This window comes from Neorhizobium sp. T25_27 (genome assembly GCF_002968565.1).
GTDB classification, from domain to species: Bacteria; Pseudomonadota; Alphaproteobacteria; order Rhizobiales; family Rhizobiaceae; genus Neorhizobium; species Neorhizobium tomejilense.
In genome coordinates this window covers 329,542-387,212 of record NZ_PVBJ01000005.1, presented here as the reverse complement: position 1 = coordinate 387,212, position 57,671 = coordinate 329,542, and the positions used below count along the sequence as shown (strand labels likewise).

At 62.5% G+C, this 57,671-nt stretch carries 48 protein-coding genes and 3 tRNA genes (2 of these 51 only partly in view); 42 read left to right on the top strand and 9 right to left on the bottom strand.

What is annotated here, in order from left to right:
- A protein-coding gene (locus C5J24_RS17600) for an aldo/keto reductase (protein ID WP_105419602.1) crosses the window boundary here: on the bottom strand, positions 1 to 417 show its start. Its footprint begins 570 nt before the window's first position; only the first 417 of its 987 coding nucleotides appear in the window; its start codon is at positions 415 to 417; the stop codon falls past the left edge of the window.
- A gap of 115 nt (positions 418 to 532) precedes the next feature.
- On the opposite strand from C5J24_RS17600, the gene C5J24_RS17595 reads away from it, so the two are divergent.
- Both C5J24_RS17595 and C5J24_RS17590 read left to right on the top strand, forming a co-directional pair.
- Complete coding sequence (locus C5J24_RS17595; RefSeq protein WP_105419600.1) at positions 533 to 1,768, top strand: DNA repair exonuclease; 1,236 nt, start codon at positions 533 to 535, stop codon at positions 1,766 to 1,768.
- Positions 1,769 to 1,771: 3 nt separating this feature from the next.
- A complete protein-coding gene (locus C5J24_RS17590; protein ID WP_105419598.1) occupies positions 1,772 to 5,224 on the top strand; it encodes a YhaN family protein in 3,453 nt (1,150 codons plus the stop codon).
- On the opposite strand, the gene C5J24_RS17585 is transcribed toward C5J24_RS17590, so the two are convergent.
- Positions 5,221 to 6,069, bottom strand: coding sequence for a DUF6030 family protein (locus C5J24_RS17585; protein WP_105419596.1), 849 nt, complete (start codon positions 6,067 to 6,069; stop codon positions 5,221 to 5,223). The two genes, C5J24_RS17590 and C5J24_RS17585, sit on opposite strands and share 4 nt — an antisense overlap.
- 115 nt (positions 6,070 to 6,184) lie before the next feature.
- On the bottom strand, positions 6,185 to 6,970 hold the full coding sequence (locus C5J24_RS17580; RefSeq protein WP_105419594.1) for a metallophosphoesterase: 786 nt from the start codon (positions 6,968 to 6,970) through the stop codon (positions 6,185 to 6,187).
- A 449-nt stretch (positions 6,971 to 7,419) separates the two neighbouring features.
- Between C5J24_RS17580 and C5J24_RS17575 the strand changes: the two genes are divergently transcribed.
- The 13 genes from C5J24_RS17575 to C5J24_RS17515 all read left to right on the top strand — a co-directional run bounded on the left by C5J24_RS17575 (position 7,420) and on the right by C5J24_RS17515 (position 23,357).
- Complete coding sequence (locus C5J24_RS17575; protein ID WP_245437396.1) at positions 7,420 to 8,490, top strand: polysaccharide biosynthesis/export family protein; 1,071 nt, start codon at positions 7,420 to 7,422, stop codon at positions 8,488 to 8,490.
- 138 nt (positions 8,491 to 8,628) lie between these two features.
- Entirely contained in the window at positions 8,629 to 10,902 is a 2,274-nt protein-coding gene (locus C5J24_RS17570; protein ID WP_245446680.1) for a Wzz/FepE/Etk N-terminal domain-containing protein, read from the top strand.
- Positions 10,903 to 11,086: 184 nt separating this feature from the next.
- Entirely contained in the window at positions 11,087 to 12,193 is a 1,107-nt protein-coding gene (gmd, locus tag C5J24_RS17565; RefSeq protein ID WP_371412543.1) for a GDP-mannose 4,6-dehydratase, read from the top strand.
- Entirely contained in the window at positions 12,186 to 13,157 is a 972-nt protein-coding gene (locus C5J24_RS17560; protein ID WP_105419588.1) for a GDP-L-fucose synthase, read from the top strand. The genes gmd and C5J24_RS17560 overlap by 8 nt, the downstream gene beginning before the upstream one ends.
- A complete protein-coding gene (locus C5J24_RS17555; RefSeq protein WP_105419586.1) occupies positions 13,157 to 14,464 on the top strand; it encodes a WcaI family glycosyltransferase in 1,308 nt (435 codons plus the stop codon). Before C5J24_RS17560 ends, C5J24_RS17555 begins: the two co-directional genes overlap by 1 nt.
- Positions 14,461 to 15,363, top strand: a complete 903-nt coding sequence (locus tag C5J24_RS17550; protein WP_105419584.1) for a hypothetical protein — start codon at positions 14,461 to 14,463, stop codon at positions 15,361 to 15,363. Before C5J24_RS17555 ends, C5J24_RS17550 begins: the two co-directional genes overlap by 4 nt.
- Positions 15,364 to 15,381: 18 nt before the next feature.
- Entirely contained in the window at positions 15,382 to 16,917 is a 1,536-nt protein-coding gene (locus C5J24_RS17545; RefSeq protein ID WP_172724020.1) for a lipopolysaccharide biosynthesis protein, read from the top strand.
- Positions 16,914 to 18,530: a hypothetical protein gene (locus C5J24_RS17540; protein WP_105419580.1), complete on the top strand. Its 1,617-nt coding sequence runs from the start codon at positions 16,914 to 16,916 to the stop codon at positions 18,528 to 18,530. Before C5J24_RS17545 ends, C5J24_RS17540 begins: the two co-directional genes overlap by 4 nt.
- Positions 18,527 to 19,564 (top strand): glycosyltransferase, encoded by a 1,038-nt coding sequence (locus tag C5J24_RS17535; RefSeq protein WP_105419579.1) that lies wholly within the window; start codon positions 18,527 to 18,529, stop codon positions 19,562 to 19,564. The genes C5J24_RS17540 and C5J24_RS17535 overlap by 4 nt, the downstream gene beginning before the upstream one ends.
- Entirely contained in the window at positions 19,561 to 20,673 is a 1,113-nt protein-coding gene (locus tag C5J24_RS17530; RefSeq protein WP_105419577.1) for a glycosyltransferase family 4 protein, read from the top strand. The genes C5J24_RS17535 and C5J24_RS17530 overlap by 4 nt, the downstream gene beginning before the upstream one ends.
- A complete protein-coding gene (locus C5J24_RS17525; protein WP_105419575.1) occupies positions 20,670 to 21,845 on the top strand; it encodes a glycosyltransferase in 1,176 nt (391 codons plus the stop codon). The genes C5J24_RS17530 and C5J24_RS17525 overlap by 4 nt, the downstream gene beginning before the upstream one ends.
- Entirely contained in the window at positions 21,832 to 22,428 is a 597-nt protein-coding gene (locus tag C5J24_RS17520) for a putative colanic acid biosynthesis acetyltransferase (protein ID WP_105419573.1), read from the top strand. Before C5J24_RS17525 ends, C5J24_RS17520 begins: the two co-directional genes overlap by 14 nt.
- A gap of 17 nt (positions 22,429 to 22,445) precedes the next feature.
- A complete protein-coding gene (locus C5J24_RS17515; protein WP_105419571.1) occupies positions 22,446 to 23,357 on the top strand; it encodes a glycosyltransferase family 2 protein in 912 nt (303 codons plus the stop codon).
- A 26-nt stretch (positions 23,358 to 23,383) separates the two neighbouring features.
- Here the strand turns inward: C5J24_RS17515 and C5J24_RS17510 are convergent, their stop codons facing one another.
- From C5J24_RS17510 to C5J24_RS17500, 3 genes are all read right to left on the bottom strand, one after another.
- Complete coding sequence (locus C5J24_RS17510) at positions 23,384 to 25,105, bottom strand: hypothetical protein (RefSeq protein ID WP_105419569.1); 1,722 nt, start codon at positions 25,103 to 25,105, stop codon at positions 23,384 to 23,386.
- Positions 25,106 to 25,109: 4 nt separating this feature from the next.
- Complete coding sequence (locus C5J24_RS17505) at positions 25,110 to 25,337, bottom strand: hypothetical protein (RefSeq protein WP_105419567.1); 228 nt, start codon at positions 25,335 to 25,337, stop codon at positions 25,110 to 25,112.
- Between the two features lie 408 nt (positions 25,338 to 25,745).
- Positions 25,746 to 25,821, bottom strand: a tRNA-Val gene (locus C5J24_RS17500).
- 276 nt (positions 25,822 to 26,097) lie between these two features.
- Between C5J24_RS17500 and C5J24_RS17495 the strand changes: the two genes are divergently transcribed.
- From C5J24_RS17495 to dnaE, 26 genes are all read left to right on the top strand, one after another.
- Positions 26,098 to 26,174: transfer RNA gene (locus C5J24_RS17495), tRNA-Asp, on the top strand.
- 71 nt (positions 26,175 to 26,245) lie between these two features.
- Positions 26,246 to 26,322 (top strand) — tRNA-Asp (locus C5J24_RS17490).
- A 264-nt stretch (positions 26,323 to 26,586) separates the two neighbouring features.
- Positions 26,587 to 26,952, top strand: coding sequence for an NADH-quinone oxidoreductase subunit A (locus tag C5J24_RS17485; RefSeq protein WP_037080537.1), 366 nt, complete (start codon positions 26,587 to 26,589; stop codon positions 26,950 to 26,952).
- Entirely contained in the window at positions 26,943 to 27,524 is a 582-nt protein-coding gene (locus C5J24_RS17480) for an NADH-quinone oxidoreductase subunit B family protein (RefSeq protein ID WP_037080534.1), read from the top strand. The genes C5J24_RS17485 and C5J24_RS17480 overlap by 10 nt, the downstream gene beginning before the upstream one ends.
- Before the next feature lie 31 nt (positions 27,525 to 27,555).
- A complete protein-coding gene (locus C5J24_RS17475; protein ID WP_046636651.1) occupies positions 27,556 to 28,158 on the top strand; it encodes an NADH-quinone oxidoreductase subunit C in 603 nt (200 codons plus the stop codon).
- A gap of 77 nt (positions 28,159 to 28,235) precedes the next feature.
- On the top strand, positions 28,236 to 29,426 hold the full coding sequence (locus tag C5J24_RS17470) for an NADH-quinone oxidoreductase subunit D (RefSeq protein WP_105419565.1): 1,191 nt from the start codon (positions 28,236 to 28,238) through the stop codon (positions 29,424 to 29,426).
- Positions 29,423 to 29,683, top strand: a complete 261-nt coding sequence (locus C5J24_RS32390; RefSeq protein ID WP_371411959.1) for a hypothetical protein — start codon at positions 29,423 to 29,425, stop codon at positions 29,681 to 29,683. Before C5J24_RS17470 ends, C5J24_RS32390 begins: the two co-directional genes overlap by 4 nt.
- Before the next feature lie 16 nt (positions 29,684 to 29,699).
- The gene (gene nuoE, locus C5J24_RS17460) at positions 29,700 to 30,641 is read left to right on the top strand and encodes an NADH-quinone oxidoreductase subunit NuoE (RefSeq protein ID WP_371674523.1); all 942 of its coding nucleotides are present in this window, start codon (positions 29,700 to 29,702) and stop codon (positions 30,639 to 30,641) included.
- Between the two features lie 89 nt (positions 30,642 to 30,730).
- Positions 30,731 to 32,035: an NADH-quinone oxidoreductase subunit NuoF gene (gene nuoF / locus C5J24_RS17455; RefSeq protein WP_038541986.1), complete on the top strand. Its 1,305-nt coding sequence runs from the start codon at positions 30,731 to 30,733 to the stop codon at positions 32,033 to 32,035.
- Between the two features lie 4 nt (positions 32,036 to 32,039).
- Entirely contained in the window at positions 32,040 to 32,753 is a 714-nt protein-coding gene (locus C5J24_RS17450) for a 5' DNA nuclease (protein ID WP_245446674.1), read from the top strand.
- A 70-nt stretch (positions 32,754 to 32,823) separates the two neighbouring features.
- Complete coding sequence (gene nuoG / locus C5J24_RS17445; RefSeq protein WP_105419541.1) at positions 32,824 to 34,905, top strand: NADH-quinone oxidoreductase subunit NuoG; 2,082 nt, start codon at positions 32,824 to 32,826, stop codon at positions 34,903 to 34,905.
- 8 nt (positions 34,906 to 34,913) lie between these two features.
- Entirely contained in the window at positions 34,914 to 35,957 is a 1,044-nt protein-coding gene (nuoH, locus tag C5J24_RS17440; RefSeq protein WP_038593139.1) for an NADH-quinone oxidoreductase subunit NuoH, read from the top strand.
- A 39-nt stretch (positions 35,958 to 35,996) separates the two neighbouring features.
- Positions 35,997 to 36,488, top strand: a complete 492-nt coding sequence (nuoI, locus tag C5J24_RS17435) for an NADH-quinone oxidoreductase subunit NuoI (RefSeq protein WP_037080524.1) — start codon at positions 35,997 to 35,999, stop codon at positions 36,486 to 36,488.
- A gap of 146 nt (positions 36,489 to 36,634) precedes the next feature.
- On the top strand, positions 36,635 to 37,249 hold the full coding sequence (locus C5J24_RS17430; protein WP_046635483.1) for an NADH-quinone oxidoreductase subunit J: 615 nt from the start codon (positions 36,635 to 36,637) through the stop codon (positions 37,247 to 37,249).
- Positions 37,250 to 37,271: 22 nt separating this feature from the next.
- Positions 37,272 to 37,580 (top strand): NADH-quinone oxidoreductase subunit NuoK, encoded by a 309-nt coding sequence (gene nuoK / locus C5J24_RS17425; RefSeq protein ID WP_007772674.1) that lies wholly within the window; start codon positions 37,272 to 37,274, stop codon positions 37,578 to 37,580.
- Positions 37,581 to 37,587: 7 nt separating this feature from the next.
- Positions 37,588 to 39,588, top strand: coding sequence for an NADH-quinone oxidoreductase subunit L (gene nuoL / locus C5J24_RS17420; protein WP_105419539.1), 2,001 nt, complete (start codon positions 37,588 to 37,590; stop codon positions 39,586 to 39,588).
- A gap of 56 nt (positions 39,589 to 39,644) precedes the next feature.
- Positions 39,645 to 41,156, top strand: a complete 1,512-nt coding sequence (locus C5J24_RS17415; RefSeq protein ID WP_371674543.1) for an NADH-quinone oxidoreductase subunit M — start codon at positions 39,645 to 39,647, stop codon at positions 41,154 to 41,156.
- Between the two features lie 18 nt (positions 41,157 to 41,174).
- Complete coding sequence (nuoN, locus tag C5J24_RS17410; protein WP_105419535.1) at positions 41,175 to 42,617, top strand: NADH-quinone oxidoreductase subunit NuoN; 1,443 nt, start codon at positions 41,175 to 41,177, stop codon at positions 42,615 to 42,617.
- Between the two features lie 2 nt (positions 42,618 to 42,619).
- Positions 42,620 to 43,390 (top strand): biotin--[acetyl-CoA-carboxylase] ligase, encoded by a 771-nt coding sequence (locus C5J24_RS17405; RefSeq protein WP_105419533.1) that lies wholly within the window; start codon positions 42,620 to 42,622, stop codon positions 43,388 to 43,390.
- A gap of 9 nt (positions 43,391 to 43,399) precedes the next feature.
- Positions 43,400 to 45,067: a ribonuclease J gene (locus tag C5J24_RS17400; RefSeq protein ID WP_105419531.1), complete on the top strand. Its 1,668-nt coding sequence runs from the start codon at positions 43,400 to 43,402 to the stop codon at positions 45,065 to 45,067.
- A 231-nt stretch (positions 45,068 to 45,298) separates the two neighbouring features.
- Positions 45,299 to 45,703, top strand: coding sequence for a methylmalonyl-CoA epimerase (mce, locus tag C5J24_RS17395; RefSeq protein WP_105419530.1), 405 nt, complete (start codon positions 45,299 to 45,301; stop codon positions 45,701 to 45,703).
- A 101-nt stretch (positions 45,704 to 45,804) separates the two neighbouring features.
- Entirely contained in the window at positions 45,805 to 46,074 is a 270-nt protein-coding gene (locus C5J24_RS17390; RefSeq protein WP_105419528.1) for a DUF1467 family protein, read from the top strand.
- Positions 46,075 to 46,616: 542 nt separating this feature from the next.
- The gene (gene proS, locus C5J24_RS17385; protein WP_105419526.1) at positions 46,617 to 47,942 is read left to right on the top strand and encodes a proline--tRNA ligase; all 1,326 of its coding nucleotides are present in this window, start codon (positions 46,617 to 46,619) and stop codon (positions 47,940 to 47,942) included.
- Positions 47,943 to 48,027: 85 nt separating this feature from the next.
- Positions 48,028 to 49,335, top strand: a complete 1,308-nt coding sequence (locus tag C5J24_RS17380; RefSeq protein WP_105419525.1) for a lipoprotein-releasing ABC transporter permease subunit — start codon at positions 48,028 to 48,030, stop codon at positions 49,333 to 49,335.
- A 14-nt stretch (positions 49,336 to 49,349) separates the two neighbouring features.
- The gene (locus tag C5J24_RS17375; RefSeq protein ID WP_046624259.1) at positions 49,350 to 50,033 is read left to right on the top strand and encodes an ABC transporter ATP-binding protein; all 684 of its coding nucleotides are present in this window, start codon (positions 49,350 to 49,352) and stop codon (positions 50,031 to 50,033) included.
- 538 nt (positions 50,034 to 50,571) lie between these two features.
- The gene (dnaE, locus tag C5J24_RS17370; protein ID WP_105419523.1) at positions 50,572 to 54,057 is read left to right on the top strand and encodes a DNA polymerase III subunit alpha; all 3,486 of its coding nucleotides are present in this window, start codon (positions 50,572 to 50,574) and stop codon (positions 54,055 to 54,057) included.
- A 6-nt stretch (positions 54,058 to 54,063) separates the two neighbouring features.
- Here dnaE and C5J24_RS17365 read toward each other — a convergent pair whose 3' ends face one another.
- Positions 54,064 to 55,434: a L,D-transpeptidase gene (locus tag C5J24_RS17365; RefSeq protein ID WP_105419670.1), complete on the bottom strand. Its 1,371-nt coding sequence runs from the start codon at positions 55,432 to 55,434 to the stop codon at positions 54,064 to 54,066.
- Positions 55,435 to 55,542: 108 nt separating this feature from the next.
- Positions 55,543 to 56,835, bottom strand: coding sequence for a DNA polymerase IV (locus tag C5J24_RS17360; RefSeq protein WP_105419521.1), 1,293 nt, complete (start codon positions 56,833 to 56,835; stop codon positions 55,543 to 55,545).
- Between the two features lie 77 nt (positions 56,836 to 56,912).
- Here C5J24_RS17360 and C5J24_RS17355 point away from each other — a divergent pair, with 77 nt between their 5' ends.
- Positions 56,913 to 57,494, top strand: a complete 582-nt coding sequence (locus C5J24_RS17355) for a GNAT family N-acetyltransferase (protein ID WP_105419519.1) — start codon at positions 56,913 to 56,915, stop codon at positions 57,492 to 57,494.
- A 3-nt stretch (positions 57,495 to 57,497) separates the two neighbouring features.
- On the opposite strand, the gene C5J24_RS17350 is transcribed toward C5J24_RS17355, so the two are convergent.
- Positions 57,498 to 57,671: the 3' portion of a hypothetical protein gene (locus C5J24_RS17350; protein ID WP_105419517.1), read on the bottom strand. Its footprint extends 477 nt past the window's final position; only the last 174 of its 651 coding nucleotides appear in the window; its start codon lies off the right edge, out of view; the stop codon is at positions 57,498 to 57,500.

Sequence of the window (57,671 nt, the reverse complement as noted above, 5' to 3'; positions counted from 1 at the left end):
GTCGAGCGCGCCAAAGACTTCCGGGCGGTAAAGGACTTCGGTCGGCGGGCAGTGGAGCTGCACGAGGTCGAGGCTGTCGATTTCGAGGTTCTTGAGGCTGCGGTCGATGAAGCCTTCGAGATTGGCCCTGGTATAGCCGTCAGCGACATGTGGGCTCAGGCGCCGGCCGGCCTTGGTCGCGACCATCGGGCGATCGCCGCCGCGCGATTTCAGGACGCCGGCAATGATCTTTTCCGAGCGGCCGTCGCCATAGACGTCGGCGGTGTCGATGAAGGTGACGCCCGCATCGAGCGCCGCTTCCAGCGCCTTGGCCCCGTCCGTTTCGCTGACGTCGCCCCAGGAGCCGCCGATCTGCCAGGCGCCGAAACCGATCTCGCTGACGGTGAAGGATGTGCGTCCGAACGCGTGGTTTCTCATGATGTCCTCCGAATAAGATTGGGCTATCCACAGGCTGCGGAACCCTGAGCTTCCTTCGTGCCCGGCATTTGCCTAAAACACCTGATCAGCTCCGGCAACCGAAACAAGCGATTCGATGACCTCCTTCCGATTCATTCACGCCGCCGACCTGCATCTCGGCAGTCCCTTCCAAGGGCTGGCGCTGAAGGATGCCGCGATCGCCGAATTGTTCATCGAGGCGAGCCGCACGGCGTTTTCAGGCCTGGTCGACCAGGCGGTCGAACGCAAGGTGGACTTCTTCATCGTTGCCGGCGACGTCTATGACGGTGACTGGAAGGACAACAAGATTGGCCTGTTCTTCAACCGCGAAGTGGCGCGGCTGGAGCGCGCCGGTATCCCCGTCTTCCTGCTGAAGGGCAATCACGACGCCGAAAGCGTCATCACCAAGACGATTACCCTGCCGAAGAATGTCAGCGAGTTCCCGGTCAACAAGCCGGGCAGCTTCAAGCTGGACCATTTGAAGGTGGCGCTGCACGGCCAGGGCTTTGCCGAACGTTCGGCCGTCGAAAACCTGTCGCTCGCCTATCCGAGGCCGGAACAGGGCTGGTTCAATATCGGCGTGCTGCACACCTCGCTCACCGGCCGCGAGCCGCACGCGCCCTATGCCCCGTGCTCGGTCGAGGACCTGCGCTCGCGCGGTTACGACTACTGGGCGCTTGGCCATGTGCATGATTTCGAGATCGTCGCCGAAGACCCGCTGGTTGTCTTCCCCGGCAATCTCCAGGGTCGTTCGATCCGCGAGCAGGGGGCGAAGGGCGCGGTATTGGTGACCGTCGAGGACAGTCGTATCACCCATGAGCGGATGATCACCGACAGCGCCCGCTTTGCCGAACTCGTGGTCGCGGTCGAACCGGACGACAACATCCCGGCGATCCTGCGCCGCACCGAGAGTGCACTGGAAGATGTCGTCGAGCGGATGGAAGGCCGGCCGCTGGCGCTGCGCATCCGTCTCACGGGCAGAAGCCGCTTCCGCAACGAAGTCATGGCCCGCGCCGAGGATTTTCGCGATGAGGTCCAAGCCGCCTGCCATCGCTCCCATGAGGATATCTGGCTCGAAAAGCTGGAAGTGCGGCTCGAACCGGCAACCAACGGGACGAGCGTCGCGACCGACATGCTCGGCCTCGAAGGCCTCATCCCGATGGGCGGCTTCGCCCCGGAACTGCTCGCCGATGCCAACGCCAAGATCGCCGAGATCACCGCCCGCCTGCCGGGTGGCATCGGCGCCGGCGACCTGGCGCTCGGCGACGACGCCGAAGCGCTGCTGGCCGAGGCCCGCGATCTGCTGCTCTCGCGTGCGGCGAGGGTGGGCTGATCCATGCGTTTCAACCGCCTCGACATTCTGCGCTACGGCGCACTGACAGACCGGACGCTGACCTTTCGTCCGGACGCCAGACTGCATGTGATCTACGGACCCAACGAGGCCGGGAAATCCTCGGCCCTGTCGGCGATCTCCGACATGCTGTTCGGTTTCCCGACTGCCGCCGAATACAGCTTCCTCCATGATGCGACCGCGCTTCGCGTCGGGGCAGCGATCACCGCGCGCGATGGGCAGGCGCTCGAATTCCGACGCCGCCGTGGCCGCAAGAACACGCTGCTCGCCGCCAATGAGGCGGAAGAGGCCTTGGCCGAGGATGCCTTGGCGCCGTTCCTCGGCACCCTGTCCCGCGATGTGTTCGAACGCGCCTTCGGGCTCGATTCCGCGTCGCTCAGGGCCGGTGGCGAGACGATGCTGAAAAGCGGTGGCGAGATCGGCAGCCTGCTGTTTTCTGCAGCCTCCGGCCTGACCGGGCTTTCGGACCTGCGCAAGTCGCTCGATGCGGAAGCCGACGGCATCTATGCGCCGCGTCGCTCCAAGGACCGCTCGTTCTATCAGGTCCTCGACAGCCATGACGAGGCGCGCAAGGCCGAACGCGACAACGAGCTGAAATCCGGCGACTGGAAGAAGCTGCTCGCCGAACAGGCCGAGATCGAAGCCGATCTTGCCGCCGTGCAGGCCGAGCGGCAGGAAACCAAGCGCGCCCTCGATCGGCTGCGGGCACTGCTGCGGCTGGAACCGGTGCTGCGGGAGATCGACCGCGAGCGGCAATTGCTCACGCAATACGAAGCGCTGGCTGCGTTGCCGGCAGGCTTCGAGGAGCGACTGGCCGGAGCTCTGGAGGCGGAGCACAAGAACGCCGAAGCGTTCAAGGCGGCGGAGGTCGAGGTATCGCGCCTGCACGATGAAATCAGCGCCGTGCATGTCGATGAGGCACTGATCGCTGCTGCGCCCAGGATCCTTGCCGCCCATGCGGACAAGGGCGCCTATCTGAAGGCGCGGGAAGATATCGCCCGGGTACGCGGCGAGGTCGACGACTTCGATCAGCGTATCGCGCAGGCGGCACGCCGGCTCGGTTTTGGCAAATTTGAGGAACTTCAGCGCGCCCAGCCGGCCGATGCCGATCTTGTGCGCCTCCGCAAACTTGTCGAGGAGGGCAGCGAGCTCGACCGCAGCCTGAAGCAGCTTCGCCAGCAGATCGAGGACGCCCAGGATGTTTTGCGGCGGCTCGGAGACCACGGGCCGGATGGCCGCCTGATCGATCCGAAACCGTGGGCGGAACAGCTCGCCGCGCTGCGTCCCGATATCAGCGAGTTCACCGGCATCGAGAACCTGCAGGTGCGCGTCGCCCGTGCCGAAAGCGATCTTGCCGCCGCGGCCGCGCGCCTCGACCCGCCGGTCAAGGATATCGCCCGTCTTCTCTCGGTGCCGCTGCCGGATATCGCGACGCTCACCCATCACCGCCGGCTGATCGACGCGGCCAAGGCGGAGAGCGCCCAGGCGGCCCAGAAGCTCGCCGGCATCCGCGACGAAGCCAAGGCGATCGCCGGCCAGCTTGCGGCGCTGGAAGGGCAGGGGCGGATCGTCTCCCGCGAGCATATCGCAGCGGCAAGAGCCGGCCGCGACGAAAAGGTCGAGGCGCTCGGGGCAAAACCTTCTGCCGAAAAACTGAGCGAACTGAAGATCGCCGTGGAGGATGCAGACCGGCTCGCCGATGCAGCGCTCGCTGACGCCGAACGTGTCTCGCGCCATGCCCACCTCACGCTGCGGCAGCGGGAACTGCTTCAGGCGGTCGGCGCTGCCGAGACCGCGGCCAGGGAAAGCGACATTGCCGCCGCCGATGCGGTCACCGAATTCGAAGACCTTTTCCATGCAGCGCCTGTCGCGCCGTCGACGCCGGAGCGGATGATCGAATGGCGCCGCGCCGTCGACGGACTTTCCCTGCTTGCGGGTGCATTGGACGAAGCGCGCGACGAGTTGGAGACGCTGCGTCTCAGGGAGGAAAAACTCAAGCCGGCCCTGCTGGCGCTGGCCGATGCCATCGGTCTTGCCGCATCCGCACTGCCGCCGCTGGCACTCGCCCGCGGGTTGGAACGCCGGATCGGGGAATTGACCGAGCGCTGGACCGAAAGCCGTTCGCTGGAAGGCAAACGCCATTCCGCCGAGGAGACGCTGGAAAAGCTGGAGGAACGCGAGAACGGTCTGCGCCGGGATATCGAACGCTGGCGCTCGACGTTCTCCAATGCCGCGGTCCTGGCGGGCCTTTCCGAAGACGCGACGGTCGACATGGCTCTTGCGGCGCTGGATGTCTGGCGCACCGTTCCCGATCTTCTCTCCGAACGGGAAAATCGGGATCGCCGCGTCAAGGGCATGGCGCGGGACATGGAGGATTTCGAAGCGGAGGTGAAGGCGCTCGCCACTGCGGTGGCGCCGGATCTGGTCTCGCTGCCTGCCGATGTTGCGGCAGGCATGCTGAATGATCGCGCAACCGACGCAAAGACCGCCGCCAACCAGCAAGCCACGCTCTCCACGGCGCTGGAGCGCGCGGAGCTTGCCGTTGCCCGGCACGCGGCCGACGCGGAAAGACTGGTAGCGGACCTGCGTGGGCTTGCCGCCGCCGCATCCAAGGATATCGGCGAGGCCGGTGGCCTTCTCCATGATCTTCGTGAGTGCAACCGGCTGGAAGCGAGCCTAGCGCAATGCCGCAGCCGCTTTGCCGAACAGGCGGATGGCGCAAGCGAAGACGAGGCCCGTGCCGCGCTTGTCGGCTTCGACAGGATCGCAGCCGGCCTGGAAATCGAGCGGCTGGATGCGGAGGATGCCCGGCAGGTCGAGCGGATGAAGGTGCTCGGCATTGCCCAGGCCGATAGCGAACGCCGCCGCCGGGAGCTGGAAACCGGCATCGGTGCCGAACGCGCAGTCTTCCAGAAGCTTGCGGCGGAGGTGGAAGCCAAGGAACTGGCGCGGCGCTGGGTGGTGCTGAAGCTCGCCGCCGGCCTTCTGGCGAACTCGATGGACGCCTATCGCGAACGCCAGGCGGATCCGGTCATGCAGCGGGCAGGGCAGGTTTTTGCCGATCTCACTGGTGGCCGCTTCTCGCGCCTCGTCCAGGTTTATGACGAGCGAGACGAGCTGCAGCTCGCGGTTGAACGGCAGACCGGCGAGCAGGTGAGGCTTCCCGGCTTGAGCGAAGGCACCGGCGACCAGCTCTATCTGGCGCTGCGGCTTGCCTTCCTGGAGGACTATTGCAGCCGCAACGAGCCGGCGCCGCTGATCCTCGACGACATCTTCCAGACCTTCGACGACGAGCGGACCGCAGCGGGCATCCGAACGCTCGCGGCGGCCGGCGAAAAATTCCAGACGGTGCTCTTCACCCACCAGATGAGCCTGGTCGAGACCGCACGCCGCGAGTTGGGGGACGGGCTGGATCTCGTCCAGCTGGAGCGAGCCTAACCGGCCGATCGCGCGGGGGCAGTGCTGCGCAGCGCCAGGCAGCCGACCGGCATGCGATAGGTCGGCGTAGCCCACCTGTCCGGCGGGGCCGACGGGCGTTCGCCGCAGCCGGCCGTCTGCCGGCGCGGCAGGATCAGCAGATTGTAGCGCCGTGCGTCGGTGATCTCCCGGCTGAACGTCATCCGGTAGTTTTCGACGATCGAGCTGAACTCGGTACGTCCCGCCAGTTTCTCGATCAGATAGGTTCGCGTCTCCGGCGTCATCGGCAGGCCGAAACGTTCGGTTGCCGCGATTGCTTCGCTGAGCACGGCAAGCTCCGTGGTCAGATCCGTCAGGCTGACCTTGATGCGAAAGCTGCTGACGATGCCGGGCTCCGTGCCGCGGGCCTGGATGAACAGCGCAGCCGGTTCAGGCGCATTCCCGAATTCCTCGAAGAACAGGCACTCCCAATCGTCACCCGAACGGCTGAAGGTCGGTGCCGTGCCTTTATCGTCCCGCAGCAGGTCGCAGCGCTCCTCGGCCGAGAGCGCCTCGGTCTTCTCGAACACTGCCATCCGCTCGAGGCCTGCCTTGAGAAGCCAGGGCGGGTAGTGTTTCTCCGGTGGCAGCGATCTATGCCTGCCGACCCGCAGGGGCGGCGCCGGTGGCGCCGGGAGAAGGTATTGCTCCAGCGCGAATTGCCGGACGAGCCGCTTGTAGTTCCGGCCATTGTTGACAGTGAGCACGGTCGCCGCGAGAGCGGCCAGCACGACCGCAAGGAAAAAACCGAAAATCAAAACCGCCGAATGCTGCCTGCGGCGGCGGTCGGCTGGTGTCGGTCTGTCTGCCTTCCCCTCCTCCGGCATGGCTCCGCTTCCGATCGAGGATGGCCCGGCGTTGGGTCCCCGCCGACAACATAACACGCTTCTTAGGCTCGATGATCAAGCCTCTGCTGTTCCGGTGGTCTCGATCCCCGGTCGTTCAAAGGAACGAGAAGCGGCCGCCGTCGATCTTGAGGATCGTGAGCCTGCCGGAATAATAGGCGCCCGTATCGATGCCGATCCGGCCGGGTCCGAAATCCGGTTCCGGCTGCGGCGTGTGCCCGTGGATGACGAGAAGCGGCAGCTGCGGTCCGGTCGCAAGAAAGGCGTCCCGGATCCAGAGCATGTCTTCATCGGTCTGCTGTTTGAGCGGTATGCCGGGCCTCAGGCCCGCATGGACAAAGACGAGCTTGCCGATCGTCAGGCTGGCCGGGAGACTGGCGAGGAATTTCCTGTGCGGCACCGGCACGGCTTCCATCAGCAGGTCGCCGAACCTGGCGCCGCGCTTCCTGCCGCGGGCGCCGAACTGGTAGGGGTCCAAGCCGTAGGATAGCAGCGTCTGTTCGCCGCCCATTCCCAACCAGCCGGAATAACGTTCCGGATCGTCCACGAACCTCATGAAAGTATCGTCATGATTGCCGCAGAGCGCTATCCGTCTCAACCCGTGCTCGCTGGGCCTGATCAGGTGTTCGAGGACGTGGCTCGAAGCCGGACCCCGATCGACATAGTCGCCGAGCAGGATGACCATGCCGGGACGTCGGTTTTCTTCGATGTCGTGAGCGATGCGCGCCTCGGCATCCCGAAGCAGGTCGAGGCAGCCGTGCACATCGCCGATCGCATAGATCGGATAGGAGGGCGGGTTCTGACCGAGATCGATCCGGCGGCGGCGAGGCCGGATCGGTCCGGCCGGCCGGCGTCCCCAAAACCAGTCCGTCAACTTTCGCATGCTTACCGCCATCCGCCTGATATGTACGATCCCGCCGCCAATGAGAAGTGGATGCCCCAAGGAGTGTTAACAACGTCCGAAGCGCTCGACTTTTCGACACGAGTATCGGTAATCGCCGCCGCCATCTGTGGGACAATTCCGCGGGCGGACAAGGCCGTTCGACAGCGTTGCCAGCGAAGGGCCTGTATTCTGTGGATAGTAAATGATTAACCAATCATGTTGTTGATCTGCCACAGCATGCGGATTTTCGATTCGCCCCCGGTTTACCCCTTAGAATCACCGGGTCCCCCCGTCGGCTAAACCGATACCATACTTTGGGTTGTATGGCGGGGCGTATGTCTAGTTCCTTGGGTGCTGTTTTAACGCTTGCTACTATTGTGTTTCTGTCCGGCTGTACAGGACTTCCGAGGTCCGGTCCGGATCCGCACGCCGTTGAAGTCAATGCAACCGTGAAGGCATTTTCCGCCGCCGGCAACAGGGTCGGCATCGACTATGCGCTCGTCGACATCAATCAGTCCGTCCTTGCCCATCTGCCGAAATCGGCCAGGTCTAGCCTGAACGCCGGTTTCGGCTCTGGCAGCAGCGGACCGCCGCCGCTCACCCTCGGTGTTGGCGATGTCGTTCAGGTCTCCGTGTTCGAGGCGCAGAGCGGCGGCCTGTTCATTCCCGCCGATGCCGGCGCCCGTCCGGGCAATTACATCACCCTGCCGAACCAGACGATTGGTCGTGACGGCACATTGAGCGTCCCTTACGCGAACAAGGTGAAGGCCGCCGGCCGTCCGGTCGATGCCGTGCAGATCGATATTGCAGAGCGTCTGGCCAATCGCGCAATCGAGCCTCAGGTGGTCATCTCGACGGTGACGAACCGTTCGATGGGGGCGTCGGTCCTGGGCGACGTCAAGCAGGCGAAGAAGATCGAACTCAGCCCCGCCGGCGAACGCATCATCGACGTGATTTCCGAGGCAGGCGGTTTGAGCATCCCCAAGGAAGAGGCGACCGTCACGCTCCAGCGCCGCGGCCGCAGCGTCACCGTCGCTTATCGGACGCTGAGTGAGCATCCGCGGGAGAATATCTATGTGCAGCCGGGCGATACGATCTTCATCGATCGCAATCGCCGGACCTTCCTGGCCTTCGGGCTGACCGGCGAAAGCGGACGCTTCGATTTCGACGATTCCAATCTGTCGCTCGGGGAGGCTTTGGCGAAGGCCGGCGGGTTGCTCGACGACAAGGCGGAACCGCAATCGGTCCTGCTTTACCGCCTCGTGGAGCGGGATCTTCTGCGCAATATCGGCCTCGACGTCAGCCGGTTCAGAGCGCGGGACGTGCCGGTGATCTTCCGCGCCAATCTGCGCGATCCGGCCGCATTCTTCGCCGTCCAGCAATTTCCCATGCAGGACAAGGACGTGATCTATGTATCGACGGCCGATGCGGTCGAGCTTGTAAAGTTCCTTACCATCCTCAATTCGGTCACCGCCTCCACCCGGGATATCGCGAGTAGTCATGATGCCTGGCGCGACTGACATCCAGGCCGCGTGCGGCCGCTCCGGGTGGGTTTCGGCCGCTGCGCGCCTCGGTCGGGTGGTGCGATGAACCAGCGGTCGGTTTTTCTCACTCGCCAGCAGCAGGAGCCCCGCAACGAAGAGGCTCCGGAACTGGACATGGACGGCCTCATCGCCATCGTTCGGCGGCAGTGGCGGGTGGTCGCCCTCTGCATCGCGGTGTTTGTGGCGCTCGGCATCGGCTACCTCATCACTGCCGTGCCTCGATATACCGCCAGGACCAGCGTGCTGATCGACCGCGGCAACCGGCAGGTCGTCGAGCAATTGTCGACGATCGGCGGGGTTCTTGATGATGAGGCGTCGGTCCTCAGCCAGGTCGAACTGCTGCGCTCCGAGACGATAGGCCTGTCGGCTGTCGACAAGCTGAAATTGTCGGATGATCCGGAATTCATGGCGGGCCGCCGAAGCCTGCTGCTCGCGGCAGTATCCGACATACGTTCGATACTCGATATCAGGCGATGGCTGGGCGGTGGCGAGGTTCGTTTCGATCAGATCGAGGCGAAACGCCGCCAGGCGCTCGCCAACCTTCTCGGCAATATGAAGGTTTCGCGCGTCGGGCGTTCCTACGTTCTGGAAATCTCCTTCACGGCCCCATCGCCGCGCCTTGCCGCAGCGGTCGCCGGCGCGATTGCGGATGCCTATCTGACCGACAAGCTCGATGCCAAATACGATGCCACAAGGCGGGCCGGCACCTGGCTGCAGGAGCGCATCGAGGAACTGCGGCAGCGCTCGCTGGAATCGGATCTGGCAGTCCAGAGATTTCGCGCCGCCAACGGCCTTGTTGTTGCCAATGACAAGCTCGTTTCCGACCAGCAGCTTACCGAAATGAACAGCGCGCTGATCGTAGCGCGTGCCGATACCGCCAGAGCCCGGGCGCGTTCCGAGCGGATCGAAGCGATCATCGCGAGTGGCGAGAGGGACGCGATCGTCACCGACGCGCTGGACAGTTCGGTGATCAGCTCGCTGCGTGAAAAATACCTGGAATCGTCGAAGCGGGAGGCCGAGATATCGAGGCGGTTAGGGCCGGACCATGTTCAGGCGGCCCGCCTTCGCCAGGATATGGCGGAATATGACCGGCTGATGTTCGACGAGATCAGGCGGATCGCCAGGAGTTACCACAGCGAGCTGGAGGTCGCCCGGTCGCGCGAGCGCCAGATTACGCAAGGGGTTCGCAACGCCACCGACATCAGCGTCACCGCAGGGGAAACGCAGGTACAGTTGCGGGAACTGGAACGGGCGGCCGAAACCTACCGGAACCTCTATCAGACGTTCCTGCAGCGATATCAGGAGGCCGTGCAGCAGCAGTCCTTTCCCGTCACGGAGGCGCGGATCATTTCCCGTGCGGTGCCGCCGACGGGCGCCAGCGAGCCGCGGCTGTCGCTGGTGCTTGCGCTTTGCCTCGCACTCGGCTGCGGCGTCGGCGGAGCGGTCGGGGCATTCCGCGAGTTTCGGGACCGGTTCTTCCGCACCGGCGAACAGGTGAGGGATGTTCTGGGCCTGGAATATCTGGGCTCGGTACCGCTGGTGGAACCGCAGCCGGGCGGAAGCCCCCCGACGGAGCCCGTGAAGGGGGAGGTCTGGAGGAAGAACAGGCTATCGGTCTTCGCGCTAGAGCATCCGTCTTCCGCCTTTGCCGAAACGTTGCGTAGCGCACGGATCGCGGCGGACGTCCATATCGACAGGCCCCACAAGATCATCGGCATCGTTTCGATGCTGCCGGGCGAGGGTAAATCGACCATCGCCATCAATTTCGCCCAGGCGCTGGCCGGGAGTGCGAGGACACTGCTGATGGATGCGGATCTTCGCAATCCGGGTGCCACCAGGGCGCTGGGCCAGCATGCGGAAGAGGGGTTGCTCGAAGTGCTGCTGGAAGGCCACGCGCCGGCCTCGGCGATGTTGATCGATCCGGAGACCGGCTTGAGGTTCCTGCCTGCGGTCGTAAAGCGGCGGACACCTCATTCGTCGGAACTGCTGGCATCGGCCGCCATGGCCAGGCTGCTGGCGCAGATGGCCGGCGATTTCGATTATATCGTCCTCGACCTGCCGCCGCTCGGCCCGGTCGTCGATGCGAGGGCCATCGCCCCGCGTGTCGATGGCTTCATCATGGTCGTCGAATGGGGCGAGACATCCCGAAGAGCCGTGAGGGATACCCTGAATGCGGAACCCCAGATCGCCGGCCGTTGCCTCGGCGTCATCCTCAACAAGGTCGATGCCGCCAGAATGAAGCTTTATGAGGGATACGGTTCGCCGGACTATTATGCATCGCGTTACACGCAGTACTACCATGAAACGCATCCTGATCCGATGCCGGTTTCCGTCGGCACCGCAACCAGGATCAAAACGACAAGGGAGAAGCCTGACAACAGCCGATGATCTTTTCTGAAGCGTTTCACTGCAATGTTTGGCATAAGCCCGAGATGCTACGAATCACTGTATGTCTCGGATTCGCCGCATTCCGGGGGACATCACAATGGTGTTCTCAGTGCTTGCGACTGGCACATTGCGCGGATAGACGTGCACGTTTCACTTAAAGACTGACGGGTTCCGTTAGGGGGATATGATGACTGGAAATGTGAAGAGCAACGGCAAGGTAGCATTGATCACCGGGGTAACGGGCCAGGACGGCGCTTACCTTGCGGAACTGTTGCTGTCCAAGGGCTATACCGTCCACGGCATCAAGCGGCGCTCTTCCTCGTTCAACACCAACCGCATCGAGCATCTCTACGAAGATCCGCATGTGGCAGACCCGCGTTTCATCCTGCATTTCGGCGACATGACGGATTCGACCAACCTCATCCGTGTCGTGCAGGAAGCCCAGCCGGACGAGATCTACAATCTGGCCGCCCAGAGCCACGTGCAGGTCTCGTTCGAGACGCCTGAATATACCGCCAATGCCGACGGCACCGGCACGCTGCGCCTGCTTGAAGCAATCCGTCTCCTCGGCCTTTCCAAGAAAACCCGCTTCTACCAGGCCTCAACCTCGGAACTGTACGGCAAGGTACAGGAAGTGCCGCAGAGCGAGACGACGCCTTTTTATCCGCGCTCGCCCTATGCGGTTGCCAAGCTCTACGCATACTGGATCGTCGTCAACTACCGCGAGGCCTACGGCCTGCATGCCTCGAACGGCATCCTGTTCAACCACGAGAGCCCGATCCGCGGCGAGACTTTCGTCACCCGCAAGATCACCCGCGCCGCTGCCGCCATCCATCTCGGCCTGCAGGAACGCCTCTTTCTCGGCAACCTCGACGCCAAGCGCGACTGGGGCCATGCGCGTGAATATGTGCGCGGCATGTGGCTGATGACCCAGCAGGACGAGCCGGACGACTACGTTCTGGCAACCGGCGAGACCCACACGGTGCGGTCCTTCGTCGAAAAATCCTTCGCCAAGGTCGGCATGCCGATCGAGTGGCGCGGCGAGGGCGTCGAGGAGAAGGGCTACGACACGACATCCGGCGAATGCGTCGTGGCGATCGACCCACGCTATTTCCGCCCGACGGAAGTCGACCTTTTGATCGGCGACCCCACCAAGGCGCACCGGAAGCTCGGCTGGAAGCACGAAACCAACCTCGATCAGCTGATCGCCGAAATGGTCCGCGAAGACCTGAAGGTGATGGCGCGCAACGTGCCGACCGCGGGTGGCAACAAGGGTCTCTCCCATGCCTGAGACGATCTACAGCCTTGCGGGGAAGAAGGTCTATGTCGCGGGACATCGCGGCATGGTCGGCTCGGCGATCGTTCGCCGTCTGGCCTCGGAAGGCTGCGAGATCCTGAGGGCGTCGCGCGGTGATGCCGATCTGACGCGCCAGGCGGAAGTTGAGGCCTGGATGGAGAAGAACCGCCCGGACGCAGTGTTCCTGGCGGCCGCCAGGGTCGGCGGTATCCTCGCCAACGACACCTATCCGGCCGATTTCCTCTACGACAACCTCATCCTCGAGGCGAATATCATTGAGGCCGCCCACAAGGTCGGCGTCGAAAAGCTGATGTTCCTCGGCTCGTCTTGCATCTACCCGAAATTCGCCGATCAGCCGATCGTCGAGGAGTCGCTGCTGACCGGTTCGCTGGAGCCGACCAACGAATGGTATGCGATCGCCAAGATCGCCGGCATCAAGCTCTGCCAGGCCTATCGCAAGCAGCATGGCAGCGACTTCATCTCGGCCATGCCCACTAACCTTTACGGCCCCGGCGACAATTTCGACCTGAAATCCAGCCATGTCATGCCGGCGCTGATCCGCAAGGCGCATGAGGCGAAGACCGGCCACCTTCCGGACATCACCGTATGGGGCACCGGCACGCCGCGCCGCGAATTCCTGCACGTCGACGATTGCGCCGACGCCTGCGTCCATCTGATGAAGACCTATTCGGCCGAGACCCACGTCAATGTCGGTTCCGGCGAGGACGTGACCATCCTGGAACTCGCCAAACTGGTGTCCAAGGTCGTCGGTTTCCAGGGGGATATCTCTCATGATCTCACCAAACCCGACGGCACGCCGCGCAAGTTGATGAGCGCGGCCAAGCTGCGGGCGCTCGGCTGGTCGCCGAGGATCGGGCTGGAGCAAGGCATAACCGATGCCTACCAGGCCTTCCTCAAGGGCGAATATCTTGAGCGCAAACGCGGAGATGCTGCCTGATGACAGCAGCCGCTCAGCCCCTCAGCGACGAATGCGAACAAACGTTCGACGCCGCACCGGGGCTGGCCACGGCAGCTGCCACATTGCCACGCAAAAGCGTGGTCGTCTATGCGATGAACTACGCGCCCGAAACCGCGGGCGTCGGCAAATATACCGGCGAAATCGCCGAATACCTCGCCGCCGAGGGCATGGACGTCACGGTGGTGACCACTCCGCCGCATTATCCCGGTTGGGCAGTCCAGCCTGGATATAGGAACCGCTATTCGTCGAAGATCGAGGGCCGTATCTCGGTGTTGCGAGCGCCGTTGATGTTACGGCGGAAGATGGGCGGCATCTGGCGGCTCCTGGCGCCGCTCTCCTTCGCGCTCACCTCGGCGCCCTTGGTCTTCTGGCAGATCCTGCGGCATCGCCCGGTCACCGTCTTCTGCGTCGAGCCGACGCTGTTTGCCGCGCCCGTCGCCCAGCTTGCCGCCAGATTTGTCGGCGCGCGGACCGTGCTGCATGTTCACGACCTGGAGGTAGACGCGGCGTTCGCAGTCGGGCATTTGAGCTCCAAGGCCTGGCTGAAGACGGTCGGCCACGTTTTCGAGCGCGGCGTGCTTGCCCGGTTCGATCGGCTGGTCACCATTTCCAACCGCATGGCTGAAGGCCTGGCCGGGAAAGGCGTCCCGAACGCAAAACTGTCCGTCGTCCGCAACTGGGTGGATCTCGCGCATATTCATCCGATGGAGGATGTCAGCCCCTACCGTGCGGAGCTCGGCTTTGGCCGCGACGACTTCGTCGTCCTCTATTCGGGCAGTATCGGCGCCAAGCAGGGCCTGAACGTGCTGCTCGATGCGGCCGAGCGTCTCAAGGGCGAGCGACGCATTCATATCGTGATCTCCGGCGAGGGACCGCAGAAGCCGGAACTTCAAGCCCGTTTCGGTCATCTTGAGAATGTCCGTTTCCTGGCCTTCCAGCCCTATTCTCGGCTGAACGCGTTCCTCAACATGCCGGATCTGCACGTGCTGCCGCAGGACAGGAGCGCCGCCGACCTGACGCTGCCCTCCAAACTTGGTGGCATGCTTGCCTCCGGAAAGCCTGTCCTCGTGACCGCCGACCCAGGAACGGAACTGGCGCAATTCGTCGAGGACACGGTCTATCTGACCCCGCCGAACGATCCGGAGAACCTGGCGGCCTGCATCGTCCGTGCCATGTCCGAGCGGGACGAATGGCAGCCGCATTCCCAGACTGCCCTCGTGCAGAGCCTGTCGAAACGGCCGGCCATCATCGCCATCAAGCAGTTGATCGACGGCGGCAGTCCATGAAGGTCGCCGGCCACGTCCTCGCCTACAACGTCGATCGTTTTCTGCCGCACGTTGTCGAGAACTGTGGCCGTTTCGTCGACAAGATCTTCATCGTCCGGCCCGAGCGTCCGTGGGCCTATCTGCCCGGCTCGCGCGCCACGAGGACAAACCCCACGACCAGGGAAAAGGTGGACGAGGCGATCGCCTTCGCCCGCGCAAAGGGCGTGAGTTGCGAGATCGAAGTGATCTGCAGCGACTTCGAAAACGAGGAAGACACCCGCAACGACTGCCTCGATCGGGCAATCCGCGAAGGTTACGACTGGCTGGTCATCCAGGATGCCGACGAGTTCTATCTGGATAGTGGCTGGGAAACGCTGCTCGAATTCATGGCGGCGGACGGCAGGCATGACCGCATCCTGACGCCATGGCATAATTTCTGGAAAACGCCCGAACTGGTGCTGACCAGCGGTGATGGCTCGATCAGGGATGTCAACGCGGGGTTCGCGATCCGCTGCAAAAGCGGCGTTCGCTTCGATACGGCCCGGAAGACCACCCCTGCTGCGACCATCCTCGTCGATGCGCCCTGCTACCACTACGGCTACGTCATGAGCGACGCCGAGATGTGGGAAAAGATCACCAGCTGGGGACATGCGCATCAGGTGAACGCGCAAAAATGGTTCCGGCTGAAATGGCTGGGATGGACACCAGCCCATTCCTACCTCCATCCGGTCACGCCGCTGTTCTGGCCAAAGGCGATCCGCTTTCCCGGCAGGCAGCCCGCCTTCGCGTCTCCGTTCATGAACCCGGCCCAGGAAACCGCGCCGCTCGGTTTTGTCGATTTTTTGGAAAACATGCTTGCCGACCGTGCGACGGACGTCCGCATCGTCGCGCGAAAATTATTGAGAAGGTCAACCGTGTAGCCGTAGGTCGCGTTTTCGATGAGTGTGTCAGTACGGCTAATCTCGGGCTCGGTCGCCAATGGGGCGTTGCTTGCCGCCAATATCCTGATCCAGACGATCAGCGTGCCGATCATGCTCGGCTGGTGGTCGGCGCAGCAATTCGGGCTGTGGGTCCTGCTGCAGACGCTTTATTCCCTCTCCGTCGTGTTCGACCTCGGCCATCAGAACTATCTCGGTTACGAGTTCCTACGCCTCGGCACCAGGGATGCCGTAAGGCGGGACTTCGCCTCGTCCATCCCGGCCGCCATTCTGCTGGGATCGATACTCCTGTGCTTCTGGACGGCTGTCCCTGCCTTCGGATGGGCCGACGCGTTGTTCGGAGATTTCGTTCCTGTGGAGCTGATGGACGACCTTTCAGGCTCGATGACCGTCTACGCGCTCACCTGGCTCGTCACCAGCTCGGTTGGCGGCATCCTCGGGAGGGCGCTCATCCCTTTCGGCTATTACGCGAGAATGGTGTGGTGGCGGCTTGCATTGCTGGTCGGCATCAACCTCGCGGCCCTCGCGGCAGTCCTTTCCGGCGGTGACGTCCTCGACGCCGTGATCGCATCGTCGGTTGCCAACGTGGCCGTCAACATCGCCATTCATCTCGACTGCTTTCGTCTCTGGCGGCGTGAAGAAATCGGCTTCTCCGTCCCCGATCTGCGCAGAGGCTGGTCCAACCTCACGAGGAGCCTGTTCGTATCGCTCCGCGAGCTGCTCGCTATCGGAAACCAGCAGGGCATCCGACTACTGATCGCCCCGCTCGCCGGCGTCAGCCTTCTCGGTGCGTTCACCGCGACCCGGACGCTGTCGAATATAGCGATGCAGGGCATCAATGCGCTGGCAGGCCCGGTCGAGCCCGAGCTCCTGCGTTATCTGAGGGAAGGGAAGAGCGAGCCGACGGAAGCCGTGGTCACTCTAAGCTGGATTTTCGTGCTGGGCGTCATCGGCCCGGGGTGCATTCTGCTCCAGTGGGTAACGCCCGGCCTTTTCCTGTGGTGGACCCGTGGCAACTTCCATCTCGACCCGCTGCTGTTCGGCTCGCTCTGCGCCTGCATCATCGTCTACGGTTTCGCCCAGCCGATGGTTTCGATCGTCCGGGGGAGCAACATCCTGCTGCCGCAGATCGTTGCGAACGGCATGTCTCTGCTGATCACGGTGAGCGGTTGTTATCTGACGTTGACCTTATGGGGGCTGCCGGGCGCCGGCTTCTCGCTTCTGGCGGCCGAGATCGCCAGTTTCCTGACCTACGCCGGAGCTGCCTGCGCCGTGCTCCGAAAGCTGCGGTTGCGCATACCAATCCATGCCTTCGCCGCATCCGTTTGCGGTGGCCTCTCGGTCATCGCCGGGCTGTTCGCCATGGCGGTCTGGCCTCAATCGGCCGGCTGGTCATCCCTCCTGGCCATGCTCGGCTCGCTGCTGGCGGCGTGGATGGCCTATCGGTCCCTGCCGGCCAATATGCGGGCGATCCTTCAAGGGCGTCTTCCAAACCTCTCCCGCAAGCGGGCGGTTCTCACAGGGGATCGGCCATGATCGAGAGTGGAGGTCTGGCGAGCGGCGACGTGGTGTTCGGTCGTCGTTCCGTACAAGGGCAACGTCGCCGCAATTCCCGTTACGTCACCCAGGCCCGTTGGGGCGTGGCGATTGCGATCCTGCTCTGCACGGCAATCCAGTTGGCCATATCGCCCGAGTTGGCCAACATGTTCTGTGCCGTTTCAGCCGGACTGATCGGTATCCTGGTATTTTTCTACTGCACCAAGCCGAGACGGATCGAACGATTTACGATCTCGACGCTGGTGGTGCTCGGTTTTCAGGTCCATTCGAGCCTGGCTGCCCTGATCGTCCAGACATTCGCCTGGAAACCGATCACCTTCAATCTCGAGGCGCCGGTAGCCACGTTTTCCGTTCTGGCACTGCTGCAGCTATGGGCGGTGGCGCTGCACTGGTTCTATGCGCAGTCGCGGGTAATGCAGGCCGCGACGATGGCGATCCGCCAAAGGATCCTTGCGCCGCTCGGCCTCTATCGTTCGCCGACAAACCGGCAATTGTGGTGGATGGGGCTGCTTGGGTCGTTCGCCTCCTGGTACGCGCATGCCGACCGCTGGGGCGAGGACAATTTCGGCGATATCGCCTTCAAACTGCTCGCCGGAATGTCGCAATTTTCCGTTGCGCCCTTCCTGATCCCTGTCGCCGCCTATCTCATCGATCCGCCGAACGGCAAGCGCTCGGTCAACTGGTTCGCGCTGACCGCCTACTGCGCCATGACGCTCTATATCGCGCTGGCGCGCAACAGCCGCGGCGTGTTCGCTGTCAACGTCCTGACCGTGCTGATCTGCCTCGCCATCGCAGTGGTGATAGGACGATTTATCCTGATGAGGCGGCGCGTGATCTGGCTCGCGGTCGCCGTCCTGCTCAGTCCCATACCGGCAGGCATCCTCTCTGATCTGGCGACCGCCATGGTCATTGCCCGCGACGACCGCGCGGACATCTCATCGCAGGATCTCGTCTTCTCGACCATAGGCACGTATTTCGATGGGGAGGCGCTACAGTCCCGGCGGGAGATGGAGCGGCTCCTGGCCGAGGGCAGCTATAACGAAATCTACATCGACAACCCGCTGCTGGCGCGCTTCGTCGCCACCAAATACATCGACCACAACGTCGCTCTCGGGCTTTCGCTGTCGCAGGCCGGTGAGGAGCTGGCGCGTGAAAATGCCCTCAATCAGCTGCTATTGCTGCTTCCGACGCCGGTTCTGAATTTTTTCGCGCCCGAACTCGATAAATCCGGCAACGCCTTTTCGTCCGGCGATTATTACAACTTTCTCGTCACCGGCGATGAGCTGGGAAGTTACCGCACCGGCTCGTCGATCGCCGATGGCTTCGTCGTTCTCGGCGCGTTTTACGTGGTTGTGTTCGCCATCTTCACCTTCGCGACTTTCATTGTCGGCGATGCGCTCACGATCCGGATGCGGGATGGACATGTGCTGCTTTCGGCTCTGGCCTGCATCTGCATCGTCCGCTTCTTCATGAACGGCCTCATGGACGAATCCGTCGCGGTCCAGGCCGGCAACCTTGTCCGGGCGCTGCCGCAGACGGTGCTGCTCTATGCGCTGATGTTCTGGCTGACGAGGGGCGTGAAGCTGAGATGAGGCTCCTCTATATCGGCGCAGAATCAGGGACCAGCCTGCAGCGGGCAGCGGCATTCCGGCGTATCGGCCTGGATGTTCTGCACCTGTCTCCCTACGCCCTCCTGCCACCCCATTGGGCGCCGTGGCTGAACAGGGCAGGAGGCCCGGGCATCGATCGCCTCGTGGCAAACGGGCTCGGCCGGCGGATCGTCGGACAACGCTTCAATCTTGCCCTGGTGGATTGCGGCGACGTGGTCGGACCGGCCGCCCTGAACGTCATCCGCAAGGCGGCGCCGATCGTCGTCAACTACAACGCCGACAACCCCTATCTGGATCCGCCTCCGGAACGCCTCCGCTGGAGCATTTTTCACCGCGCCCTCCCGCACTACGATCTGGCCGTCGCCGTGCGCCGTGACGGCATTGAGGAGATGATGGCGAGGAGAGGTGCAAGGCGGATCGACACGATCTGGCAGTGCGCGGACGAGGTCGTACATCGCCCGCTGCCGCCGACGCTGGAGGAGAAAAGCCGATGGTTGTCCGAGGTCGTTTTCGTCGGCACATGGATGTCCGGCCGCGGCGCCTTCATGGCGCGGCTGATCGAAAAGGGCGTGCCGCTGGCGATCCATGGGTCCCGATGGAAAAGAGCGCCGGAATACCCGCTGCTCCGCCCGTTTGTCCGCTCCGATCACCTTGAAGGCGCGGACTACACACAAGTGATCGCCGGCGCGAAAATCGCTCTGGTTCTGCTGAACGACCAAAATGCCGACCTGCATACGACGCGTTCCGTCGAAATTCCCGCCATCGGCACCGCCATGTGCGCTCCCCGCACTCCGCATCATCAACAACTCTACAAGGAATGTGAGGAGGCGGTCTTTTTCGACGGAGCGGATGACTGCGCTGAGACTTGCAAACGCCTGCTGGCGGATGACAGCAGGCGTCAGACGATCGCCGATGCCGGGCACCGGCGATCGTTTGCGAATGGGACCTACAACGAGATCCTGGCCCGCCGGATCGTCGATCAGGTCGCCGACATAAAACATGGCGGCGTGCGATGAAGAGGACGGAGGCGCAGAATGCTGGAATTCTGTTTCTGGCCCTGGAGACCTACGGCCGGATAGGCGGTATCCAGCGCTTCAACCAACGGGTTATCGTTGCCCTGGCCGAGATCTCTGGCGACAAGGGCTGGAAGCTCCCGGCCGTCCACATCGTGCGCGACGGCAGGGCCGACATCCCCGAAATCACAACGGCAACTATCCGCGCCTTTGGTCCTCGGCGGCTGGATTTCATCGTCCACTCGGCTGTCGCTGCCCTTAGCTGCAAAATCCTGTTCCTCGGGCATATCAACCTTCTGCCGGTGGGACTGTTGTGCAAGCTACTGTCTCCGAGAATCAAACTCGTGCTCTTCGTCCACGGCGACGAGGTCTGGAACGATTCGGCCCATCGCCGGATGCGGTTTTATGAACCGCTCATGGCAAGAGCCCTCAGCCGGGTCGCCTCCGTCAGCGCCTTCACGGCTAACCGGATGCAGACGGCGTTCAAACTTCCCGCCGAGACGTTCACGCTGTTTCCGAACGCCGTCGACGAGATCGACAGGCAATCCGTTTCGGAAACGAATCGCTGCAACATCCTGACGGTCGCCCGGCTGGATCGATGGGAGCGCGGCAAGAATATCGACGCCCTGATCAAGGCGATGGTGCTGCTCAAGCGCCGTAACGTCGAATGCGTCCTCCAGATCGTCGGCGAGGGGCCGCTCAAATCGGAACTGGCGTCGTTGGCCCGAGAGCTTGCGGTCGAAGAGCGGGTCGAATTCCTGGGCCGCGTATCGGATGCGAGACTGGCCGAGGCCTATGCCCAGGCCTGCCTGTTCGCGATGCCCTCGTCCAAGGAAGGTTTCGGCATCGTTTTCCTCGAAGCCTGGCTGCACGGCCTGCCGGTGATCTGCGGCACTGAGGATGCAGCGGCGGAGATCATTACCGACGGGGTCGATGGTTATGCGGTGAACCCATGGGATATCGAAGCGCTGGCCGAGAAAATCGCGATGCTTCTCGACCATCCGGACATGGCAGCGGCAATGGGAGAGGCGGGGGCCGACAAGGTCCGCTCCCGTTACCTCACGGAGCACTTCAAAGGAAATCTCGAAAAAATCATCGCGGAGCTGCCATGAGAATCCTCAACATCATCGCCAGCGCCGATCCCGAAACCGGAGGCCCGATCGAGGCGCTGCGGCTGACCGGACTGCAAATGGCGCGTCTGGGCCACGCGGTGGAAGTCGTGACCCTGGACAAGCCTTCGGCGCCCTATGTGCGAGAGTTCCCCTTGCCCGTTCATGCCTGCGGGCGATGGACCCGGAGATACGGATATACGCCGGAACTGGCACGCTGGATTGCCGCGAACGCGGGTCGTTTCGATGCTGCGGTCATCCATGGCCTCTGGAACCATGCCTCGGTCGGCGGCTGGTTGTCCCTGAGGCGGGCAGGCCTGCCCTATGTCGTCTTCGCCCATGGCATGATGGATCCATGGTTCCGCGAAACCCATCCGCTCAAGCACGTCGCCAAACAGGCGTTCTGGTCCGCCTGGCAGGGCAGGGTTTTCCGGGATGCAGCGGCGGTCCTGTTTACCTGCGAAGAAGAGCGCCGCCGGGCGCGCGGCGTTTTTCGGGGTTACAGTTACGCGGAGCGTATCGTCCCCTTCGGTACGGCCGATCCGCCGATAGGGGCGGAGAGCCAGCTTGCCGCATTCCACCGGCTTCTGCCGGAATTGAAGGACAAGCGGTTCCTGCTGTTCCTCAGCCGTTTCCACGCAAAGAAGGGCTGCGATCTTCTTATCGAAGCCTTTGCGAAGATCGCCGTGTCCAATCCCGATCTCGACCTGGTGATGGCGGGGCCGGATCAATCCGGGCTGAAATCGATACTGATTGCCCAAGCCACCAAGGCCGGCATCGCCGATCGTATCTATTGGCCGGGCATGCTGGCCGGCGACGCCAAATGGGGCGCCTTCCGCGCAGCCGAGGCCTTTGTCCTGCCGTCGCACCAGGAGAATTTCGGCATCGTCGTTGCGGAAGCCATGGCCTGCGCAACGCCGGTCCTGCTGACCGACAAGGTCAATATCTGGCGTGACGTGCAAATGAGCGGCGGCGGCCTCGTCGGGCCGGACACGTCGGAGGGCATCGAAAGCCTGCTCCGGTCATGGCTCTCGCTCTCCGACGATGGCAAAAGCGCCATGCGCGCCCGTGCCCGCGCGGGCTTCGAACGGCATTTCCGCATCGAGGCGGCGGCCCGCGATCTCATCACCATTCTGCACTCCATCTCCCCACGAGGCCTTCATGAAGCCGCTTGACGCGAAGACCTCCAATCCGCGGCTGGGAGCCCCGAGTTTTCCGCTGGGGCATCGGCTGTTCAGGCTTGCATGGAACCTCGTCTGGAGCCTTTGCGGCCGCTGGACGCCGGTGCCGCTGTTTGCATGGCGCCGGTTCCTGCTGCGGCGCTTCGGAGCCCGGATTGACCGGACGGCGCGAATCTATCCCGGCGTCAAGGTCTGGTATCCGCCGAACCTCGCCATGGCCGCGTATTCCTGTCTCGGAAGGAGTGTCGACTGCTACTGCATGGATCGCATCGAACTTGGCACTCACGCCATCGTCTCGCAGGGCGCCCATCTGTGCACCGGCACGCATGATGTCGACGATGCAAATTTCCAGCTGGTTACGAGACCTATCGTCGTTGGTGCGAATGCCTGGATCGCGGCGGAAGCGTTTGTCGGGCCGGGTGTCACTGTCGGGGAGGGCGCGGTGCTCGGCGCCCGCGCAGTCGCCTTCCGCAACCTCGATCCCTGGACGATCTATGTCGGCAATCCGGTCAGGAAGTTGCGGCGGCGCTTCGAGCAGGACAAGCCCGGCATCTTTCCGGTGCGGTTGAACTCCTGACTGGGACAAGTCATCGAATGGCCAGCCTCGCCGTCCTCATCCTCACCTATAACGAAGAGCGCCACATCGCCCGGGCGCTGAAAAGCGTCGCGCCCTTCGCGTCCGAGGTCTTCGTCATCGATTGTTTCTCGACCGACGGCACGGTCGAGATTGCCCGGTCGTTCGGCGCCACCGTGCTCAGCAACCCCTGGATCAATTATTCGAAGCAATTCCAGTGGGGGCTCGACAATGCCCCGATCACCGCCGACTGGATCATGCGGCTCGATGCGGATGAGGTGATCGAAGCCGAACTGGCGGTGGAGATCACTGAGGAGCTTCCCACTCTCGCTGCCGATGTCGCAGGCGTGAACCTCAAGAGAAGACACATCTTCCTCGGGCGCTGGATCCGCCATGGCGGACGGTATCCGCTTATCCTCACTCGCATCTGGCGGCGGGGGCAGGGACATGTCGAGGACCGCTGGATGGACGAGCACATCGTCGTGAAGGGCGGCCGCATAGTCCTTTTCGACGCGCCGTTCTCGGATCACAATCTCAACGATCTCAGCTTCTTCACGGGCAAGCACAACGATTATGCGACTCGAGAGGCCGTAGACGTTCTTGGCCAGCGGCACGGGCTATTTCCGGAAGGTTTGGGGCTATCGAGAGAAGCGTCCTCACGACAAGCTACCATCAAGCGGCGCATCAAAGAGCAGATTTATAACCGGCTCCCGTTCCCTCTCGCTGCGCTCGGTTATTTCCTGTTCCGCTATATCGGCCAGCTCGGCTTCCTCGATGGCCGCGAAGGGCTGATCTACCATGTGCTGCAAGGCTACTGGTACCGTTTCCTCGTCGGCGCGAAGGTCATGGAATTCGACCGGTCGCTCCGGTCGCTTACAACGCTTGAGGAAAAGCGCGCGGCGCTGGCGCGATTGACCGGACTGCCGCTCTGAAGCGACAGTCCGTGAAGCACGGCGGTTCAGGCAACGCCCACACTCGGGAAGGCGGCCCAGAAGAGCGTCGAGCCCGCCCCTTCGGCGGCGACCACCAGCAGGCTTTCGCCGGCATTCAACGTATGGCCGGTCTTGCCCGAGATCTTGTTGAAGAGCTGGGTGCCGTTGGTATTGATCGCCAAATCCGCCGAACCGGCATTGACGATATGAAACGGCAGTCCCACCAGCGAGGACGCATCCGACGAATTTGTGATCGCGGGCAGCGTGCAGACGAGCGCCGATGCGGCCTCGAAGGTGACGAGGCCGGCATCCAGTGGATGGAGTGCGGTGTCCGCGGTCTTGAGCGTCGACTTCATTCCCATTCCGAAGCGGGGATAGATGAAGCTGTTGCCTCCCCTGACCTCCAGGTCCCCTTGATTCTCTCCGGCGTCGCCGCGAATGTTGAATGCCGCCAATCCGTTGCGGGTCTGATCGGTCCAGAGACCTGATAGCATCGCGTGGCGGCCAATTCCGCGCGCGCCGTGAAACTGGCTGGTTGCTGAAGCCGTGTCGAAATCGGTAATCGTCGTGTTGCTGCTGTAGAACCGGCTGAAGCCCGTCGCGCGTCCGACGACGTCGGCATTCTTGTCGCCGGGCACTTCTGAGATGTTGAGGTCGCAGCCCTGTGCGTTCTCCACGTAAATCCCGGCGCCGGAGCCGCCCTCCGCATCCACGCCGAGGAAGCGCGAGTTGGAGACGAACGCGCCTTCGTGGCGGGAACTCAACTCGAAACAGGGCATGCCCCAGGACGAGAGCATCAGCGAGCCGCTGCCGGACGCGATCATGGCCGGGGAGGTGAAGGCCTTGCCGATCTGGATCGTGTTGCCGCTCACCGACTTGACGACATGGACCCGCCCTGCGGTGATCCCGTAATCGCTGCTCGTGAACGCGACCGGCATGCGCGCCCGGAATTTGCTGCCGTCGGCAACGGCGATATTCGCCGAACCGTTGGAGAAAGTCGCGCTCACCACAAGCTCGGTCCGGTTGAAGGCATTGTTCTGGATGCGGTCGGCATACATCTCGTTCAGACGGGCGCCGTCTCCGCCGGCCTCGAATACGATACCCCGGCAGAGCCGATTGTCTCGTCCATCGGCGGGAATGATGTTGAAGAGCGAATCGAAGCGGCTGTTTCCGGGCATCAGGGTCGGGCCGGGCAGCAACGAAGCATAATACTGGCCGTTTTCGCAAAGATGCGTCCAGACCCGGGAAACGTCAGTGTGCATGAAATTGGCAAGGAACATGCCCCAGTCGCTGCAGTCGCGGATGAAGAGGTCGTGGATGGTGGAAAACTGCAGCCCGATATTGTTGACCGCGCCGATGCTGATGGCGCGTGTGAAGCCGGTAAAGCCGATATGCTCGCATCGCCAGCCGGTAATGCAATCGGCGGTGATCGTCGCGGACGGCGAGCCAAGGTCTGCGTCATTGGCGGCAAAAGCCGGAAACGAGCCGTCGCCGGCAAGCACGGTGCCGCCGATGAAATCCCATCCGCTGTCCGGAAGGGTGTCGTTGAGATAGTTCAGCACCGGCTGCACGCCCTGGTAACCGATGCCGGAGGCGACCGGGAGCGGTTCCGTGAGCGTGATCACCGCATCCGGCAGCAGGATGGTGCCGCCGCCGGCCGCCGCGACCGCTGCCGCATGTACGGCCCGGATTGCCGCTTCGGTGGCATCTGAGGGAATGTAGAGTTTCGGAATTTGGCGCGATGGCATCGTGTCAGTCCTCCAGGCCGATGAATCGGCTGATCGTGAGTTGGCTGATGGTGAGCTGATCGTTTTCTGCGTCGGCAAGCGTGTTGCCTTCGGCATCCATCAGGGTGAACCCGTCGTCTTCGGGCGGCTCACCGCCGCCGATGGAAAAAGTGCCGGGACCGGTCAGGGAAAGTCCGAGATCCAGCATCATCCCCTCCCGCCGCGAACGTTTGCCGTCCGGCACCGAGCGCATCCGCCGGCGCCTCCCATGTTGATGCCGCGTCTGAGATGATGTTTTCCCATTCCCGTCTCCTCGTGCTCCAGGCTGCGCCCGAGCGTCTATCCGCAGACGGGCAGTTCGGAACCGATTTTAGGAACGGGTTGAGCAGCGGGGACGAAGTGGCGGAAAAGATTCGATGAATGATTGATGGCACCAGGAAGCGTTCGGCGGCGAAACGCCTGATATGGCTCGCGGATTGGAGGCTATGGGGCTGCCGGAACGGAGCGACCTGTCGCGCTCACGGCGGATCTTCTTCCCCGCGATAGCCAAAAGAATCGAGTGAGATCGCGAGCGCTCGACCGAAACCTAAGCGCGAGACGTAGCGACACGATCTCCCGGAAGCGGAGGAACTCGGAGCAGAGGCAGGAAAGAGAGTGGGAATGGTGGGCGATGAGAGACTCGAACTCCCGACATCCTCGGTGTAAACGAGGCGCTCTACCAACTGAGCTAATCGCCCGTTCGCGATTGCGGAGCCTCAGGGCCCGCCGCGTCGGTGGCCGTGATCTATGCGGATCGCGGAAAAACCGCAAGGGCTTTCATGATGTTTTTTTGAAAATTTTGGGGAAGAGCCGACTGGACAGGGGCGTATATGGGGCAGGAGAGGGCAAAGCGACGAGACGTCATCCTTTTGTCTTGAAACGCGCTTGACACCCGATCACGAACCTCTTAGTTAGCCGCTCAACCGAGCGATTGAGGTCGCCCGGCCAAGAGGTTTCGACCTCAAGAGAAATGCGCGGGTGTAGCTCAGTTGGTTAGAGTGCCGGCCTGTCACGCCGGAGGTCGCGGGTTCGAGCCCCGTCACTCGCGCCATTCTCTTCTTCGGACAACCCGCTTTTTACGCTTCTTGGGCGTAGGGGGCGAGCCGCCAGTCGGCATTATGCGCGGGTGTAGCTCAGTCGGTTAGAGTGCCGGCCTGTCACGCCGGAGGTCGCGGGTTCGAGCCCCGTCACTCGCGCCATTTACCATCCGAGAGAACGCCCTTCCCTATATGATTTGGCCGTTGCCGGTCCCTGACGATCACGGCCGGAGGCTGTCGCCACGATGCGGCCGCTGATAATCGTTTGAACTGCTCCATTTTGGCGCAGGATGCGACATTCAAAAAGCTTGCGCCGGGGCTTCGGCTGCGCTAACCACGGCTTGTTGCAATGCACGTTCGCTTTGCCTGTGCATTGATATTCAGGCGTCGTCTCCCGACGCTTCAGGCAAGCTGGGATCGAATACAATGAGTGAACTCCTCACTTCCTATATCCCGATCGCGATTTTCATCGGCATTTCCCTGGTGATCGGCATCGCGCTTCTGGTTGCGCCGTTCGCCGTCGCCTACAAGGCGCCCGATTCGGAAAAGCTGTCGGCCTACGAATGCGGCTTCAACGCCTTCGACGATGCGCGCATGAAGTTCGATATTCGCTTCTACCTGGTCTCGATCCTCTTCATCATCTTCGACCTCGAAGTGGCCTTCCTTTTCCCGTGGGCGGTATCGTTCGGTGCGATTGGCTGGTTCGGCTTCTGGTCGATGATGGTATTCCTCGCCGTTCTGACGATCGGCTTTATATATGAATGGAAGAAAGGAGCGCTGGAATGGGAGTAGTCGACAACGGCAGCACTCTCGTCGCGCCACAGCCCAAGGGCATTATCGATCCGAATACGGGCAAGCCCATCGGCAGCGACGACGCGTTCTTCGGCGAGATCAACAATGAACTCGCCGACAAGGGTTTTCTCGTCACCTCCACGGACGAGCTGATCACCTGGGCCCGCACGGGCTCGCTGATGTGGATGACCTTCGGCCTCGCCTGCTGCGCGGTCGAGATGATGCAGCTTTCGATGCCGCGTTATGACGTTGAGCGCTTCGGTTTTGCGCCGCGCGCCTCGCCGCGCCAGTCGGACGTGATGATCGTCGCCGGCACGCTGACCAACAAGATGGCGCCCGCGCTCCGCAAGGTCTACGACCAGATGCCGGAGCCGCGTTACGTCATCTCCATGGGCTCCTGCGCCAATGGCGGCGGTTATTACCACTATTCCTATTCGGTGGTGCGCGGCTGCGATCGCATCGTGCCGATCGATATCTATGTTCCGGGCTGTCCCCCCACGGCGGAGGCACTGCTCTACGGCGTGCTTCTGCTGCAGAAGAAGATCCGACGGACCGGCACGATCGAGCGCTGAGGCCAGAGGCTAAGGGTAATTGGACAAGATCATGAGTGAAGCCCTGAACGAGCTTTCGACCTACATCCGCGAAGCGCGTCCGTCCCTCGTGGCGGATGCGGAAATCGCCTATGGCGAGCTGACGCTGACCGCGACGGCGGAAAACCTGCTGCCGCTGCTGACCTTCCTGCGCGACGACGTGCAGTGCGGGTTCATCAGCTTCATCGACATCTGCGGTGTGGATTATCCGGCGCGCGAAAAGCGCTTCGACGTGGTCTATCACCTTCTGTCGCCCCGCCAGAACCAGCGTATCCGCATCAAGGTCGCGACCGCCGAGGACGAGCCGGTTCCGTCTGCCTGCCCGGTCTACCCGGGCGCCGACTGGTTCGAGCGCGAAGCCTGGGACATGTACGGCATCCTGTTCACCGGCCATCCGGACCTGCGCCGCATCCTGACGGACTACGGTTTTGAAGGCCATCCGCTGCGCAAGGACTTCCCGACCACCGGTTTCGTCGAGGTTCGTTACGACGACAACGCCAAGCGCGTCGTCTATGAGCCCGTCGAACTGCGCCAGGAATTCCGCAGTTTCGATTTCCTCTCTCCCTGGGAAGGCACGGACTACGTGCTCCCCGGGGATGAAAAGGCCAAAGCCTAAGACCGGCGCATCCGCGCCAGCCGAATGCACGTCTTTCCCGCCCGGTGCGATCCGCCGCCCGGCATGGAGCAAGCAGTATGACCGAACATAACGTCCGCAACTTCAACATCAATTTCGGACCGCAGCATCCGGCGGCGCATGGCGTGTTGCGCCTTGTCCTGGAGCTTGATGGCGAAATCGTCGAGCGCGTCGATCCGCATATCGGTCTTTTGCACCGCGGCACCGAAAAGCTGATCGAGACCAAGACCTATCTGCAGGCGATCCCTTATTTCGACCGCCTCGACTACGTCGCGCCGATGAACCAGGAACATGCTTTCGCGCTCGCCGTCGAAAAGCTCCTGGATATCCAGATCCCGATCCGCGGCCAGCTGATCCGCGTGCTCTATTCGGAAATCGGCCGCATCCTTTCGCATCTCCTCAACGTCACCACGCAGGCGATGGACGTCGGCGCGCTGACGCCGCCGCTCTGGGGTTTCGAAGAGCGCGAAAAGCTGATGGTGTTCTACGAGCGCGCCTCGGGCTCGCGCATGCATGCGGCCTATTTCCGTCCGGGCGGCGTCCATCAGGACCTGCCGCCGGAACTGGTCGAGGATATCGGCAAGTGGTGCGATGAATTCCCGGCAAAGCTCGACGACATCGACGACCTGCTCACCGGCAACCGCATCTTCAAGCAGCGCAACGTCGATATCGGCGTCGTCAAGCTCGAAGACGCCTGGGCCTGGGGCTTTTCCGGCGTCATGGTCCGCGGTTCGGGCGCTGCCTGGGACTTGCGCCGCTCGCAGCCTTATGAGTGCTATTCCGACCTTGAGTTCGACATTCCGATCGGCAAGAACGGCGACTGCTACGACCGTTACCTGATCCGCATGATCGAGATGCGCGAGTCGGTGAAGATCATGAAGCAGTGCGTCAACCGTCTGCTCGGCGATGCCAGGACCGGCCCGTTCTCGTCTACGGACGGCAAGGTCGTGCCGCCGAAGCGCGGCGAGATGAAGCGGTCGATGGAAGCGCTGATCCATCACTTCAAGCTCTATACCGAAGGTTACCACGTGCCGGCCGGCGAGGTTTATGCGGCGGTCGAGGCCCCGAAGGGCGAGTTCGGCGTCTTCCTGGTCGCCGACGGCACCAACAAGCCCTATCGCTGCAAGATTCGCGCGCCGGGTTACGCCCACCTCCAGGCGATGGATTTCATCTGTCGGGGTCACCAGCTGGCCGACGTCTCGGCGGTGCTCGGCTCGATCGACATCGTCTTCGGCGAGGTGGACCGCTGATGCTCCGCGCCGTCGTTTTCGCTGCCCTCGTCTCTGCTGCCCCGGTTGCGTTCGCGCAGCAGGCTCAGACGGATGGCGCGATCTCGACGCAAGGCGGCGGATCGAGGTCGATGAAGGATCTCCTGTCCGAAGGATACGAGATCAAGTCCTCCGTTCCCAGTGGAACAAAGTTCATAGTGTTCATGCAGAAAGACAAGTCTGCCTATGCCTGCGAATTCGTGACGCTCACGAGATCGCGGTGTGGATCCATAAACTGATAAGGCGTGGAAAAGAATGTCCGTTCGTCGATTAGCCGAAGACCAGGTGCAGCCGGCAATTTTCGCCTTCAATGACGAGAATTCCGTCTGGGCCGAGGCAACGATCAGGAAATATCCGGCAGGCCGGCAGCAATCGGCTGTCATCCCGCTCCTGATGCGTGCGCAGGAACAGGATGGCTGGGTGACCCGCGCGGCGATCGAATTCGTCGCAAACAAGCTCGACATGCCCTATATCCGCGTCCTCGAAGTCGCGACCTTCTACACCCAGTTCCAGCTGAAGCCGGTCGGTACCCGCGCCCATATCCAGGTCTGCGGCACCACGCCCTGCATGCTGCGCGGCGCCGAGGACCTGATGAAGGTCTGTCAGCACAAGATCCACCACGATCCGTTCGCGCTGAACGCCGACGGCACGCTGTCGTGGGAAGAGGTCGAATGTCAGGGCGCCTGCGTCAACGCACCGATGGTCATCATCTTCAAGGATGCCTATGAGGACCTGACGCCGCAGCGTCTCGAGGAGATCATCGATGCTTTCGAAGCCGGCAAGGGCGATGAGATCAAGCCCGGCCCGCAGATCGACCGCATCTTCTCGGCGCCCGAAGGCGGCCCGCAGACGTTGAACGACGAGATCAAGCCGGTCCGCACCAATCTCGACCCACATCCGAGCGCCGAAGAGGCCGCGGCAGCTGCAAGCATTCCTCCGGCCGATGCCGGGCGTCCGAAGGACACCGCGCCGGAGACGGACCCGAAACTGAAGACCCCTGCCACCGCCCCGGCGGCGGCGGCCGCGAATGCCAAGGTCGCGGAGAAGCAGCCGCTCTCGGCGACGGCCAAGAGCAAACCGGCTCCGAAGACGCCCGGCAGTGCAGCGGAAGGCGCGCCGCCGGAACCCGGCGCGGTCTCCGGGGACTTGAAGCCGAAGCGTACGCGGCGCAAGACCACGACTGAAGGTGAGTCGTGACATTTGAGAATTTGTGTGCGGCCTTTGAAAAAGGCTGCAATATATCGACTGGCAACCGGCTTAATCGCGACGGACTTGTGGAATAGATCATGTTGAAAGATCAGGATCGCATCTTTACCAATATCTACGGCCTCAAGGACAAGTCCCTGAAAGGCGCGATGAGCCGCGGCCATTGGGACGGCACCAAGGAGATCATCGAGAAGGGCCGGGACTGGATCATCAACGAGATGAAGGCTTCGGGTCTTCGCGGCCGCGGCGGCGCAGGCTTCCCGACCGGTCTCAAATGGTCCTTCATGCCGAAGGAATCGGATGGCCGCCCGCATTACCTCGTGGTCAATGCCGACGAATCCGAGCCCGGCACCTGCAAGGACCGCGAAATCATGCGCCACGATCCGCATACGCTGATCGAAGGCTGCGTCATCGCCGGTTTCGCCATGGGCGCCAACACGGCCTACATCTACGTGCGCGGCGAATACATGCGCGAGCGCGAAGCGCTGCAGGCGGCGATCGACGAGTGCTATGATTTCGGCCTGCTCGGTGGCAACAACAAGCTTGGCTGGGATTTCGACATCTACGTCCACCACGGCGCCGGCGCCTATATCTGCGGCGAAGAGACCGCGCTGCTCGAAAGCCTCGAAGGCAAGAAGGGCCAGCCGCGCCTTAAACCCCCGTTCCCGGCAAACATGGGCCTCTACGGCTGCCCGACCACGGTCAACAACGTCGAATCGATCGCGGTTGCCCCAACCATCCTTCGCCGCGGCGCCGGCTGGTTCTCGTCCATGGGCCGTCCGAACAATGTCGGCACCAAGCTGTTCATGCTCTCCGGCCACGTCAACAAGCCGTGCACCGTCGAAGAAGTGATGGGCATCACCTTCCGGGAGCTGGTCGACAAGCATGCCGGCGGCATCCGCGGCGGCTGGGACAATCTGCTTGCGGTCATCCCCGGCGGCGCATCCTGCCCGATCGTGCCGGCCAAGGACATCATGGACTGCCAGATGGATTTCGACGGCCTGCGCGCCGTCGGCTCCTCCTTCGGCACCGCCGGCGCCATCGTCATGGACAAGTCGACGGACGTCATCAAGGCGATCGCCCGCATCTCGGCCTTCTTCAAGCACGAGAGCTGCGGCCAGTGCACGCCGTGCCGCGAAGGCACCGGCTGGATGTGGCGGGTGCTGGAGCGCATGGTCAAGGGCAATGCCCAGAAGCGCGAAATCGACATGCTGTTCCAGGTGACCAAGCAGATCGAAGGTCACACCATCTGCGCGCTCGGCGATGCGGCGGCCTGGCCTGTCCAGGGCCTGATCCGGCATTTCCGTCCGGAGATCGAAGCACGTATCGACCAGTATACCCGAAACGCGACGGCGCATGGCGCCGTCCTGGAAGCTGCGGAGTAGTCACGTGACGAAGTCGGGCAAAGAGCATGAACGGGAGGCGGCGGATCGTCCGGCGCTCGATCCAGCACGCATGCCCGATTTTTCCGAGGCGATGAAGCTCAATCCGCTGATGGCGAACATGGCTGCCGCAACCGCGATCGGTTTCGGTATTGCCACCCAGATGGCTGGCGTCTTCTTCGGCGCGCTGCAAGGCGCGATGGAAGCGGGCAACCGCCAGAAGGCCGGCGATCCAAATCCGGCCGAGGCTTCGCCGATCGCGGAAACGCCGGCGGTTGCAGAACCGGTCGTTGCAGCAGCGGCTGCGAAGCTGGTCGCCGCCAAGCCGAAAGCGCCCCGCAAGGCAGCTGCTCCGGTTCTCAAGGCGGCACCCATTGCCGAACCGGTCACGAAGCCGGCCGCCAAGGCTGCGCCGGCAAAAGCTGCGCCTAGGGTCGCTCCGAAGGTTTCGGCCAGGCAGCCGGCCCCGGTAAAGCCGGCCCCGGTAAAACCCGAGAAGGCGAAGACGGCCAAGGCATCTGCCGGCGGCGGAGATCTCAAGCAGATTTCGGGCATCGGCCCGAAGCTGGCGGAAGTGCTGAACGGCCTGGGCGTGACGAGCCTTGCGCAGGTCGCGGCCTGGAACGAGGCCGATATCGCCCGTTTCGACAAGGAATTGGGTTTCGAGGGACGCATCAGCCGCGACGACTGGGTCGGCCAGGCGAAAGCTCTGTTGAAATAAAAGAATATGTCCCCGAGTCGCCTGACCCCCAGGAGACCCAAAGGATGGAACTAAGGACGTAAGTGAGACGATGGTTAAGCTGAAGGTTGACGGCAAAGAGGTCGAAGTTCCGGATCATTTCACGCTGCTTCAGGCATGCGAGGAAGCCGGCGCCGAGGTCCCGCGCTTTTGTTTCCACGAACGTCTTTCGGTCGCCGGCAATTGCCGCATGTGCTTGATCGAAGTGAAGGGCGGACCGCCGAAGCCGGCAGCCTCCTGCGCCATGGGCGTGCGCGATGTCCGCGGCGGCCCGAACGGCGAGCTGCCGGAAATCTTCACCAATACGCCGATGGTCAAGAAGGCCCGCGAAGGCGTGATGGAATTCCTGCTGATCAACCATCCGCTGGATTGCCCGATCTGCGACCAGGGCGGTGAATGCGATCTGCAGGACCAGGCGATGGCCTTCGGCATCGACAGTTCCCGTTACACGGAAAACAAGCGCGCCGTCGAAGACAAGTATATCGGCCCGCTGGTCAAGACCGTGATGAACCGCTGCATCCACTGCACGCGCTGCGTCCGCTTCACCACCGAAGTCGGCGGCATTTCCGAACTCGGCCTGATCGGCCGCGGCGAGGATGCCGAGATCACCACCTATCTCGAAAGCGCGATGACGTCGGAACTGCAGGGCAATGTCATCGACCTTTGCCCGGTCGGTGCGCTGACCTCGCGTCCCTTCGCCTTCACCGCCCGTCCGTGGGAGCTCAACAAGACCGAATCGATCGACGTCATGGACGCCGTCGGCTCGGCGATCCGCGTCGATACCCGCGGCCGCGAAGTGATGCGCATCATGCCGCGCGTCAACGAGCAGGTGAACGAGGAGTGGATCTCCGACAAGACCCGTTTCATCTGGGATGGCCTGAAGACCCAGCGCCTCGACCGGCCTTACGTCCGCAAGGACGGCCGTCTTCAGGCTGCGTCCTGGGGCGAAGCCTTCGGCGCCATCAAGGCTGCCGTTTCCGCAACGTCTGCTGCAAAGATCGGCGCGATCGCCGGCGATCTGGCTTCGGTCGAGGAGATGTACGCCCTGAAGGAGCTGATCCGGTCGCTCGGATCGGAAAACCTCGACTGTCGCCAGGACGGGACGGCGCTTGATCCGTCGCTCGGCCGCGCAAGCTACATCTTCAACCCGACCATCGAAGGCATCGAACAGGCCGGCGCTCTGCTCCTGGTCGGCGCCAATCCGCGCCTCGAGGCCGCCGTCCTCAACGCCCGCATCCGCAAGCGCTTCCGCCGCGGCAACTTCCCGATCGGCGTGATCGGCGAAGTCAGCGAACTGCGTTACGTCTACGACTATCTCGGTGCAGGCGCTGAAACGCTCACCGACCTCGCGTCCGGCGCAAACAGCTTCGCCGACAAGCTGCGGGCTGCAAAGAACCCGATGATCATCGTAGGGCAGGGGGCTCTTTCCCGTGCCGACGGCGCGGCGATCCTTAGCTCGGCCGCCCAGCTTGCCGGTTCGGTCGGCGCGCTGACCGATGAGTGGAACGGCTTTGCCGTCCTCCATACTGCCGCTGCCCGCGTCGGTGGCCTCGACCTCGGCTTCGTGCCGGGCGGAAACGGCGCCAATGCCAGCGCCCAGCTGGCCGGCATGGACGTCCTCTTCCTGCTCGGTGCCGACGAACTCGACTTCTCGAAGAAGGGCGCCAAGTTCACCGTCTATATCGGCAGCCATGGCGATGCCGGCGCACACAATGCCGACGTCATCCTGCCGGGTGCGGCCTATACCGAAAAGTCCGGCACCTGGGTCAATACCGAAGGCCGAGTCCAGATGGGCAACCGCGCCGGCTTCGCGCCTGGCGAGGCTCGCGAAGACTGGGCGATCATCCGCGCGCTCTCCGACGTGCTCGGAAACAAGCTGCCTTTCGATTCGCTGAGCGCCCTGCGTGCGAAACTCTATGCGGATTACCCGCATTTCGCGGCTATCGACGAGATTGCGGCGGGCTCGGTGAACGAAATTGCCGCACTTGGCCAAAAAGCCGGTGGTATGACGAAGTCCGGGTTTGCGTCGCCGATCAAAGACTTCTATTTGACGAACCCGATCGCTCGCGCTTCGGCCGTCATGGCTGAATGCTCGGCATTGGCCCGCAACAATTTCCAGGCTGCGGCGGAGTAATTTTGAACATGGACTCGTTCTTTTCCATCTACGTCTGGCCGGGCATCGTCATGGTCGCGCAGTCGCTTCTGCTGCTGGTCTGCCTGCTCGTCTTCATCGCTTATGTTCTGCTTGCCGACCGCAAGATTTGGGCGGCGGTCCAGCTGCGCCGCGGCCCGAACGTCGTCGGCCCCTTCGGCCTGTTCCAGTCCTTCGCCGACCTTTTGAAGTTCGTCTTCAAGGAGCCGGTCATTCCGGCTGGCGCCAACAAGGCCGTCTTCCTGCTCGCACCGCTGGTTGCCGTGCTCCTGGCCCTGTCGACCTGGGCTGTGGTGCCGCTCGCGGACGGATGGGTCATTGCCAACATCAATGTCGGCATCCTCTATATCTTTGCGATCTCCTCGCTCGAAGTCTACGGCATCATCATGGGTGGCTGGGCTTCGAACTCGAAATATCCGTTTCTCGGCGCGCTCCGTTCGGCGGCGCAGATGGTCTCCTACGAAGTCTCGATCGGTTTCGTCATCGTCACCGTGTTGCTCTGCGTCGGCTCGCTGAACCTGACCGATATCGTCAATGCCCAGCATGACGGCCTCGGCACGAGGATGGGCCTGCCTGCCTCGTTCCTCGATTGGCACTGGCTGGCGCTGTTCCCGATGTTCGTGGTGTTCTTCATCTCGGCGCTCGCCGAAACGAACCGCCCGCCCTTCGATCTTCCCGAAGCGGAATCGGAACTGGTCGCCGGCTTCATGGTCGAGTACGGCTCCTCGCCATACATGATGTTCATGCTCGGCGAATACGCAGCCGTCTGCCTGATGTGCGCGCTGACGACCATCCTGTTCCTCGGGGGCTGGCTGCCGCCGGTCGATATCTGGCTCCTCAACTGGGTACCGGGCATCGTCTGGTTCATGCTGAAGTCGATGCTCGTCTTCTTCATGTTCGCCATGGTGAAGGCCTTCGTACCGCGTTACCGCTACGACCAGCTCATGCGTCTTGGCTGGAAGATCTTCCTGCCGCTGTCGCTTGCCATGGTCGTCATTACCGCATTCGTGCTGAAGCTGGCTGGGTGGGCGTGACCATGACCGTCCAGGCTTCCGGCATCATTGGAGAATAATATGGCAAGTCTCGGCCAAGCCGTGAATTCGCTGTTCCTGAAGGAGTTCGTCGGCGCGTTCTTCCTGTCGATGCGCTACTTCTTCAAGCAGAAGGCGACGATCAACTACCCGTTCGAAAAGGGCCCTGTCTCTCCGCGTTTCCGCGGCGAGCATGCGTTGCGCCGTTATCCGAACGGCGAGGAGCGCTGCATCGCCTGCAAGCTCTGCGAGGCGATCTGTCCTGCCCAGGCGATCACCATCGAGGCAGGTCCCCGCCGCAACGACGGCACCCGTCGCACGGTGCGTTACGATATCGACATGGTGAAGTGCATCTATTGCGGCTTCTGCCAGGAAGCCTGCCCGGTGGATGCGATCGTCGAAGGCCCGAATTTCGAATTCTCGACCGAGACGCGCGAAGAACTCTATTTCGACAAGGCGCGTCTCCTGGAAAACGGCGACCGCTGGGAGCGCGAAATCGCTCGCAACATGGCAATCGATGCGCCCTACCGCTAAGGCGGGGTGATTTGTCCGGCGGCCCCCATTCAGCGGGCGGTGCGCCGGTGACATCTGGATGAAATACCCGGTGCATATCACAAGGCCGGGTTTCGACGGGTAGGGGCATTCGCCCCGATCCCGGTGAGGGACGAAAAGGCACCACGATGGGTCTGCAGGCAATCTTCTTCTATCTCTTCGCGTTCATCGCGGTGGCGTCGGCGTTCATGGTCATTTCGGCCAAGAACCCGGTGCACTCGGTGCTGTTTCTCATCCTGGTCTTCTTCAACGCTGCCGGTCTCTTCCTGCTGACGGGCGCCGAATTCCTGGCGATGATCCTGCTGGTCGTCTATATCGGCGCGGTCGCGGTTCTCTTCCTCTTCGTCGTCATGATGCTCGATATCGATTTTGCGGAACTGCGCTCGGGCGTGCTGCAATATGCGCCGATCGGCATGCTGGTCGGCCTCATCGTCGCCGCCGAACTGGTGGTCGTCATCGGTGGCAGCGTGCTGACGCCGGAAGCGGCCAAGGCGATCACCATGCCGATCCCGAACCCGGCCAGCCGTACCAACACGGCGGCCCTCGGCGATGTGCTCTATACGAACTACGTCTACTTCTTCCAGATCGCCGGCCTGGTGCTTCTGGTGGCGATGATCGGCGCAATCGTGCTGACCCTGCGTCACCGCACCAATATCAAGCGACAGGATGTTTCCAAGCAGGTGGCCCGCACGCCGGCGACAGCCGTCGAAGTGGTCAAGGTCAAGCCGGGCCAGGGCGTCTGAGGCGGGAAAAAGGAATAAAGACATGGAAATCGGACTTTCCCATTACCTCACGGTCAGCGCCATCCTCTTCACGCTCGGCGTTTTCGGCATCTTCCTGAACCGCAAGAACGTCATCATCATCCTGATGTCGGTGGAGCTCATCCTGCTCTCGGTCAACTTGAACATGGTGGCCTTCTCCTCCTTCCTGAACGACATCGTCGGCCAGGTCTTCGCATTGTTCATCCTGACCGTGGCGGCCGCCGAAGCGGCCATCGGTCTTGCAATTCTCGTCGTCTTCTACCGCAACCGCGGTTCGATCGCCGTCGAAGACGTCAATATGATGAAGGGCTGATCGGGTCATGATCTACAAGGCAATCGTCTTTCTTCCCCTGATCGGCTTCCTGATCGCCGGCCTGTTCGGCCGCTCGATCGGCGCAAAGGCGTCCGAATACGTCACCAGCGGCCTGATGATCATAGCGGCCGTGCTCTCCTGGATCGTCTTTTTCAACGTCGCGCTCGCCCATGGCGAAGCAGGCGGGGTGATCAAGGTTCCGGTCATGCGCTGGATCCAGTCCGGCGGCATCGACGTCGAATGGGCTTTTCGCGTCGACACGCTGACGGCGGTCATGTTCGTCGTCGTCAACACCGTCTCGACGCTCGTGCATGTCTATTCGATCGGCTACATGCACCACGACCCGCATCGGCCGCGCTTCTTCGCCTACCTGTCGCTGTTCACTTTCGCGATGCTGATGCTGGTTACGGCCGACAACCTCGCCCAGATGTTCTTCGGCTGGGAAGGCGTCGGTCTGGCCTCCTACCTGCTCATCGGCTTCTGGTACAAGAAGCCGTCGGCCTCGGCTGCCGCGATGAAGGCCTTCATCGTCAACCGCGTCGGCGACTTCGGGTTCGTTCTCGGCATTGCCGGTGTCTTCGTCTTGTTCGGCTCGATCAGCTTCGAGACGATCTTTGCGGCTGCCGCCACCTATCTGCCGGCTGCGGGCGCTCCGGAGGCGTCTCAGGTCATCGCCAACATCTTCGGCATGGAACTGACCAAGAGCGGTGCGATCACCATCGTCTGCCTGCTGCTGTTCATGGGCGCGATGGGCAAGTCGGCGCAGTTCCTGCTGCACACCTGGCTTCCGGACGCCATGGAAGGCCCGACCCCGGTGTCTGCGCTCATCCATGCCGCGACCATGGTCACCGCCGGCGTCTTCCTCGTCGCCCGCATGTCGCCGATCTTCGAACTGTCGCCCAGCGCCCTGCTGGTCGTCACCATCATCGGCGCGATCACCGCCTTCTTCGCGGCGACCGTCGGCCTCGTCCAGAACGACATCAAGCGCGTCATCGCTTATTCGACTTGCTCGCAGCTCGGCTACATGTTCGTGGCGCTCGGCCTTGGCGCCTATGGCGCGGCGATCTTCCACCTCTTCACCCACGCCTTCTTCAAGGCGCTGCTGTTCCTTGGCGCCGGCTCGGTCATCCATGCCGTCGATGGCGAGCAGGACATGCGCTACATGGGCGGCCTCAGGAAGCACATCCCGGTCACTTTCTGGATGATGACGATCGGAACGCTGGCGCTGACCGGCGTCGGCATCCCGGGAACCATGTTCGGTTTCGCCGGCTTCTTCTCCAAGGACGTGATCATCGAAAGCGCCTATTCGTCCCATTCGGCGGCGGCGGGCTTTGCCTTCACGCTTCTGGTCATCGCCGCGCTGTTCACCAGCTTCTATTCCTGGCGTCTCGCTTTCCTGACCTTCTTCGGCAAGCCGCGCGCCTCCGCCGACGTCATGCACCATGTGCACGAATCGCCGATGGTCATGCTGGCGCCGCTCTATATCCTTGCCGCCGGTGCGGTTCTCGCCGGCGTTCTGTTCGAAGGTTATTTCTTCGGCCACGAATATGCCGAGTTCTGGAAGGGCGCACTGTTCACGCTGCCGGAAAACAAGATCCTCGAAGAGTTCCATCACGTGCCGCTGCTGGTCGCCTGGAGCCCCTTCATCGCCATGGCGGTCGGTTTTGTCACGGCCTGGTATTTCTACATCAAGTCGCCGTCGACGCCCCGTCGTCTCGCCGCTTCGCAGAAGGTCCTCTACGAGTTCCTGCTCAACAAGTGGTATTTCGACGAACTCTACGACTTCCTCTTCGTCCGCTCCGCCAAGGCGCTCGGCCGGTTCCTGTGGAAGAAGGGTGACATCGGCGTCATCGATACCTACGGCCCGAACGGCGTTGCCGCCCGCGTGGTCGACGTCACCAACCGGGTGGTCAAGCTGCAGTCCGGTTATCTTTATCACTATGCGTTCGCGATGCTGATCGGCATCGCCGCCCTCGTCACCTGGATGATGCTCGGGAGCTCGATCTAATGACCGACTGGCCAATTCTCTCGACGGTCACCTTTCTGCCGCTGGTCGGCGTACTGTTGCTGCTTCTGACGCCGAGCGCGGATTCGGCTGCGCGTTCGTATTCTTCGAACCTGCATGCAGGGGATGAAGCCGATCGCGCCCGGGGCGCCCGCCGTAACATCCTCAACGTCGCGCTGTTCACGACGGTCTTCACCTTCATTGTCTCGCTGTTCATCTGGATCGGCTTCGATAACTCGAATGCCGGCTTCCAGATGGTCGAGAAGCACGACTGGCTCGGCACCGGCATCTCCTATCATCTCGGCGTCGACGGCATCTCCATGCTGTTCGTCATCCTGACGACCTTCCTGATGCCCTTCTGCGTGCTCGCCAGCTGGAATACGATCGAAAAGCGCCTCAAGGAGTACATGATCGCCTTCCTGCTTCTGGAAGTGGTCATGACCGGCGTCTTCGTTTCGCTCGACGTCGTGCTCTTCTACGTCTTCTTCGAAGCGACCCTCATTCCGATGTTCGTCATCATCGGTGTGTGGGGCGGCAAGGACCGCGTCTACGCCTCCTACAAGTTCTTCCTCTATACGCTGCTCGGCTCCGTGCTGATGATGCTCGCCATCATGGCCATGTACTGGCAGGCCGGCACCACGGACATTACCGCGCTCCTGAAATACGGCTTCCCGGCCGGCATGCAGACCTGGCTCTGGCTCGCCTGCTTTGCGGCCTTCTCGGTGAAGATGCCGATGTGGCCGGTCCATACCTGGCTTCCGGACGCGCACGTCCAGGCTCCAACCGCTGGCTCGGTGATCCTGGCCGGCGTCATGCTGAAGCTCGGCGGTTACGGGATGATCCGTTTCTCGCTCGCCATGTTCCCGATCGCGTCCGAACATTTCGCGCCGCTGGTCTTCTCGCTGTCGGTCATCGCAATCATCTACACATCGCTGGTGGCGATGATGCAGGACGACATCAAGAAGCTGATCGCCTATTCGTCGGTCGCCCACATGGGCTACGTGACCATGGGCATCTTTGCCGCCAACGTGCAGGGCGTGCAGGGCGCGATCTTCCAGATGCTGTCGCACGGCATCGTGTCGGGCGCACTCTTCCTCTGCGTCGGCGTTGTCTACGACCGTCTCCACACCCGTGAGATCTCGGCTTATGGCGGTCTCGTCAACAACATGCCGAAATACGCCGTCGCCTTCATGATCTTCACCATGGCCAATGTCGGCCTGCCGGGCACGTCCGGCTTCGTCGGCGAATTCCTGACGATCATCGGCGTCTTCCGGGTCAACACCTGGGTCGCCCTGTTTGCGGCCACCGGCGTCATCCTCTCGGCCTCCTACGCGCTCTGGCTCTATCGCCGGGTGATCTTCGGGGCGCTCGAGAAGGAAAGCCTCAAAGGCCTGCTCGACCTTTCCGGCCGCGAAAAGCTCATTCTCTATCCGCTGATCGCGATCACCATCTTCTACGGCTTCTATCCGGCGCCGATCTTCGATGCGACGGCAGCATCGGTAGACCTGCTGGTGAACAATTATTCCGCAGCCCTGGCAGCAGCGAAAGACCTTGCACTCAACGTGCACTGAGACGGGACACGACTGGATATGACCGCTGAAATTCTCTCCCTAAGCCTGCAGCTCTCGATGCCGGAGATCATCCTGGCCGTGGGCGCGCTCGCTCTTCTGATGATCGGCGTCTTCTCCGGCGACAAGTCCGCGCCGACGGTGACGGGGCTTGCGGTAGCACTGCTGGCGGTCGCCGGCCTCTGGCTGATCTTCATGCCCGGCGAGGGCGTTGCCTATGGCGGCGCCTTCAAGCTTGATGCCTTCGGCCGCTTCATGAAGGTCTTGGCGCTCATCGGTTCGATCACCGCCATGGTCATGTCCGTCGGCCATGCGAAGTCGGATCAGCTCAACCGCTTCGAATTCCCGGTGCTTCTGGTCCTGTCGACGCTCGGCATGCTGCTGCTGATCTCGGCGAACGACCTGATCGCGTTCTATCTCGCTCTCGAACTGATGTCGCTGGCGCTCTACGTCATCGCAGCCTTCAACCGGGACAGCCTGCGCTCGACCGAAGCCGGCCTCAAATATTTCGTCCTCGGCGCGCTCTCCTCCGGCATGATGCTTTACGGCATGTCGCTGGTCTACGGCTTCACCGGCAATACCGGCTTTGAGGGCATCGCCAAGGTTCTCTCCGCCGAAACCCGTGGCCTGGGCCTGATCTTCGGCATGGTCTTCGTGCTCGCCGGCGCCTGCTTCAAGATTTCCGCCGTGCCGTTCCACATGTGGACGCCGGACGTTTATGAAGGCGCGCCGACCCCGGTCACCGCCTTCTTCGCGGCCGGCCCGAAGGTTGCCGCCATGGCGATCCTGGTGCGCATCGTGTCCGACGCCTTCCTGCCGCTCGTTGCCGACTGGCGCCAGATCATCGTCTTCGTGTCGATCGCCTCCATGCTGCTCGGCTCGTTCGCGGCGATCGGCCAGCGCAACATCAAGCGACTGATGGCCTATTCCTCGATCGGCCACATGGGCTACGCGCTGGTCGGCCTTGCCGCCGGCTCCGAGACGGGCGTCTCGGGCGTCGTCCTCTACATGACCATTTATATGGTCATGACGCTGGGCACCTTCGCCTGCATCATGGCGATGCGCCGCAAGGAAGGCGGCAATGTCGAGAATGTCGACGATCTCGCCGGCCTGTCGTCGACCAAGCCATTCATGGCGGTGGTACTGACTGCGCTGATGTTCTCGATGGCCGGCATCCCGCCGCTCGCTGGCTTCTTCGCCAAGTATTTCGTCTTCGTCGCGGCGATCGAAGCGAAGCTCTATGCGCTGGCCGTCATCGGCGTGCTCTCCTCGGTCGTCGGCGCCTATTATTACCTGCGCATCGTCAAGCTGATGTGGTTCGATGAAGCCAAGGGCGAGTTTGCTCGTATCTCCGGCGAACTGCGCCTGGTCTTCGGTCTCTCCGGCCTCTTCGTCGTCGCCTATGTGCTGATCGGCGGCCCGATCGGCACGGCGGCAAGCGCCGCCGCGAAGTCCTTCTTCTGAGAATGCCGGGAGCAAGGGGCCGTTTCTCGCTCGATGCATTCCGTCACGAGGCGCTCGACGAGGTCGGATCCACCAATAGCGAATGTCTCGCCCGCGCTCGCGCGGGCGATTCCGGTTTGTTATGGCTGACCGCAACGCGGCAGCTCGCCGGCCGCGGCCGCCGTGGCCGGGCCTGGACATCGGAACCGGGCAATCTCTATGCTTCGCTGCTGCTGATCGATCCTGCGCCGCCGGAGAGGATCGGCTCGCTGCCGCTCGCTGTCGCAGTCGCCGTCCATGCCGCAGTCAGGTCGGTTCTGCCGCCGGGCGGCGACCCGCTCGACGTCAAATGGCCGAACGATATCCTGATCGGCCGCAAGAAGACCTGTGGCATCCTTCTGGAGGGCGAGGGGCTGCCGGATGGCCGCCGCGCGCTCGTCATCGGCATCGGCATCAATATCCGCCATATGCCCGATAGTGCAGCCTACGCGGTCACGCGGCTTGCCGATCACGGCGCCAACGTCTCGCCGGAAGAGCTTTTCGCGCATCTTTTCAGAGAGATGGCACAGGTTCTGGAATCCTGGGATGAGGGCCGGGGCACGCCCGAAATCAGCCGGCGCTGGCGCGAGGTCGCCTGCGGCATCGGCGAAAAAATCACCGTGAACCTGCCGGACCGCTCGCTTGTTGGTACATTCGCAGGTATCGATGACAAAGGATTTTTGCTGCTCGACACCGGACTGGGCGCGCTAACGTCGATCGCCGCCGGTGATGTATTTTTTCAAGGAATGGAATAGACAAAGAAAATGGCAAACCAAGAAGAACTGGTGTTTCTGCCGCTTGGCGGCGTCGGCGAGATCGGCATGAACCTCGCCCTCTACGGCTATGGAACGCCGGAGAAACGCCAGTGGATCATGGTCGATTGCGGCGTGACCTTCCCGGGGCCGGACCTGCCGGGCGTCGATCTCGTGCTGCCGGATATCCGCTTCCTCGCCAGCCAGCGCAGCCATCTCAAGGCGATGATCATCACCCATGCGCATGAGGACCATTACGGCGCCATGAACGACCTCTGGCCGGGTCTCAACGTGCCCGTCTACGCGTCGCCGTTCACCGCCGGCATGCTGGAAGCCAAACGCAACTACGAAGGTTCGCGCGCCGAAATCCCGGTGACGATCTTCAAGGCCGGCGATCGCATCAATATCGGCCCGTTCGAGATCGAGGCAATCGGCGTCAACCATTCGATCCCCGAGCCGATGTCGCTGGTCATCCGCACCCCGCTCGGCAACGTTGTCCATACGGGCGACTGGAAGATCGACCACGCGCCATCGCTCGGGCCGTTCACCGACGAGGCGCGCTTCCGCAAGATTGGCGACGAAGGCGTGCTGGCGCTGATGTGCGACAGCACCAACTCCATGCGCGAGGGCGTTTCGCCATCGGAAGAGGAAGTCTCCGAAGGCCTGCGCCAGATCATCGAGGCGGCCGAGGGCAGGGTGGCGATCACCACCTTCTCCTCGAATGTCGGCCGCATCCGGTCGATCGCCCAGGCCGCGGACGCTGCCGGCCGCGAAGTCCTGCTGCTCGGCTCGTCGCTGAAGCGCGTCGTCGGCGTCGCCCGCGATATCGGCATCATGGAGGGCCTGAAGCCCTTCATCGCCGAGGACGAGTACGGCTATATCCCGCGCGACAAGATTGTCGTGATCCTGACCGGCAGCCAGGGCGAGCCGCGCGCCGCACTCGCTAAGATCGCCCGCGACGAGATGCGCCACGTGGCGCTGACGTCAGGCGATACGGTGGTCTTTTCCTCGCGCACCATCCCCGGCAACGAGAAGGCGATCATCGAGATCAAGAACGGCCTGATCGAGCAGGGGATCAAGATCGTCACCGACAGCGACGCGCTCGTCCACGTCTCCGGCCACCCGCGCCGCAGCGAACTGGTGCAGATGTACGAGTGGACTCGCCCGCAGATTCTCGTGCCCGTCCACGGCGAGGCCGCGCATCTGACGGCCCAGGCCGAACTCGGCGCATCCGTCGGCATCAACAGCATCCCGCGCGTCAGGAACGGCAATATTCTGCGTCTGGCGCCCGGCCCGGCCGAGGTGATCGGCGATGCGCCGCATGGACGCATCTTCAAGGATGGCAAGCTGATCGGCGACTTCGAGGAAATGGGCATCGGCGACCGCCGCAAGCTCTCCTTCGTCGGCCATGTCTCCGTCAACGTTCTGCTCGACACCCGCTATGACTTCGTGACCGATCCCGATCTCATCGCCTTTGGCCTGCCGGAATTCGACGACGAGGGCGAGGACATGGAGGATACGCTCTACGACGCCGTGCTCGGCGCCGTCGAAAGCATTCCGCGCGCCCGCCGCAAGGATCTCGACATGGTCCGCGAGGCGATCCGCCGCGCCGTCCGCTCCACCGCCAACGAGGCCTGGGGCAAGAAACCGATCGTGACGGTGTTCGTTACGCGTCTCTGAGGGGACGGGTTGTTTGCCCCTCACTTGCGATTTCTAACACTTAGCCTTTGGCTAAGATGTTGAAATCGCTTTCTCTCCCACAAGGGGAGGGATAACAGTGCCGCGGCGCCGCAGTCCTACCTCCCCCATGGCGGGGGAGGAAGAAAAATCAGCATCTTAGCCGGAAGGCTAAGTGCTAGATTTTTCGGGTGAGGGGGCGGGAATGGATGCAGTTCCCGAAGGAGGACAGACATGCTCGGACGCGTCAATCACATCGCCATCGCCGTGCCGGATCTTGGCGTCGCGACCACGACCTATCGCGATACGCTCGGCGCCCGTGTCTCCCAGGCCCAGGCCTTGCCCGAGCATGGGGTCACCGTGGTCTTCGTCGAACTCCCCAACACCAAGGTGGAACTGCTCGAGCCGCTCGGACCCGATTCGCCGATTGCGGCCTTCCTCGAGAAGAACCCGTCCGGCGGCATGCACCATATCTGCTATGAGGTGGACGATATCATCGCCGTACGCGACAAGCTGAAGGCGATCGGTGCGCGGGTCCTCGGAGACGGCACTCCAAAGACCGGAGCCCATGGAAAACCTGTGCTTTTCCTGCATCCGAAGGACTTCAACGGCACCCTGGTCGAGCTCGAACAGGTCTGAGTCCCGCAACTGTGACATCACGTCAGGGCATGCAGGTTTGAGCTTGCCGGCCTTTAGGCCTATAAGGCGCCAATTCTTCGAACCGGAATCGAGTCGAGACCATGCCGCTTTTGACGGTCGCCGCCATCTACTTCATCATCTGGTGGACCGTGCTCTTCATCGTCCTTCCGCTCGGCTATCGCAGCCAGCAGGAAGACGGCGAGGTGACCAACGGTACTGTGGAAAGCGCCCCGGCCCGGTTTCGCGGCGGCCGCGTCATCCTCTTGACGACCGTGATCTCGACGCTGCTCTATCTGGGATACTATGTTGCATCCGCCTATTTCGGCGTCGGCATTGCCGATATTCCCGTCATCGTGCCGACCTTCGACTGAAGCGCACGAATAAGGCAGGATCATCGGGAGCCTGTCATTTCCTTGTCATGATTTGCAGGCATAGGAGCGGCGGCGAAGGCACCCGCGTGGCCGCTCGGATTGGCGAAAAAGCAAAAAAAAACAAGGCGGTTAAGCCTTGTTTCTAGTGTCGCGTGATCCTTAACCGTTACCGGGGCTGCGACAAGCGCGCCTAAGATCTGATCCTCCCAAGACTTGACCGCGAAATGGCAAGAATTTGAACTCCTTGCCTCTTTTGTGAGCTGAACCTAGCCCAAAGGATGTGCTTTGTCATCCGCTTTTTTTGTATTTTTGCTACACTTCGATAAAATTTTTCGGTTGACAAAAATGTCGCACACTTGCCACGAAATCCCCGCTTTTGGCGGGTCTGGAAGTGCCGGCGCAGATTCGTGAACAACGTGCGATTCATGCTGGGGCGGGTTCCCTTGGGCCTGAGGAACGGCTATGTACCCTCCCAATATTGTTGAAGAAAATGGCCGATTCCTCGCCTGCTGGGGATAGGCCTGACAACCTCGGAAATCGCGATGCGCCTGTCCCGCTATTTTATGCCCATCCTGAAGGAAAACCCCAAGGAAGCGGAAATCGCGTCCCATCGGCTGATGCTGCGTGCCGGCATGATCCGCCAGCAGAGCCAGGGCATCTATTCCTGGCTGCCGCTCGGCAAGCGCGTGCTCGACAAGGTCAACGCCATCATCCGCGAGGAGCAGAACCGTGCCGGCGCCATTGAGGTGCTGATGCCGACGCTGCAATCCGCCGAACTCTGGCAGGAAAGCGGCCGCTACGACGCCTATGGCAAGGAAATGCTGCGCATCAAGGACCGCCAGGAGCGGCCGATGCTCTACGGCCCCACCAATGAGGAAATGATCACGGACATCTTCCGGTCCTACGTCAAATCCTACAAGAACCTGCCGCTCAACCTCTATCACATCCAGCTGAAGTTCCGTGACGAGATCCGTCCGCGCTTCGGCACCATGCGCTCGCGCGAGTTCCTGATGAAGGACGCCTATTCCTTCGATCTGACCAAGGAAGCCGCCGAGCATTCCTATCGCAAGATGTTCACCGCCTATCTGCGCACCTTCTCCAGGCTTGGCCTCAGGGCGATCCCGATGCGCGCCGACACCGGTCCGATCGGCGGCAACCTGTCCCACGAATTCATCATCCTGGCCGAGACGGGCGAGTCGGAAGTGTTCTCCCACAAGGATTTCGTCAACTTCGACATCCCCAGCACGGACACCAATTTCGATGACGTCGAGGCCATGCAGGCGGTCTTCGACAAGTGGACCTCGGTCTATGCCGCGACCTCGGAAATGCACGACGAGGAAGCCTTCAACGCCATTCCCGAGACCAACCGGCTTTCCGCCCGCGGCATCGAGGTCGGCCATATCTTCTATTTCGGCACCAAATATTCCGAGCCGATGGGCGCCAGGGTGCAGGGACCGGACGGCAAGGAGCACCCTGTCCACATGGGTTCCTACGGCATCGGCCCGACACGCCTTGTTCCCGCCATCATCGAAGCATCGCATGACGACAACGGAATCATCTGGCCGGCATCGGTTGCACCGTTCGACGTCGTGGTCATCAACATGAAGCCCGGCGATGTGACCTGCGACCGGATCTGCGAAACGCTCTACGGCGGTCTCGCGACTGTCGGCAAGGACGTGCTCTACGACGATACGGACGAGCGCGCCGGCACCAAGTTCGCGACCGCCGACCTGATCGGCGTGCCGGTCCAGGTGATTGTCGGGCCCCGGTCCGCCGCGTCAGGCGAAGTGGAGGTCAAGGACCGCAAGACCGGCGAGCGCGAAACGCTGACCGTCGAAGCGGCCATGAACAGGCTTGCCGGCCGATAAAGCCGGCAGGCTGCCGGAGCAATTCCAGGAAAAGTGTGAAGCGGTTTTCCGTCCGGAATTGCGATCACCAGATTGAGGAAATGGCATGGCGAGTGTCGCGGCGAATGGTGAAGCGGTAAAGGCGGGCGGTTCGCCTGCTGCCGGTCCTTTCTCGGCTTTCGAGCGGATGGTCGCCTGGCGTTACCTGCGCTCGCGCCGCCGCGAGGCCTTCATCTCGGTCATCGCCGGTTTTTCCTTCATCGGCATCATGCTCGGCGTCGCGACGCTGATCATCGTCATGGCCGTGATGAACGGTTTCCGCACCGAGCTCATCTCGCGCATTCTCGGCATCAACGGCCACATGATCGTCCAGCCGATCGACGGGCCGCTCACCGACTACGCCGAGCTCACCCAGAAATTTGCGGCCATCCCAGGTGTGCGGATGGCGCTGCCGCTGGTCGAGGGCCAGACGCTGGCATCGGGCCGTGGCGGTGCGGGTTCCGGCGCGCTGGTGCGCGGTGTCCGCCCGGAGGATCTCGAAAAGCTGTCGGAAGTCGCCGGCAACGTCAAGTCGGGCGATATGGTCGGTTTTGCCTCGGGGCAGGGGGTTCTGGTCGGCTCCAGGCTCGCAGCCCAGCTCGGCCTTTCCGCCGGCGACCAGATCACCCTGATCTCGCCGGAAGGCGACGTGACGCCGATGGGCGTCAATCCGCGCGTCAAATCCTATCCGGTCTCCGGCATTTTCGAGATCGGCATGTCGGAATACGACGCGACGATCATCTATATGCCGCTCGAGGAATCGCAGCTCTATTTCAATGCCGACGGCATCGTTCAGTCGATCGAGCTGTTCATCGACAATCCCGACAATGTCGACGATCTGCGCCCGAGGATCGAGGCGGCCGCCGGCCGCCAGATCTTCATCACCGACTGGCGGCAGCGCAACCAGACCTTCTTCTCCGCGCTTCAGGTGGAGCGCAACGTCATGTTCATGATCCTGACGCTGATCGTGCTGGTGGCGGCGCTCAATATCATCTCCGGCCTGATCATGCTGGTGAAGGACAAGGGCAGCGATATCGCCATCCTGCGCACCATGGGTGCTGGTGCGGGCGCGATCATGCGCATCTTCTTCATGACCGGGGCGGCGATCGGCCTCGTCGGAACGTTCGCAGGCGTCCTGCTCGGCGTGGTCGTCTGTCTCAACGTCGAATCGATCCGCCAGTTCTTCTCCTGGATCTCGGGTACCATCCTCTTCGATCCGCAACTCTATTTCCTCAGCCAGCTGCCGGCGGAGATGAGCTTTGGCGAGACCTTCTCGGTGGTCATGATGGCGCTCGTCCTCTCCTTCATCGCCACCATCCTTCCGGCATGGCGGGCCTCCCGGCTCGATCCTGTCCAGGCCCTTCGATACGAATAGGACCCACATCCTTCATGGCACCCAAAACCGTCTTGCAGCTCTCGGGCGTCGAACGTCACTATGGCCAGGGCGAGACCACGCTTTCGATCCTGAAGGGGGCTGATTTCGACCTTAAGACCGGCGAGATTGTCGCGCTGGTCGCCCCGTCGGGCACCGGCAAATCGACGCTTCTGCATCTCGCCGGCCTGCTCGAACATCCGGACGCCGGCGAAGTCTTTCTCGCCGGGCATGCCTGCAACGGACTTCCCGATGCGGAGCGCACTGCGATGCGCCGCAACCAGATCGGTTTCGTCTACCAGTTCCACCATCTCCTGCCGGAGTTTTCCGCGGTCGAGAACATCATGATGCCGCAGCTGATCGCCGGCCTCTCCAAGGCCGAGGCGAAGGAGCGGGCAAGCCAGCTTCTGGACTATATGCGCATCGGCCACCGCGCCGAGCACCGCCCTTCCGAACTGTCCGGCGGCGAGCAGCAGCGCGTGGCGATCGCCCGTGCCGTCGCCAACGCCCCGCGCGTGCTTCTTGCCGACGAACCGACCGGCAATCTCGACCCGAAGACCGCATCCTATGTCTTCGACGCACTGGAAGCCCTGGTGCGCCAGTCCGGCCTCGCGGCCCTCATCGCCACCCACAACCACGACCTCGCCAGCCGCATGGACCGCCGCGTGACGATCGAGGGCGGCAAGGTCGTCGAGATGTGAAGAGGCGGATATGCGTGCGTCTGGATCCTCGGGTCGAGCCCTAGGATGACGCCGCTGGGTGGTGTGCTCCGCCCCTTCCTCCGTCATCCTCGGGCTCGACCCGAGGATCCACTCTCCACACGCCGACCCATCCGGGCATATTCGAAACCTCCACGGATGGTCATCCAGTCCGGATGTATCCGCATGCGCCGATCCAACCGAAAATCCCACCATTAATGGCTTGTTTACCAGGTGAGGGAGGATATCGCGATATGTTTGTTTCCGGTCTGTTCTTTTATTGACTCTCAAACAAAATGAGAACAAATTAAAAACATAAGAGAACACGGGAGACGACGATGACTGACCTGCTTCGTGACATTGCCGCATTCGCTTCCATCGCCACCTTCGTGGCAAGCCTCTCCATGATCATGATGGCCATGTGATCTGGACCCTCGGCCGAAAGGCGTTGAGGGGGAAAATCCGAACTGGACTCTCAAGTCCCTGCGCCGGACAATAGCCTGATTCATGAGATGGATATGGCGCAGACATGGCAGACAAAATGGACGTAAAATCGGGATCGGAAGAGCTGGGAACCAGCCCTCAATTCGTTCACCTGCGCGTCCATTCCGCCTACTCGCTTCTCGAGGGCGCCTTGCCGCTCAAGAAGATCCTCTCGAAGGCGATCGCGGACAATCAGCCTGCGATCGCGATAACCGACACCAACAATCTCTTCGTCGCGCTGGAATTCGCCCAGAAGGCGATCGGAGACGGCCTGCAGCCGATCATCGGCTGCCAGCTGTCGATCGATATGGAAGACCAGTCGGACGAGCGGCGCAACAGCCACCAGCAGCTCGCCAAGCTGCCGGCGATCGTCGTGCTGGCGGCCAATGCCGTCGGTTACGAACGGCTCGTCGACCTGATCAGCCGCGCCTATCTCGGCGACGAGGGGCATCAGTCCATCCATATCAGCCGCTCCTGGCTGGAGGACGGCGGCACCGAGGGGCTGATCGCGCTGACCGGGGCCGGAAGCGGGCCGGTCGACATGGCTCTGAAGGAAGGCAATGCTACGCTTGCCGAAGCGAGGTTGCTGAAACTCAAGGAGATATTCGGCGACCGGCTTTACGTCGAACTGCAGCGCCACGGCGCCTACGACCGGCGCCACGAGCACAAGATCGTCACGCTCGCCTACGACCACGACCTGCCGCTGGTGGCGACCAACGAGGCCTTCTTTCCCACCAAGTCCGAGTTTGATGCTCATGACGCGCTGATGGCGGTTGCCCATAATGCGATCGTCTCGGACGACACCCGGTTCCGCCTGACGCCGGACCATTATCTGAAGAGCCGCGCCGAGATGGCAAAGCTGTTCGCCGACCTGCCGGAGGCACTCGAAAATACCGTCGAGATCGCCCGGCGCTGTTCTTTCGTCCTGAAAACCCGCAATCCGATCCTGCCGCGCTTCACCGGCGCCACCGACGATCCGGCGGAAGCCGAACGCGCCGAGGCGGAGGAGCTGCGCCGCCAGTCCGTCGAAGGTCTCGAAGAGCGCATTGCGACGCTCGGCATGACGCGCGGTTATACCGAACAGGACTATCGCGACAGGCTGGATTTCGAGCTCAGCGTCATCGAGAAGATGAAGTTCCCGGGCTACTTCCTGATCGTTGCCGACTTCATCAAATGGGCAAAGCAGCAGGGCATCCCGGTCGGTCCCGGTCGTGGTTCGGGTGCGGGCTCGCTGGTCGCCTATGCGCTCACCATTACCGACGTCGATCCGCTGCGCTTCTCGCTGCTGTTCGAGCGCTTCCTCAATCCCGACCGCGTCTCGATGCCGGACTTCGACATCGACTTCTGCCAGGATCGCCGCGAAGAGGTGATCCGCTACGTGCAGCAGAAATACGGCCGCGAGCAGGTGGCGCAGATCATCACCTTCGGTTCGCTGCAGGCGCGCGCCGCCTTGCGCGACGTCGGCCGCGTGCTCGAAATGCCCTATGGCCAGGTCGACAAGATCTGCAAGCTGGTGCCGAACAACCCCGCCAACCCGACGCCCCTGTCGAAGGCGATCGAGGAGGATCCGAAATTCCAGGAGGAGGCCGACAAGGAGCCCGTCGTCGCCCGCCTTCTCGATATCGCCCAGAAGATCGAAGGCCTCTACCGCCACGCCTCGACCCACGCCGCTGGCATCGTCATCGGCGACCGTCCGCTGTCGAAGCTCGTGCCGATGTATCGCGACCCGCGCTCGGACATGCCGGTCACCCAGTTCAACATGAAATGGGTGGAGCAGGCGGGCCTGGTGAAGTTCGACTTCCTCGGCCTGAAGACGCTGACCGTGCTGAAGACCGCCGTCGATTTCTGCCGCAAGCGCGGCATTGAGGTCGATCTCGCCAAGATCCCGCTGGACGACACCAAGACCTACGAGATGCTCTCGCGCGGCGAGACGGTCGGCGTGTTCCAGGTGGAAAGTGCCGGCATGCGCAAGGCGCTGATCGGCATGCGGCCGGACTGTATCGAGGACATTATCGCGCTCGTGGCGCTTTATCGTCCGGGCCCGATGGAAAACATTCCGACCTACAATGCCCGCAAGCACGGCGAGGAGGAGATCGAATCGATCCATCCGACGATCGACCACCTCCTGAAAGAGACCCAGGGGGTTATCGTCTACCAGGAGCAGGTCATGCAGATCGCTCAGGTGCTGTCGGGCTATTCGCTCGGCGAGGCCGACCTGCTGCGCCGCGCCATGGGCAAGAAGATCAAGGCCGAGATGGACCAGCAGAGCGAACGCTTTGTCGATGGCGCCATCAAGAACGGCGTCTCCAAGCCGCAGGCCAACAACATCTTCGAACTGCTGGCCAAATTCGCCAACTACGGCTTCAACAAAAGCCACGCCGCGGCCTACGCGATCGTCTCCTACCAGACCGCCTTCATGAAGGCGCATTATCCGGTCGAGTTCCTTGCCGCCTCGATGACCTACGATATGTCGAACAGCGAGAAGCTGAACGATTTCCGGCAGGATGCCGGCCGCCTGGGCATCGCGGTCATTCCGCCTTCGGTGCAGACCTCGTTCCGGCATTTCGAGACCGGCGACAACAGGATCTATTACGCGCTGGCCGCCATCAAGGGCGTCGGCGAGTCGGCGGTCGACCACATCACCGAAGTGCGCGGCGATGTGCCGTTTGCCAGCATCGAGGATTTCTGCCTGCGGATCGATCCGAAACAGGTCAACCGCCGCGTCATGGAAAGCCTGATCTCGGCGGGCGCCTTCGATTGTTTCGGCCGTGATCGCGCCGAATTGAGCGGCGGCCTAGACCGCATCATCGGTTATGCGCAGCGCGCGCAAGGGGAGAAGGTCAGCGGCCAGCACGACATGTTCGGTTCGTCCTCCGCCTCCGGGCCGGAAACGTTGATCTTCCCGTCGTTTACGCCCTGGATGCCGTCCGAAAAGCTGATGCGCGAATATCAGGTGCTCGGCTTCTATCTCTCGGCCCACCCGCTGGATGCCTATGCCAGCGTGCTAGCCAAGATGCGCGTCCAGAATTTCGCGGACTTTTCCGCCGCCGTGAAACAGGGCGCTACCGCCGGCAGGCTGGCCGGAACGGTAACCAGCAAGCAGGAGCGCAAGACCCGTACCGGCAACAAGATGGGCATCGTCACCTTCTCGGATGCGACCGGCCAGTTCGAGGCGGTGCTGTTCTCGGAGGGGCTGGCGCAATATCGAGACCTGCTCGAACCCGGCAAGTCGCTGGTCATCACCGTGCAGGCAGAAGAGCGGCCGGAAGGCATCGGCCTGCGCATCCAGACGGCGCAGTCGCTCGAGGAAAAGTCGGTGCAGATGCAGAAGGCGCTGCGCGTCTTCGTGCGCGATTCAGGCCCGATGCGCGCCGTCGCGCGCCACCTCAACGCCCGAGGCGACGGGCTTGTGTCCTTCGTGATCATCAAGGATGACGGCAAGCGGGAAATCGAGGTGGAGCTGACGGAAAAATACCGTATCTCGCCCGAAATCGCCGCGGCGCTGAGGACCGCGCCGGGCGTTCTCGACGTCGAGCTGGTCTAGAAGACGTTAATAGAGGCCGTAGGCGCGGGGCTTCGCCGCCGTCCGCCGCTGGCTGACCGGTTGCGGCCTGGTGATGGAGGCCTGCGCTTCGGCCACCCGCTGCAGCGGCTGGGTGACGGTGATAAAATCGGTGCCGTCGCCGGTATCCTGGCCGATGCCCTGGTCGTTGATCGTCAGAGACGAGCCGTCGCTGATCAGCGTTTCGATGCGGTCGCGAATGTCGGCCGACATTTCGATGCGGTTGAGAGCCTGCGCGGCGGCGCCCGGCGCGTAAGGATCGTCGGCGACGGTGATCCCGAGCCGCTGCTTCATCGCAGCGCTGAGGCCGTTGGGAACGGTGACGCTGTGCCACTCGGCCGTCTCTTCCTTGCGCTCGACCTTGTCGACGCTGAAGAAATGCGTGCCGAGCGCGATTTCGGGATCCTTGATGCCGACCGGGGCCTCGAACACGGGTTGGAAATTCTGGCGCACCATGATCTGGCCCATCGGCGGACGCGGCTTGCCCGCGGTCTCGTAAAGCGAATCCAGGAATTCCGGCGTCACCAGCGCGCCCTTGGGCGACAGGTTCTTCCAGCGCTTGAACCCGGCAATCGCGCTGCGGGTCATCGGTCCGGCGAACCCGTCGCCGCCGCCGGTGTCGAACCCGAGCTGCTGCAGCAGGATCTGGGCGTCCATCAATGTCTCGCGCTCGCCGCGGCGGGTGATGAGGATGCGCAGCGGTGCGACATCCTCTTTCGCGGCCGCGACCGGTTGGGTCGGAGCCGGCCGCGCGTCGGTCGTCGGATGGACGATCGAGGGATTGTTCGGAACGACGTTCATCGCCACTTCGACCGGTTTCGAGCTGCTGCCGATCGACGAGGTTCGCAGTTGGACGTCGGAAAGCAGCGGCCCTGTCGGCAGCGGCTTGCGCGGCAGGAACAGGTTGGCGTTCTCGATCAATTGCGGCACGACCGGCGCATCGGTGATGATCACATGCGCGCCGCGCTCGGTCATCTGGAAGAGCGATTTGGCAAATGCGCCCGGCATGCGCACGCAGCCATGCGAGGCCGGATAGCTCGGCACGCTGTTCGATTCGTGAAGCGCGATGCCCGACCAGGTCAGGCGCTGCATCCACGGCATGGGCGCGTTCGAATAGAGGTTGGATTCGTGATATTTCTGTTTTTCGAGGATCGAGAAGATCCCGCTCGGCGTCGTGTGGCCTTGCTTGCCGGTCGACACCTTGGAGGTGGTGAGGACCGTTTCGCCGTCATAGACGACAAGCGACTGCTTGTCCTTGGAAACGATGATCTGCAGCGTGCGGGCACCTTCCGCAAAAGCCGCATGCGACAGCATGGTCGCAGACAAAAGACCTAACCCGAACACCAGGCGACGCAACATGACCGACCCCATACGCAATACAAGACCCGCATATTAGCGCACGAGGTTTAAGGAAGGTTATCCGCGCCGCGAGTAGTTTTAACGTTATGGTTAATAACGGATCACATTTCATTGATCCCGTCGGCGGTTCCCGAAAGTATATCCAGTCTCCACCGCGGCCTTGCCGAATTTGTCGCGCAGCTTGTCCATCGCCGCTTCTGCAGCCGCACGCCGGCCGGCCTGGCGGTCAACGAGGTCGGGCGGGTCTGCAAGCGTCGGGTCGCCGAGATCGGTGACGCCGATGCCCAGCAGGCGGAATTTGGTGCCGTCGGTCTCGCGCTCCATCAGCGACAGCCCGGTGCGGAAAATGCGGTCGGCGAGCTGGGTCGGGTCCTCCAGCCGCTTGTTGCGGGTGCGGCTCTTGAAGTCGGAGGTCTTCAGCTTGAGAACGACGGTCTGGCCGGCAATGCCGTGTTTCTTCAGCCGTGCCGAGACCTTTTCGGAAAGCCGCCGCAGGATCGGCACGAGATCGTCATAGCTGGAGATATCGTCGAAGAAGGTGGTCTCGGCCGAAACGCTCTTGGCCGCGTCGTTTACATGCACTTCCCGATCGTCGATACCGCGCGAAAGGCGATAGAGCCGCTGGCCCATCGAGCCGTAGCGGCGCATCAGGTCGGCCTCCTGCATGGTCTGGAGCTGGCCGATGGTGCGGATCCCGTCCGCCTCCAGCGTTGCGTTGAACGCCTTGCCAACGCCCCAGATGGTGGTGACGGGCCGCGCTGCCAGGAATTCTAGCGCCTCTTCCTGCCCGATCACCGAAAAACCGCGCGGCTTCTGGAGATCCGAGGCGACCTTGGCGAGAAACTTGCAATAGGAGAGGCCGACCGAAACGCTGATGCCGATCTCGTCCTGTACCCGCTTGGCGAACTTGGCGAGAATTCGCGCCGGCGGGGCGTGGTGCAGCCGTTCGGTTCCGGCGAGTTCGAGAAAGGCCTCGTCTATCGACAGCGGCTGAACCAGCGGCGTCAGATCGTGCATCATGGCGCGCACCTGCCGCCCCACTGTCACATATTTTTCCATGTTCGGTGGGATCACGACCGCGTCGGGGCAGAGTTCCAGCGCCTTGAACATCGGCATCGCCGAGCGCACGCCGTTGATGCGGGCGATATAGCAAGCCGTCGAGACGACGCCGCGCTTGCCGCCGCCGATGATCACAGGCTTGTCGGCAAGCTCCGGATTGTCGCGTTTTTCGATCGTCGCATAAAAGGCGTCGCAATCGATATGCGCCAGCGTCAGCGCGTAGAGTTCCTTGTGATAGACGAGGCGCGGGCTGCCGCAGGCGCGGCAACGGCGCACTTCCGCCTTCTGCTCAGCAAGGCAGTCGCGACAGAAGCCGGGTGTCTTGTCAGGCGCGGGCGTCATGGCAGAGAACAAAGGTTGAACGCCGCGACGTTAAGGCTTAAGCTCGTGAGTCACAAGGGACGGTGTGGAGGTTTGGCGTGGATATCGATCTTCGTTTCGAGCCCGTGACGGCAGAGCGCTGGGGGGATTTCGAAATGCTCTTCGGCCCACAGGGTGCCTTCTACCACTGTTGGTGTGTCGCTCTGCGCCTGCCACATGCGGTGCGCACCAGGATGCAGCCGCAGGAGCGGAAGGATCATATCCACGACCGTATAAATGCTGGTCCGCCGCCCGGCATTCTGGCCTACGCGGATGGCGGGCCGGTCGCCTGGGTGCAGGTCGGACCGCGCCATGATGTGCCGCAGTTCAATTCGCCGCGCACCGTCTCGCGCCCGCTGGAGGAGGGGGATGCAACCGATCCCTCTGTCTGGGCGGTCAGCTGCTTTTTCCTGACGCCGAAGCTCAGGGGCAAAGGGCTGAGCCACCGCCTGCTGTCAGGCGCCATCGACTATGCACGCCAGATGGGGGCTCGGTTCGTCGATGCGTGTCCGATCGATCATGTGAAGCAGTCGAAATCGGTGACGCTGTGCATTGGCTCGACGGCGATCTTCGACGCTGCAGGTTTCGACGTGGTGGAGCGCCGCAAGGACGGACGACCGCTGATGCGGCTGGAGCTTTAGATGTCAGGCGGCTTTGGACTGGATGTGGCTACGGATCAGTCCGGCGGCATGGGTCCAGTCCATCGCCCGGACGATACCTTCGTCCGGTTTCGGCGCCAGCAGATGCAGGGGCGAGTCCGGCATCATGTGGAGGACGAGGCATTCGGCGACGTGATCCCGCACCGAGTGGAGATTGTG

What these genes read in the sequence shown, in the direction of transcription:
- C5J24_RS17595 (WP_105419600.1), top strand. Translation starts at nt 533, where the DNA reads ATGACCTCCTTCCGATTCATTCACGCCGCCGACCTGCATCTCGGCAGT.
- C5J24_RS17590 (WP_105419598.1), top strand. Translation starts at nt 1,772, where the DNA reads ATGCGTTTCAACCGCCTCGACATTCTGCGCTACGGCGCACTGACAGAC.
- C5J24_RS17585 (WP_105419596.1), bottom strand. Translation starts at nt 6,069, where the DNA reads ATGCCGGAGGAGGGGAAGGCAGACAGACCGACACCAGCCGACCGCCGC.
- C5J24_RS17580 (WP_105419594.1), bottom strand. Translation starts at nt 6,970, where the DNA reads ATGCGAAAGTTGACGGACTGGTTTTGGGGACGCCGGCCGGCCGGACCG.
- C5J24_RS17570 (WP_245446680.1), top strand. Translation starts at nt 8,629, where the DNA reads ATGGACGGCCTCATCGCCATCGTTCGGCGGCAGTGGCGGGTGGTCGCC.
- gmd (WP_371412543.1), top strand. Translation starts at nt 11,087, where the DNA reads ATGATGACTGGAAATGTGAAGAGCAACGGCAAGGTAGCATTGATCACC.
- C5J24_RS17560 (WP_105419588.1), top strand. Translation starts at nt 12,186, where the DNA reads ATGCCTGAGACGATCTACAGCCTTGCGGGGAAGAAGGTCTATGTCGCG.
- C5J24_RS17555 (WP_105419586.1), top strand. Translation starts at nt 13,157, where the DNA reads ATGACAGCAGCCGCTCAGCCCCTCAGCGACGAATGCGAACAAACGTTC.
- C5J24_RS17550 (WP_105419584.1), top strand. Translation starts at nt 14,461, where the DNA reads ATGAAGGTCGCCGGCCACGTCCTCGCCTACAACGTCGATCGTTTTCTG.
- C5J24_RS17545 (WP_172724020.1), top strand. Translation starts at nt 15,382, where the DNA reads ATGAGTGTGTCAGTACGGCTAATCTCGGGCTCGGTCGCCAATGGGGCG.
- C5J24_RS17540 (WP_105419580.1), top strand. Translation starts at nt 16,914, where the DNA reads ATGATCGAGAGTGGAGGTCTGGCGAGCGGCGACGTGGTGTTCGGTCGT.
- C5J24_RS17535 (WP_105419579.1), top strand. Translation starts at nt 18,527, where the DNA reads ATGAGGCTCCTCTATATCGGCGCAGAATCAGGGACCAGCCTGCAGCGG.
- C5J24_RS17530 (WP_105419577.1), top strand. Translation starts at nt 19,561, where the DNA reads ATGAAGAGGACGGAGGCGCAGAATGCTGGAATTCTGTTTCTGGCCCTG.
- C5J24_RS17525 (WP_105419575.1), top strand. Translation starts at nt 20,670, where the DNA reads ATGAGAATCCTCAACATCATCGCCAGCGCCGATCCCGAAACCGGAGGC.
- C5J24_RS17520 (WP_105419573.1), top strand. Translation starts at nt 21,832, where the DNA reads ATGAAGCCGCTTGACGCGAAGACCTCCAATCCGCGGCTGGGAGCCCCG.
- C5J24_RS17515 (WP_105419571.1), top strand. Translation starts at nt 22,446, where the DNA reads ATGGCCAGCCTCGCCGTCCTCATCCTCACCTATAACGAAGAGCGCCAC.
- C5J24_RS17510 (WP_105419569.1), bottom strand. Translation starts at nt 25,105, where the DNA reads ATGCCATCGCGCCAAATTCCGAAACTCTACATTCCCTCAGATGCCACC.
- C5J24_RS17505 (WP_105419567.1), bottom strand. Translation starts at nt 25,337, where the DNA reads ATGCGCTCGGTGCCGGACGGCAAACGTTCGCGGCGGGAGGGGATGATG.
- C5J24_RS17485 (WP_037080537.1), top strand. Translation starts at nt 26,587, where the DNA reads ATGAGTGAACTCCTCACTTCCTATATCCCGATCGCGATTTTCATCGGC.
- C5J24_RS17480 (WP_037080534.1), top strand. Translation starts at nt 26,943, where the DNA reads ATGGGAGTAGTCGACAACGGCAGCACTCTCGTCGCGCCACAGCCCAAG.
- C5J24_RS17475 (WP_046636651.1), top strand. Translation starts at nt 27,556, where the DNA reads ATGAGTGAAGCCCTGAACGAGCTTTCGACCTACATCCGCGAAGCGCGT.
- C5J24_RS17470 (WP_105419565.1), top strand. Translation starts at nt 28,236, where the DNA reads ATGACCGAACATAACGTCCGCAACTTCAACATCAATTTCGGACCGCAG.
- nuoE (WP_371674523.1), top strand. Translation starts at nt 29,700, where the DNA reads ATGTCCGTTCGTCGATTAGCCGAAGACCAGGTGCAGCCGGCAATTTTC.
- nuoF (WP_038541986.1), top strand. Translation starts at nt 30,731, where the DNA reads ATGTTGAAAGATCAGGATCGCATCTTTACCAATATCTACGGCCTCAAG.
- nuoG (WP_105419541.1), top strand. Translation starts at nt 32,824, where the DNA reads ATGGTTAAGCTGAAGGTTGACGGCAAAGAGGTCGAAGTTCCGGATCAT.
- nuoH (WP_038593139.1), top strand. Translation starts at nt 34,914, where the DNA reads ATGGACTCGTTCTTTTCCATCTACGTCTGGCCGGGCATCGTCATGGTC.
- nuoI (WP_037080524.1), top strand. Translation starts at nt 35,997, where the DNA reads ATGGCAAGTCTCGGCCAAGCCGTGAATTCGCTGTTCCTGAAGGAGTTC.
- C5J24_RS17430 (WP_046635483.1), top strand. Translation starts at nt 36,635, where the DNA reads ATGGGTCTGCAGGCAATCTTCTTCTATCTCTTCGCGTTCATCGCGGTG.
- nuoK (WP_007772674.1), top strand. Translation starts at nt 37,272, where the DNA reads ATGGAAATCGGACTTTCCCATTACCTCACGGTCAGCGCCATCCTCTTC.
- nuoL (WP_105419539.1), top strand. Translation starts at nt 37,588, where the DNA reads ATGATCTACAAGGCAATCGTCTTTCTTCCCCTGATCGGCTTCCTGATC.
- nuoN (WP_105419535.1), top strand. Translation starts at nt 41,175, where the DNA reads ATGACCGCTGAAATTCTCTCCCTAAGCCTGCAGCTCTCGATGCCGGAG.
- C5J24_RS17405 (WP_105419533.1), top strand. Translation starts at nt 42,620, where the DNA reads ATGCCGGGAGCAAGGGGCCGTTTCTCGCTCGATGCATTCCGTCACGAG.
- C5J24_RS17400 (WP_105419531.1), top strand. Translation starts at nt 43,400, where the DNA reads ATGGCAAACCAAGAAGAACTGGTGTTTCTGCCGCTTGGCGGCGTCGGC.
- mce (WP_105419530.1), top strand. Translation starts at nt 45,299, where the DNA reads ATGCTCGGACGCGTCAATCACATCGCCATCGCCGTGCCGGATCTTGGC.
- C5J24_RS17390 (WP_105419528.1), top strand. Translation starts at nt 45,805, where the DNA reads ATGCCGCTTTTGACGGTCGCCGCCATCTACTTCATCATCTGGTGGACC.
- proS (WP_105419526.1), top strand. Translation starts at nt 46,617, where the DNA reads ATGCGCCTGTCCCGCTATTTTATGCCCATCCTGAAGGAAAACCCCAAG.
- C5J24_RS17380 (WP_105419525.1), top strand. Translation starts at nt 48,028, where the DNA reads ATGGCGAGTGTCGCGGCGAATGGTGAAGCGGTAAAGGCGGGCGGTTCG.
- C5J24_RS17375 (WP_046624259.1), top strand. Translation starts at nt 49,350, where the DNA reads ATGGCACCCAAAACCGTCTTGCAGCTCTCGGGCGTCGAACGTCACTAT.
- dnaE (WP_105419523.1), top strand. Translation starts at nt 50,572, where the DNA reads ATGGACGTAAAATCGGGATCGGAAGAGCTGGGAACCAGCCCTCAATTC.
- C5J24_RS17365 (WP_105419670.1), bottom strand. Translation starts at nt 55,434, where the DNA reads ATGTTGCGTCGCCTGGTGTTCGGGTTAGGTCTTTTGTCTGCGACCATG.
- C5J24_RS17360 (WP_105419521.1), bottom strand. Translation starts at nt 56,835, where the DNA reads ATGACGCCCGCGCCTGACAAGACACCCGGCTTCTGTCGCGACTGCCTT.